Annotated in this window: 62 protein-coding genes and 1 riboswitch (2 of these 63 only partly in view); of the genes, 22 read left to right on the top strand and 40 right to left on the bottom strand. The window is 73.3% G+C overall.

What is annotated here, in order from left to right; all coding sequences use genetic code 11:
* Together ACFYPD_RS22705 and ACFYPD_RS22700 are read left to right on the top strand one after the other, a co-directional pair.
* Positions 1-624, top strand: partial view of a beta-N-acetylhexosaminidase gene (locus ACFYPD_RS22705; RefSeq protein WP_387116792.1) — the final stretch only. The gene continues 1086 nt to the left of window position 1, outside the view; 624 of the gene's 1710 nt are visible here — the last part of the coding sequence; its start codon lies beyond the left edge, outside the window; its stop codon occupies positions 622-624.
* A 995-nt stretch (positions 625-1619) separates the two neighbouring features.
* Positions 1620-2273 carry a C39 family peptidase gene (locus ACFYPD_RS22700; protein WP_387116789.1) on the top strand — a complete coding sequence of 218 codons (654 nt, stop codon included), beginning with the start codon at positions 1620-1622 and terminating at the stop codon, positions 2271-2273.
* A 123-nt stretch (positions 2274-2396) separates the two neighbouring features.
* Here ACFYPD_RS22700 and dusB read toward each other — a convergent pair whose 3' ends face one another.
* The 4 genes from dusB to ACFYPD_RS22680 all read right to left on the bottom strand — a co-directional run bounded on the left by dusB (position 2397) and on the right by ACFYPD_RS22680 (position 6092).
* Positions 2397-3569 carry a tRNA dihydrouridine synthase DusB gene (dusB, locus tag ACFYPD_RS22695; protein WP_387116786.1) on the bottom strand — a complete coding sequence of 391 codons (1173 nt, stop codon included), beginning with the start codon at positions 3567-3569 and terminating at the stop codon, positions 2397-2399.
* A 51-nt stretch (positions 3570-3620) separates the two neighbouring features.
* Entirely contained in the window at positions 3621-5000 is a 1380-nt protein-coding gene (locus ACFYPD_RS22690; protein WP_357280154.1) for a glycine--tRNA ligase, read from the bottom strand.
* A 113-nt stretch (positions 5001-5113) separates the two neighbouring features.
* Positions 5114-5617: a hypothetical protein gene (locus ACFYPD_RS22685; RefSeq protein WP_387117353.1), complete on the bottom strand. Its 504-nt coding sequence runs from the start codon at positions 5615-5617 to the stop codon at positions 5114-5116.
* 133 nt (positions 5618-5750) lie between these two features.
* The gene (locus ACFYPD_RS22680; protein ID WP_387116783.1) at positions 5751-6092 is read right to left on the bottom strand and encodes an antibiotic biosynthesis monooxygenase family protein; all 342 of its coding nucleotides are present in this window, start codon (positions 6090-6092) and stop codon (positions 5751-5753) included.
* A gap of 27 nt (positions 6093-6119) precedes the next feature.
* Between ACFYPD_RS22680 and ACFYPD_RS22675 the strand changes: the two genes are divergently transcribed.
* The 8 genes from ACFYPD_RS22675 (at position 6120) to ACFYPD_RS22640 (ending at position 10582) form a co-directional block, all read left to right on the top strand.
* Positions 6120-6377 carry a DUF6703 family protein gene (locus ACFYPD_RS22675; RefSeq protein ID WP_387116780.1) on the top strand — a complete coding sequence of 86 codons (258 nt, stop codon included), beginning with the start codon at positions 6120-6122 and terminating at the stop codon, positions 6375-6377.
* Positions 6378-6447: 70 nt separating this feature from the next.
* Entirely contained in the window at positions 6448-7386 is a 939-nt protein-coding gene (locus ACFYPD_RS22670; RefSeq protein ID WP_387116777.1) for a metal ABC transporter substrate-binding protein, read from the top strand.
* Positions 7383-8144, top strand: coding sequence for a metal ABC transporter ATP-binding protein (locus tag ACFYPD_RS22665; RefSeq protein WP_387116774.1), 762 nt, complete (start codon positions 7383-7385; stop codon positions 8142-8144). The genes ACFYPD_RS22670 and ACFYPD_RS22665 overlap by 4 nt, the downstream gene beginning before the upstream one ends.
* Complete coding sequence (locus ACFYPD_RS22660) at positions 8144-9016, top strand: metal ABC transporter permease (RefSeq protein ID WP_387116771.1); 873 nt, start codon at positions 8144-8146, stop codon at positions 9014-9016. The genes ACFYPD_RS22665 and ACFYPD_RS22660 overlap by 1 nt, the downstream gene beginning before the upstream one ends.
* A 43-nt stretch (positions 9017-9059) precedes the next feature.
* Positions 9060-9362, top strand: coding sequence for a metalloregulator ArsR/SmtB family transcription factor (locus tag ACFYPD_RS22655; protein ID WP_357939187.1), 303 nt, complete (start codon positions 9060-9062; stop codon positions 9360-9362).
* Complete coding sequence (locus ACFYPD_RS22650; protein ID WP_151465202.1) at positions 9359-9751, top strand: Fur family transcriptional regulator; 393 nt, start codon at positions 9359-9361, stop codon at positions 9749-9751. Before ACFYPD_RS22655 ends, ACFYPD_RS22650 begins: the two co-directional genes overlap by 4 nt.
* Before the next feature lie 48 nt (positions 9752-9799).
* Entirely contained in the window at positions 9800-10405 is a 606-nt protein-coding gene (locus ACFYPD_RS22645; protein ID WP_387116768.1) for a hypothetical protein, read from the top strand.
* A gap of 9 nt (positions 10406-10414) precedes the next feature.
* The gene (locus ACFYPD_RS22640; RefSeq protein ID WP_167537054.1) at positions 10415-10582 is read left to right on the top strand and encodes a hypothetical protein; all 168 of its coding nucleotides are present in this window, start codon (positions 10415-10417) and stop codon (positions 10580-10582) included.
* A gap of 40 nt (positions 10583-10622) precedes the next feature.
* On the opposite strand, the gene ACFYPD_RS22635 is transcribed toward ACFYPD_RS22640, so the two are convergent.
* From ACFYPD_RS22635 to ACFYPD_RS22615, 5 genes are all read right to left on the bottom strand, one after another.
* Entirely contained in the window at positions 10623-12617 is a 1995-nt protein-coding gene (locus ACFYPD_RS22635) for an acyl-CoA dehydrogenase family protein (RefSeq protein ID WP_387117350.1), read from the bottom strand.
* Positions 12618-12795: 178 nt separating this feature from the next.
* The gene (locus ACFYPD_RS22630) at positions 12796-13299 is read right to left on the bottom strand and encodes a DUF6328 family protein (protein ID WP_387116765.1); all 504 of its coding nucleotides are present in this window, start codon (positions 13297-13299) and stop codon (positions 12796-12798) included.
* 89 nt (positions 13300-13388) lie between these two features.
* Positions 13389-14138 carry a sugar isomerase domain-containing protein gene (locus tag ACFYPD_RS22625; RefSeq protein ID WP_387116762.1) on the bottom strand — a complete coding sequence of 250 codons (750 nt, stop codon included), beginning with the start codon at positions 14136-14138 and terminating at the stop codon, positions 13389-13391.
* Positions 14135-14947, bottom strand: a complete 813-nt coding sequence (locus ACFYPD_RS22620; protein ID WP_387116759.1) for an aminoglycoside N(3)-acetyltransferase — start codon at positions 14945-14947, stop codon at positions 14135-14137. The genes ACFYPD_RS22625 and ACFYPD_RS22620 overlap by 4 nt, the downstream gene beginning before the upstream one ends.
* Positions 14944-15768: an alpha/beta fold hydrolase gene (locus ACFYPD_RS22615; protein ID WP_387116756.1), complete on the bottom strand. Its 825-nt coding sequence runs from the start codon at positions 15766-15768 to the stop codon at positions 14944-14946. The genes ACFYPD_RS22620 and ACFYPD_RS22615 overlap by 4 nt, the downstream gene beginning before the upstream one ends.
* A 77-nt stretch (positions 15769-15845) precedes the next feature.
* A riboswitch (TPP riboswitch) is annotated at positions 15846-15952 on the top strand.
* A 74-nt stretch (positions 15953-16026) separates the two neighbouring features.
* On the opposite strand from ACFYPD_RS22615, the gene ACFYPD_RS22610 reads away from it, so the two are divergent.
* The 3 genes from ACFYPD_RS22610 (at position 16027) to ACFYPD_RS22600 (ending at position 18985) form a co-directional block, all read left to right on the top strand.
* On the top strand, positions 16027-16617 hold the full coding sequence (locus ACFYPD_RS22610; protein WP_387116753.1) for an ECF transporter S component: 591 nt from the start codon (positions 16027-16029) through the stop codon (positions 16615-16617).
* A 111-nt stretch (positions 16618-16728) separates the two neighbouring features.
* Positions 16729-18144, top strand: a complete 1416-nt coding sequence (locus tag ACFYPD_RS22605) for an ABC transporter ATP-binding protein (RefSeq protein ID WP_387116750.1) — start codon at positions 16729-16731, stop codon at positions 18142-18144.
* A gap of 40 nt (positions 18145-18184) precedes the next feature.
* The gene (locus tag ACFYPD_RS22600) at positions 18185-18985 is read left to right on the top strand and encodes an energy-coupling factor transporter transmembrane component T family protein (RefSeq protein WP_387116747.1); all 801 of its coding nucleotides are present in this window, start codon (positions 18185-18187) and stop codon (positions 18983-18985) included.
* 13 nt (positions 18986-18998) lie between these two features.
* Here the strand turns inward: ACFYPD_RS22600 and ACFYPD_RS22595 are convergent, their stop codons facing one another.
* Both ACFYPD_RS22595 and ACFYPD_RS22590 read right to left on the bottom strand, forming a co-directional pair.
* Positions 18999-19649, bottom strand: a complete 651-nt coding sequence (locus ACFYPD_RS22595) for a response regulator (RefSeq protein WP_387116745.1) — start codon at positions 19647-19649, stop codon at positions 18999-19001.
* Positions 19646-20842, bottom strand: coding sequence for a sensor histidine kinase (locus tag ACFYPD_RS22590; RefSeq protein WP_387116742.1), 1197 nt, complete (start codon positions 20840-20842; stop codon positions 19646-19648). Before ACFYPD_RS22590 ends, ACFYPD_RS22595 begins: the two co-directional genes overlap by 4 nt.
* A 154-nt stretch (positions 20843-20996) precedes the next feature.
* On the opposite strand from ACFYPD_RS22590, the gene ACFYPD_RS22585 reads away from it, so the two are divergent.
* The gene (locus ACFYPD_RS22585; protein ID WP_387116739.1) at positions 20997-21692 is read left to right on the top strand and encodes a hypothetical protein; all 696 of its coding nucleotides are present in this window, start codon (positions 20997-20999) and stop codon (positions 21690-21692) included.
* Between the two features lie 87 nt (positions 21693-21779).
* On the opposite strand, the gene ACFYPD_RS22580 is transcribed toward ACFYPD_RS22585, so the two are convergent.
* Positions 21780-22016: a hypothetical protein gene (locus ACFYPD_RS22580; protein WP_387116736.1), complete on the bottom strand. Its 237-nt coding sequence runs from the start codon at positions 22014-22016 to the stop codon at positions 21780-21782.
* A 358-nt stretch (positions 22017-22374) separates the two neighbouring features.
* Here ACFYPD_RS22580 and gndA point away from each other — a divergent pair, with 358 nt between their 5' ends.
* Positions 22375-23817, top strand: a complete 1443-nt coding sequence (gene gndA, locus ACFYPD_RS22575) for an NADP-dependent phosphogluconate dehydrogenase (RefSeq protein WP_387116733.1) — start codon at positions 22375-22377, stop codon at positions 23815-23817.
* Positions 23818-23823: 6 nt separating this feature from the next.
* Here the strand turns inward: gndA and ACFYPD_RS22570 are convergent, their stop codons facing one another.
* The 5 genes from ACFYPD_RS22570 to recO form a co-directional block, all read right to left on the bottom strand.
* Entirely contained in the window at positions 23824-24591 is a 768-nt protein-coding gene (locus tag ACFYPD_RS22570) for a pirin family protein (RefSeq protein ID WP_387116730.1), read from the bottom strand.
* Positions 24588-24809 (bottom strand): thioredoxin reductase, encoded by a 222-nt coding sequence (locus ACFYPD_RS22565; RefSeq protein ID WP_387116727.1) that lies wholly within the window; start codon positions 24807-24809, stop codon positions 24588-24590. Before ACFYPD_RS22565 ends, ACFYPD_RS22570 begins: the two co-directional genes overlap by 4 nt.
* Positions 24810-24949: 140 nt before the next feature.
* Positions 24950-25135, bottom strand: a complete 186-nt coding sequence (locus tag ACFYPD_RS22560) for a hypothetical protein (protein WP_387116724.1) — start codon at positions 25133-25135, stop codon at positions 24950-24952.
* Positions 25136-25204: 69 nt separating this feature from the next.
* Positions 25205-26005 carry an isoprenyl transferase gene (locus tag ACFYPD_RS22555; protein ID WP_387117347.1) on the bottom strand — a complete coding sequence of 267 codons (801 nt, stop codon included), beginning with the start codon at positions 26003-26005 and terminating at the stop codon, positions 25205-25207.
* 8 nt (positions 26006-26013) lie between these two features.
* Positions 26014-26889 carry a DNA repair protein RecO gene (gene recO, locus ACFYPD_RS22550; RefSeq protein WP_387116721.1) on the bottom strand — a complete coding sequence of 292 codons (876 nt, stop codon included), beginning with the start codon at positions 26887-26889 and terminating at the stop codon, positions 26014-26016.
* 102 nt (positions 26890-26991) lie between these two features.
* Here recO and ACFYPD_RS22545 point away from each other — a divergent pair, with 102 nt between their 5' ends.
* The gene (locus ACFYPD_RS22545) at positions 26992-27771 is read left to right on the top strand and encodes a DUF4097 domain-containing protein (RefSeq protein ID WP_387116718.1); all 780 of its coding nucleotides are present in this window, start codon (positions 26992-26994) and stop codon (positions 27769-27771) included.
* A 13-nt stretch (positions 27772-27784) separates the two neighbouring features.
* Here the strand turns inward: ACFYPD_RS22545 and ACFYPD_RS22540 are convergent, their stop codons facing one another.
* The 8 genes from ACFYPD_RS22540 to ACFYPD_RS22505 form a co-directional block, all read right to left on the bottom strand.
* A complete protein-coding gene (locus tag ACFYPD_RS22540; protein WP_387116715.1) occupies positions 27785-28912 on the bottom strand; it encodes an acyltransferase in 1128 nt (375 codons plus the stop codon).
* 191 nt (positions 28913-29103) lie between these two features.
* Positions 29104-30000, bottom strand: a complete 897-nt coding sequence (gene era / locus ACFYPD_RS22535; protein ID WP_387116711.1) for a GTPase Era — start codon at positions 29998-30000, stop codon at positions 29104-29106.
* The gene (locus ACFYPD_RS22530) at positions 29997-30383 is read right to left on the bottom strand and encodes a cytidine deaminase (protein ID WP_387116708.1); all 387 of its coding nucleotides are present in this window, start codon (positions 30381-30383) and stop codon (positions 29997-29999) included. The genes era and ACFYPD_RS22530 overlap by 4 nt, the downstream gene beginning before the upstream one ends.
* On the bottom strand, positions 30376-31761 hold the full coding sequence (locus tag ACFYPD_RS22525) for a hemolysin family protein (protein ID WP_387117345.1): 1386 nt from the start codon (positions 31759-31761) through the stop codon (positions 30376-30378). Before ACFYPD_RS22525 ends, ACFYPD_RS22530 begins: the two co-directional genes overlap by 8 nt.
* The gene (gene ybeY, locus ACFYPD_RS22520) at positions 31761-32234 is read right to left on the bottom strand and encodes an rRNA maturation RNase YbeY (protein WP_355060095.1); all 474 of its coding nucleotides are present in this window, start codon (positions 32232-32234) and stop codon (positions 31761-31763) included. Before ybeY ends, ACFYPD_RS22525 begins: the two co-directional genes overlap by 1 nt.
* A gap of 18 nt (positions 32235-32252) precedes the next feature.
* Positions 32253-33311 (bottom strand): PhoH family protein, encoded by a 1059-nt coding sequence (locus ACFYPD_RS22515; RefSeq protein WP_387116705.1) that lies wholly within the window; start codon positions 33309-33311, stop codon positions 32253-32255.
* A 130-nt stretch (positions 33312-33441) separates the two neighbouring features.
* Positions 33442-34818, bottom strand: a complete 1377-nt coding sequence (locus ACFYPD_RS22510; protein ID WP_387116702.1) for a serine hydrolase domain-containing protein — start codon at positions 34816-34818, stop codon at positions 33442-33444.
* 21 nt (positions 34819-34839) lie between these two features.
* Positions 34840-35190 (bottom strand): histidine triad nucleotide-binding protein, encoded by a 351-nt coding sequence (locus ACFYPD_RS22505; RefSeq protein WP_091269925.1) that lies wholly within the window; start codon positions 35188-35190, stop codon positions 34840-34842.
* Positions 35191-35283: 93 nt separating this feature from the next.
* Here ACFYPD_RS22505 and ACFYPD_RS22500 point away from each other — a divergent pair, with 93 nt between their 5' ends.
* Complete coding sequence (locus ACFYPD_RS22500; protein ID WP_387116699.1) at positions 35284-36045, top strand: SDR family NAD(P)-dependent oxidoreductase; 762 nt, start codon at positions 35284-35286, stop codon at positions 36043-36045.
* A 25-nt stretch (positions 36046-36070) separates the two neighbouring features.
* Here the strand turns inward: ACFYPD_RS22500 and ACFYPD_RS22495 are convergent, their stop codons facing one another.
* The 3 genes from ACFYPD_RS22495 to hrcA all read right to left on the bottom strand — a co-directional run bounded on the left by ACFYPD_RS22495 (position 36071) and on the right by hrcA (position 39045).
* On the bottom strand, positions 36071-36805 hold the full coding sequence (locus ACFYPD_RS22495; protein WP_387116696.1) for a 16S rRNA (uracil(1498)-N(3))-methyltransferase: 735 nt from the start codon (positions 36803-36805) through the stop codon (positions 36071-36073).
* 1 nt (position 36806) lies between these two features.
* Positions 36807-37949 (bottom strand): molecular chaperone DnaJ, encoded by a 1143-nt coding sequence (dnaJ, locus tag ACFYPD_RS22490; protein ID WP_387116694.1) that lies wholly within the window; start codon positions 37947-37949, stop codon positions 36807-36809.
* A gap of 73 nt (positions 37950-38022) precedes the next feature.
* Entirely contained in the window at positions 38023-39045 is a 1023-nt protein-coding gene (gene hrcA / locus ACFYPD_RS22485) for a heat-inducible transcriptional repressor HrcA (RefSeq protein ID WP_387116691.1), read from the bottom strand.
* Between the two features lie 232 nt (positions 39046-39277).
* On the opposite strand from hrcA, the gene ACFYPD_RS22480 reads away from it, so the two are divergent.
* A complete protein-coding gene (locus tag ACFYPD_RS22480) occupies positions 39278-39925 on the top strand; it encodes a DUF4870 domain-containing protein (RefSeq protein ID WP_387116688.1) in 648 nt (215 codons plus the stop codon).
* 39 nt (positions 39926-39964) lie between these two features.
* Here the strand turns inward: ACFYPD_RS22480 and hemW are convergent, their stop codons facing one another.
* Positions 39965-41188 carry a radical SAM family heme chaperone HemW gene (gene hemW, locus ACFYPD_RS22475; RefSeq protein WP_387117342.1) on the bottom strand — a complete coding sequence of 408 codons (1224 nt, stop codon included), beginning with the start codon at positions 41186-41188 and terminating at the stop codon, positions 39965-39967.
* A 19-nt stretch (positions 41189-41207) separates the two neighbouring features.
* Between hemW and ACFYPD_RS22470 the strand changes: the two genes are divergently transcribed.
* Together ACFYPD_RS22470 and ACFYPD_RS22465 are read left to right on the top strand one after the other, a co-directional pair.
* Entirely contained in the window at positions 41208-41993 is a 786-nt protein-coding gene (locus ACFYPD_RS22470) for an enoyl-CoA hydratase-related protein (RefSeq protein ID WP_387116685.1), read from the top strand.
* Between the two features lie 117 nt (positions 41994-42110).
* Positions 42111-42971 (top strand): hypothetical protein, encoded by an 861-nt coding sequence (locus tag ACFYPD_RS22465; RefSeq protein ID WP_387116682.1) that lies wholly within the window; start codon positions 42111-42113, stop codon positions 42969-42971.
* A 29-nt stretch (positions 42972-43000) separates the two neighbouring features.
* Here the strand turns inward: ACFYPD_RS22465 and ACFYPD_RS22460 are convergent, their stop codons facing one another.
* From ACFYPD_RS22460 to ACFYPD_RS22425, 8 genes are all read right to left on the bottom strand, one after another.
* Positions 43001-43645, bottom strand: a complete 645-nt coding sequence (locus tag ACFYPD_RS22460) for an MOSC domain-containing protein (RefSeq protein ID WP_387116679.1) — start codon at positions 43643-43645, stop codon at positions 43001-43003.
* A 61-nt stretch (positions 43646-43706) separates the two neighbouring features.
* Positions 43707-44537 carry a carbohydrate ABC transporter permease gene (locus ACFYPD_RS22455; RefSeq protein ID WP_151464922.1) on the bottom strand — a complete coding sequence of 277 codons (831 nt, stop codon included), beginning with the start codon at positions 44535-44537 and terminating at the stop codon, positions 43707-43709.
* Positions 44534-45520, bottom strand: a complete 987-nt coding sequence (locus ACFYPD_RS22450) for a carbohydrate ABC transporter permease (protein ID WP_387116676.1) — start codon at positions 45518-45520, stop codon at positions 44534-44536. Before ACFYPD_RS22450 ends, ACFYPD_RS22455 begins: the two co-directional genes overlap by 4 nt.
* Positions 45517-46809: a sugar ABC transporter substrate-binding protein gene (locus ACFYPD_RS22445; protein ID WP_387116673.1), complete on the bottom strand. Its 1293-nt coding sequence runs from the start codon at positions 46807-46809 to the stop codon at positions 45517-45519. Before ACFYPD_RS22445 ends, ACFYPD_RS22450 begins: the two co-directional genes overlap by 4 nt.
* Before the next feature lie 222 nt (positions 46810-47031).
* The gene (locus ACFYPD_RS22440; protein ID WP_387116670.1) at positions 47032-47316 is read right to left on the bottom strand and encodes a GlsB/YeaQ/YmgE family stress response membrane protein; all 285 of its coding nucleotides are present in this window, start codon (positions 47314-47316) and stop codon (positions 47032-47034) included.
* 273 nt (positions 47317-47589) lie between these two features.
* Positions 47590-47877, bottom strand: coding sequence for a GlsB/YeaQ/YmgE family stress response membrane protein (locus tag ACFYPD_RS22435; RefSeq protein WP_151464918.1), 288 nt, complete (start codon positions 47875-47877; stop codon positions 47590-47592).
* A 259-nt stretch (positions 47878-48136) separates the two neighbouring features.
* Complete coding sequence (gene lepA / locus ACFYPD_RS22430; RefSeq protein WP_387116667.1) at positions 48137-50014, bottom strand: translation elongation factor 4; 1878 nt, start codon at positions 50012-50014, stop codon at positions 48137-48139.
* Between the two features lie 108 nt (positions 50015-50122).
* Positions 50123-50659, bottom strand: coding sequence for a DUF4240 domain-containing protein (locus ACFYPD_RS22425; protein ID WP_387116664.1), 537 nt, complete (start codon positions 50657-50659; stop codon positions 50123-50125).
* A gap of 53 nt (positions 50660-50712) precedes the next feature.
* Between ACFYPD_RS22425 and ACFYPD_RS22420 the strand changes: the two genes are divergently transcribed.
* The gene (locus ACFYPD_RS22420) at positions 50713-51693 is read left to right on the top strand and encodes a phosphotransferase family protein (RefSeq protein ID WP_387116661.1); all 981 of its coding nucleotides are present in this window, start codon (positions 50713-50715) and stop codon (positions 51691-51693) included.
* Positions 51694-51945: 252 nt separating this feature from the next.
* On the top strand, positions 51946-52212 hold the full coding sequence (rpsT, locus tag ACFYPD_RS22415) for a 30S ribosomal protein S20 (RefSeq protein WP_151464914.1): 267 nt from the start codon (positions 51946-51948) through the stop codon (positions 52210-52212).
* A 222-nt stretch (positions 52213-52434) separates the two neighbouring features.
* Here rpsT and ACFYPD_RS22410 read toward each other — a convergent pair whose 3' ends face one another.
* From ACFYPD_RS22410 to ACFYPD_RS22400, 3 genes are all read right to left on the bottom strand, one after another.
* Complete coding sequence (locus tag ACFYPD_RS22410; protein WP_387116658.1) at positions 52435-52908, bottom strand: hypothetical protein; 474 nt, start codon at positions 52906-52908, stop codon at positions 52435-52437.
* Positions 52905-53885, bottom strand: a complete 981-nt coding sequence (gene holA, locus ACFYPD_RS22405) for a DNA polymerase III subunit delta (RefSeq protein WP_387116656.1) — start codon at positions 53883-53885, stop codon at positions 52905-52907. The genes ACFYPD_RS22410 and holA overlap by 4 nt, the downstream gene beginning before the upstream one ends.
* Positions 53886-54323: 438 nt before the next feature.
* Positions 54324-54445, bottom strand: the 3' end of a protein-coding gene (locus tag ACFYPD_RS22400; protein ID WP_387116653.1) for a hypothetical protein. The gene runs 436 nt beyond the window's last position; the window shows 122 of its 558 coding nt (coding positions 437-558); the start codon falls outside the window, past its right edge — the gene reads right to left on this strand; it ends in the stop codon at positions 54324-54326.

Genomic DNA, 54445 nt, shown 5'->3' with positions numbered 1-54445 from the left:
GCGTTCAAGGTGCCTGCCGACACCTACCGCGCCTTCGTCGAGCGGGCCCAGACGCTGGTGGCGGCGACCGGGAAGACCGTGGTCGGCTGGCACCAGCTCGCCCCCGCCGGACACGTCGACGGGCGGGTGCTCCAGTGGTGGGGCACCAACGGCGACGATCCCGAGACCGCCGAGGCGGTACGCCGTGGCGCCCGCCTCATCCTCTCCCCCGGCAACCGCGTCTACCTGGACATGAAGTACGCCGCCGACACCCCGATCGGGCACGACTGGGCGGGCCTCATCGACGTGCGGCGCGCGTACGACTGGGATCCGGGGACACACCTCACCGGCGTACCGGCCGAGGCGGTGCTGGGCGTGGAGGCGCCGCTCTGGACCGAGTCGGTCACCACCCTCGCCGAGGTGGAGTTCATGCTCTTCCCGCGCCTGCCCGCCGTCGCCGAACTCGGCTGGTCACCCCGGTCGACGCACGACTGGGCCGGCTTCCGCGAGCGACTCGCCGCCCACGGCCCGCGCTGGACGGCCGCCGGCATCACCTTCCACCCCTCCCCGGACGTCCCCTGGCCCACTCCAGCCGCCGCGGTCCCCACCCAACCCACCGGGGACACCACCGCCGACACCCACTGACGCCCACGCCGGGCGCTGTCGGTGGAACGCCATGGAGGTCTCGAAACCCTGGAAACCTCCATGGCGTTCCACTCACCCGCCGCCCTACCCCTTCAGCCGCAGACGCAAGCTGCGCCGCATGTCCCATATGCCCCTCACCGACTGCCGCAGGAGGTCGCCATCCTCGGCGGCCCGCCGGCTGCCTGCGCTGCCCGCGTCACCCGCGGCGAATCTTGGACACTTTCCGTTCCTGGCGAACGGTAAGTCCAAGATCCCGTACAGCCTTCCGGTGACCACTGCAGGTCTGCCAGGTGGCGATGTCCGGCACCGGGCCGATCCCGCCATCTTCGGGAAGGGAGTCGGTCTCGGGCGAACCGGACGCGGTCGATCGTGCCGCCGAGAGGATTGGCTTCGGGATGCCCGGGTGGGGTGAATGCCCGATTCGCGGCACCGGGTTGGATGGCGACCACCCCACCGCCCGGCTGCGGAGGCGGCGGGCGGCCGGCGGCGCTCGGTGTCCGGCGGCGCGGGTGTCCGGTTTTGGCGGTGGTGTCGGGTGGTCCGCGCCACCGCCAGGGCGGAATCATGCCGGGGGTGGGGTCGTTGTACATGGCAGACCGCGCAGCAGCCCGCCCCCAGGTGAGCCAGCCCCGGCCGGAATGACCCGGCCCCGCCGGTCGTTACACCCCCCGGACCACGCACCACCGGTCCAGCCGGGTCGGCCGGAGGGAATGACCTCCCAGCCCCGGTCGTTACATCCCCCGGACCGCGCACCACCGGTCCGCACCGGGTCCAGCCAGGGAATCATCTCCCGGCGCCGGTGGTTACATTCCCGGGACATCATCGGGTCAGGTCGAGGGAATCACCGCCCGCCGCCGATGCTTACATCCCCGGTCCGCCCGAGCAGGTCACCCCCTGATCGCCGGGCACCCCAAAAGACTTTCCCCTTTCTGCGGCACCTCCGCACCCCCTTGCCGGTGCCGCCAACCCCCGGAATGAAAGGCGCTGATCTCATCATGCGTACCAACACCATGCTGCGAAACACCGTCCTGACCGCTGCCGGCTTCGCCGCCACCGCCGGCGGGATCGCCGGCCCCGCCATCGCCGCGCACGCCACCCCCGCCGAGAAGACCGCCCACGTGGTCGCCGACCGCAAGGGTCACGGCGAGCGGGAACTGAACGTGCGCTACGAAGCCCAGCCCAACTTCTACTACTGCGGCCCCGCCGCCACCCGCAACGCCATCAGCGTGCTCGGCAAGAACATCGACGTCGACGCCATGGCCAAGGAAATGGGCACCACCGAGAACGGCACCAACAGCATCAACGACATCACCCCCGTGCTGAACAAGGAAACCGGCAAGCACTACCGCTCGGTGGAAATCCGCGACGGTAAGGCCGACGACAAGCAGACCGACACCCTGCGCGCCGACATCGTGCGCACCGTCGACGACGGCCGCGCCGTGGTCGCCAACATCGCCGGCACCACCACCGACACCGACGGCAACACCCACTCCTTCGAAGGCGGCCACTACATCAGCGTCGTCGGCTACCACGACAACGGCAAGATCGTCACCATCGCCGACAGCGCCGACCCGAACATGGCCTCCTACCGCATCACCGTCGACAACCTCGCCGACTGGATCGCCACCCGCGGCTACAGCGCCTCCTGACGATCCACAACGCACAACACAGCGACACGAAAGGGCCCGACCCCACCAGGGGTCGGGCCCTTTCGGCGTCAGCCGCCGGAGTCGTCGAGCTCGGCGCCGCCCGGCGGGATCGGGCCTTCGGCGTCAGCCGCCGGAGTCGTCCAGCTCGGCGCCGTCCGGCGGGGTGTCGTCGTCCCGGCTGGCCAGCCAGCCGTCGGGGAGAGAGACCTTGCCCGGGGAGTTGGTGCGGCCGCGCGGCTGGCCCAGGGTCTCCACCGGGAACGGCACGGTCGGGTCGAGCTTGCCGAGCAGGTCGTCGAGCTGGGCCAGGCTGTCGATCATCGCGAGCGAGCGGCGCAGCTCGCTGCCGATGGGGAAGCCCTTGAGGTACCAGGCGACGTGCTTGCGGAAGTCGGTGCAGCCGTCGCGCTCGCCCCGGGCCGGGTTGCGGGCGCCGGCCACGAACTGGTCGACCAGCAGCTCGGCGTGCCGGCGCATGGTCGCCGCCACCTCGCCGAGGCTCGGCAGCCGCCGCTCGGTGCGGCCGTGGAAGGCGGCCTCCAGGTCGGCGAAGAGCCAGGGCCGACCCAGGCAGCCCCGCCCGATCACCACCCCGTCGACGCCGGTGTGGGCGACCATCCGCAGCGCGTCGTCGGCCTCCCAGATGTCGCCGTTGCCGAGCACCGGCACGTCGAGCGCCTGCTTGAGGGTGGCGATGGCGTCCCAGTCGGCGGTGCCCGAGTAGCGCTGCGCAGCCGTACGCCCGTGCAGGGCGACCGCGGCGACGCCGGCGTCCTGGGCGGCGAGGCCGGCCTCGACGTACGTCAGGTGGTCGTCGTCGATGCCCTTGCGCATCTTCACGGTGACCGGCACCCCGGCGGGGGACGCGGCGTCGACCGCGGCCCGGACCAGCCGGGCGAAGAGCCGGCGCCGCCACGGCAGGGCCGACCCGCCGCCGCGCCGGGTGACCTTGGGGACCGGGCAGCCGAAGTTCAGGTCGATGTGGTCGGCGAGGTTCCTCTCGACCACGATCCGCACGGCGGCGGCGGTGATCTCCGGGTCGGTGCCGTAGAGCTGGAGGCTGCGCGGGTGCTCGTCCGCCCCGAAGGCGATCATGCGGAGCGTCTTCGGGTTCCGCTCGACCAGCGCCCGGGTGGTGATCATCTCGCAGACGTAGATGCCGCCGCCCTGCTCCCGGCAGAGCCTGCGGAAGCCGACGTTGGTGATCCCGGCCATCGGCGCGAGCACCACCGGCGGCCACACCTGGTGTGGGCCGAGGGTCAGCGGGCGCAGCGCGGGCAGGGTCGGGGCGGTCACCGGACAAGTGTACGGGGCCCCGACCGGAGGGTCGGGGCCCCGTGACCAGCGTCAGCAGCCGGGCAGGCGCTCGATCAGGTAGCGCTCGACCTGGTCCAGGGAGATGCGTTCCTGGGTCATGGTGTCCCGGTTCCGGACCGTCACCGCGTTGTCGTCGAGGGTGTCGAAGTCGACGGTGACGCAGAACGGGGTGCCGATCTCGTCCTGCCGGCGGTAGCGACGGCCGATGGCCTGCGAGTCGTCGAACTCGACCACCCAGCGCTTGCGCAGGTCGGTGGCGAGCTGCTTGGCCTTGGGCGAGAGCGCCTCGTTGCGGGACAGCGGCAGCACCGCCACCTTGACCGGGGCCAGCCGCGGGTCGAAGCGCATGACGGTGCGCTTGTCCACGCCGCCCTTGGTGTTCGGGGCCTCGTCCTCGTCGTACGCCTCGAGCAGGAAGGCCAGCACCGCGCGGGTGAGACCGGCGGCCGGCTCGATCACGTACGGCATCCAGCGCTCGCCCTTGGTCTGGTCGAAGTACGACAGGTCGACGCCGGAGTGCTTGCTGTGCGTGGACAGGTCGAAGTCGGTGCGGTTGGCGATGCCCTCCAGCTCGGCGAACTCGGTGCCGCCGAACTGGAACCGGTACTCGATGTCGACGGTGCGCTTCGAGTAGTGGGAGAGCTTCTCCTTGGGGTGCTCGTAGAAGCGCAGGTTGTCCTCGGAGAGGCCCAGGTCGAGGTACCAGTTCCAGCGCTCGGAGAGCCAGTACTCGTGCCACTTCTCGTCGGTGCCCGGCTCGACGAAGAACTCCATCTCCATCTGCTCGAACTCGCGGGTGCGGAAGATGAAGTTGCCCGGGGTGATCTCGTTGCGGAACGACTTGCCAGTCTGCGCGATGCCGAACGGCGGCTTCTTGCGGGCGACCGTCTCGACGTTCTTGTAGTTGACGAAGATGCCCTGGGCGGTCTCCGGGCGCAGGTAGTGCATGCCCTCGTCGCTCTCCACCGGGCCCAGGTAGGTCTTCATCAGGCCGTTGAACATCTTCGGCTCGGTGAAGGTGCCCTTGTTGCCGCAGTTCGGGCAGTTCAGCTCGGTCAGCGAGGTGAGCGGCTTGCCGTGCTTGGCCTCGTACGCCTCTTCGAGGTGGTCGGCGCGGAACCGCTTGTGGCAGGACTGGCACTCGGTGAGCGGGTCGACGAACTCGGCGATGTGGCCGCTGGCCTCCCAGACCTTGCGGGCCAGGATGACCGCGGAGTCCAGGCCGACGACGTCGTCGCGCTGCTGGACCATGGTCTTCCACCACTGCCGGCGGACGTTCTCCTTGAGCTCGACGCCGAGCGGACCGTAGTCCCAGGCCGACCGGGTGCCCCCGTAGATCTCGCTGGAGGGGAAGACGAAGCCTCGGCGCTTGGCGAGGCTGACGACGGCGTCGATACGGTCGGCTGGCATGTTTCCTCCTACGCCGGCTGGCGGTCGGCGGGGGCGATGTGAGTGGAACCGGACGGTTCGGGACAACGGTACGACCACCGGGGTCCCGAGCCCAGCAGAATACCGGGGCGCGGTCAGCTCACCCCGCACACCTCCATGCCGCCCGTCTGCTGGTCCGGCGCCAGCGTGACGGTCTGCGCCTCCCGCCTGCCGCCGGCCAGGGTCACGTTGACCGGCACCGTCAGCGTGGCCGTGTCGACCTCGCCCACCCGGTAGCCGGAGACCTGCGGCTCGGTGGCCACCCGCTGCTCGAACTCCGCCCGGGACTCGCGCCGCCGGGCGTCGTCGCAGAGCTGGTCGTACGCCTTGGACCAGTCCTTGACGACGAGCGCCTGGTAGTAGTCGTCGGTGACCGCCCGGCCCTGTTCCTCGACGGCCTGCACGTTGCTCACCGCGAGCCCGACCACGGCCGCGCCGCCTCCGCCGCAGCAGAGCAGCACGGCGAGCGCGCCGACACCCAGGCCGAGCCAGAGCCGGGCCCGGCCGCCCTCGGTGGGCGGGGCGGCGAAGGGCGGGGCGACCCCGGGACCGGGCGGCGGCGCGGGGACGCCCGGCTCGCCCGGCGACACTGGCGGCATGCCGGGCGGCGGCGCGGGGACGCCGGGCTCGGCCGGGGATCCCGGCACCGGCGGCACGCCGGAGGGCACGGGCGGGGGTGGTGGGGCGGCCGGCCCGGGAGCGGTCATACGCGCCAGGGTAGTGCCCGTGGCCTCACCGGTAAGGACCTGCGGCCCGATCACTGGCCGCCACGACGATCTCGCCGTCCGGCGCGGCACTGGCCAGTGTCTCGTACGCCGAGGGCTCGTCCACCGACCGGGCGAGCAGCGGCACCGCGGTGACCTTGACGTCGAACCCGCCGAGCGCCCGGCGGTACGCCCCGACCGACTCCCACTCCGTGACCAGGCACCAGTGGGCGGGGTCGTCCAGCGCCCGGAGCAGTTCGCCGCGCAGGTAGCCCGGGCGGGCGGCGAGCGCGGTGAGCGCGGCGTGCGCCTGCCGGGTGAACTCGTCCGCCACGTCGGCGTCCACCACGAACCGGTTGGTGACCAGCACCGGGTTCCTCCTCGTAGAGTCTGTGGCATGCAGCGTACGCAGAGTCCTGTGCTGTCCCGGTTGGCCCGGCTCAATCCGACGACGGTGTTCCTGGCCGCGCTGGTCCTGGTGCTGGTGGGGGCCTTCGCACCCGGCGCGGTGGGTGGGGTGCTGCTGCTGGCGCTGGCCGCGGGGCTGGTGTGGCTGATGACCGTCACCTGGCCGGTGCAGGCGCCCGCGACCCGGATGCTGCGCCTGCTGATGCTGACCCTGCTGATCACGGTCGCGCTGGCGAAGCTGCTCTGAGCGTTGACCTGCGCAGACATGCAATCATGCGTTTTTGACAATCAATTTCGTTATCGCGGACAGTAGTTACATGACCGTCCGCTCAGCCCCCCGCGCGCTCGCCGCCGCCACCGCCGCCCTGCTCACCCTGGGCGGCCTCGCCGCCTGCTCGGGCGACGGCGGCGGAAGCGACCCGGACCGCGTCGACGTGGTGGCCGCCTTCTACCCCCTCCAGTTCCTCGCCGAGAAGATCGGCGGCGACGCGGTCGCGATCACCAGCCTGGCCAAGCCCGGCGCCGAGCCGCACGACCTGGAACTCAACCCCCGGCAGGTGGGCCAGGTGGCCGACGCCGAGCTGATCGTCTACCTCTCCGGCTTCCAACCGGCGGTGGACGAGGCGGTCGAGCAGAACGGCGACGACCGGGCGTTCGACGTGGCGGGCGTGCAGCCGCTGCTCGACGCCGCCGCGGGCGGCCACCAGCACGAGGGTGAAGCCGGTCACGAGGAGGAGTCCGGCGGCAAGGACCCCCACCTCTGGCTGGACCCGACCCGGCTGGCGACCGTCGGCGACCGGCTCGCCGAGCGGCTCGGCGCGGTCGACCCGGACCGGGCCGCCGACTTCACCGCCCGGGCCGCGGCGCTGCGCGCCGAGCTGACCGGGCTCGACGCCGACTACACCCGGGGCCTGGCCACCTGCCGGCGCCGGGAGATCGTGGCCGGCCACACCGCGTTCGGCTACCTTGCCGAGCACTACCGGCTCGAACAGGTCGGCATCACCGGCCTCAGCCCGGACGCCGAGCCCTCCCCGCAGCACCTCGCCGAGGTGGCGAAGGAGGCCCGGGAGCACGGTGCCACCACCATCTTCTTCGAGACGCTCGTCAGCCCGAAGATCGCCGAGACCGTGGCCCGGGAGGTCGGGGCGAAGACCGCCGTGCTCGACCCGATCGAGGGCCGGCCCGCCGACGGCGACTACCTCTCGGCGATGCGCGCCAACCTCCAGACCCTGCGGACCGCCTTGGACTGCTCATGACCGAACCCGTCATCCAGGTCGCGCACGCCGCCGTCGGCTACGACGGCCGGGCGGTGCTGCGCGACGTCTCGCTGACCGTCACCGCCGGCGAGGTGGTCGCCGTGCTCGGCGCCAACGGCTCCGGCAAGTCGACCCTGATCCGCGCCGTGCTCGGCCTGGTGCCGCTGGGCGCCGGGTCGGTTGCCCTCTTCGGCACGCCCCAGCGCCGCTTCCGACAGTGGCACCGCATCGGGTACGTCCCGCAGCGGCTCGGCGCGGGCAGCGGCGTGCCCGCCACGGTCGGCGAGGTGGTGGCGTCCGGGCGGCTGGCCCGCCGGGGTGTGCTGCGGCCGTCGCGGCGCGCCGACCGGGAGGCGGTCGCCGCGGCGCTGCGCGCGGTCGGGCTCGCCGACCGGGCCGGCGACCCGGTCGCCACGCTCTCCGGCGGCCAGCAGCAGCGCACCCTGATCGCCCGGGCCCTGGCCGGCCGGCCGGAGCTGCTGGTGCTCGACGAGCCGACCGCCGGGGTGGACGCGGCCAGCCAGGAGGCGTTCGCCACCGCGCTGCGGGACTTCCGCGACGGCGGCGGCACCGTGCTGCTGGTCGCCCACGAGCTGGGGCCGCTGCGCCCGCTGATCAGCCGGGCCGTCGTCGTCCACCAGGGCACGATCTGCCACGACGGCCCGGTGCCGGAGCCGGCCGGACACCACGCCGAGCCGGGCCACGACCACGTGCACCCGCACTGCGACGAAGAGCCCGCCGGGCTGTGGAGCATGTGATGGACCTCTTCCAGTACGACTTCATGCTGCGCGCCCTGGTCGGCGCACTGGTCATCGGGCTGGCCGCCCCGGCGCTCGGCATCTACCTGGTGCAGCGCCGGCTGGCGCTGATCGGCGACGGCATCGGCCACGTGGCGCTCACCGGCGTCGGCGCCGGGCTGCTGCTCAACCGCTCCCCCGTGCTGGTCGCGGTCATCGCGGCCACGCTGGGCGCGATCGTGATCGAGCTGGTCCGCTCGCGCGGGCGCACCTCCGGGGATTTGGCCCTGGCGCTGCTGTTCTACGGCGGCATCGCCGGCGGCGTGATGCTGGTCGGGCTCTCCGACGCCGGCAGCGGCAAGCTCAACGCGTACCTCTTCGGGTCGCTGACCACGACGTCGCCGGCCGACCTGGTCACGATCCTGGTGCTCGGCGTGGCGATCCTGGTGACCATGCTGGCGCTGCGCCCGGCGCTCTTCGCGGTCTGCCACGACGAGGAGTACGCGCGGGTCTCCGGCCTGCCGGTGCGGGCGTTGAACCTGCTCCTCGCGGTCGGCACCGCGGTGACCGTGACCATCGCCATGCGGGCGGTCGGGGTGCTGCTGATCAGCGCGCTGATGGTGGTGCCGGTGGCCGCCGCGCAGCAGGTGACCCGGGGCTTCCGGGCCACCATGGCGGCGGCCATGGCGCTGGGGCTGTTCGCGGCCGGGGCCGGCGTCTGGGTGGCCGCCACCGCGAACACGGCGCCCGGCGCCTCGGTGGTGCTGCTGGCGATCGGGTCGTTCCTGGTGGTGGCGCTGCTGGCGGCCGGCTGGCGGGCGCTGCGCCGGCGGACCCGTCCGGCCGCCGCGCCGGTGGCCGAGCCGCCGGAGCACGAGGTGGTCCTGCGGTGAGGCCGTCCCGGCCGGTGCTGCTGGCATTGGTTACCGTTACGGGGTGACGGTCACGAACGGGTACGACGCCTTCGAGGGCGCGGGTGATCTGCTGCGCGCGCTGTCGGCGCCGATCCGGCTGGCGATCGTGAGCGAGCTGGCCGCGGGCGAGCGCTGCGTCCACGAGCTGGTGGAGAAGCTCGGCGCTCCGCAGCCGCTGGTCTCCCAGCACCTGCGGGTGCTGCGCGGCGCCGGCGTGGTGCGCGGCTCTCGGCGCGGCCGGGAGATCGCGTACGCGCTGGTGGACGAGCACGTCGCCCACATCGTGGCGGACGCGGTCAGCCACGCCGGGGAGGGGCCGTCGTGACCGAGGGGGCGCTGCGCAACACCCGGCAGCGGAGCGCGGTGAGCGCCCTGCTGGCCGAGGTCGACGGTTTCCACAGCGCCCAGGACCTGCACGCCATGCTGCGCCAGCGCGGCGAGCGGGTCGGGCTGACCACCGTCTACCGGACCCTCCAGGGGCTGGCCGACGCGGGCGAGATCGACGTGATGCGGCCGCCCGGCGGCGAGCACCTCTACCGGCGGTGCAGCGAGGGCCATCACCACCACCTGGTCTGCCGGGCCTGTGGCCGGACCGTGGAGGTGGCCGGCCCCGCCGTGGAGAGCTGGGCCGAGCGGGTCGCCGCCGAGCACGGGTACGCGCAGGTCAGCCACACCCTGGAGATCTTCGGCACCTGCCCGGCCTGCGCCGGCTGACAAATCTGACCCGTGCCGGGACGGCCGGACCGTGGCACGCTGTCCGGCGTGAAGATCTACGCCGACCGTTTTCCGACCGCCCTCCGTCAGCTCCTCACCGATCTGCTCGTGGTCGTCTGGGTGTACGCGGCGATCCGCTTCGCGCTCTGGCTGCACGACCTGGTCGAGAAGCTCGCCGTACCCGGACAGAAGCTGGAGGGGGCCGGCGGCGGGCTCGCCGACAACCTGGCCGACGCCGGCGGCAAGGTCGGCCGGGTGCCGCTGGTCGGCGACGAGCTGACCGGCCCGTTCACCAAGGCCGCCGAGGCCGCCCGCGCCGTCGCCGAGGCCGGCCGCGACCAGCAGCAACTGGTCGGCCAGCTGGCCCTGGCGCTGACCGTCGCCGTGCTGGTCTTCCCGCTCGGGCTGGTGCTGTTCGGCTGGCTGCCGCTGCGGGTGCGCTGGATGCGCCGCGCCGGCGCGGCGAAGGCCCTGGCCGCCGCCCCGGCCGGGCGGGACCTGCTGGCGCTGCGCGCGCTCGCCGGGCAGCCGCTGGCCAAGTTGCACCGGATCGCCCCGGACGTGGCCGAGGCGTGGCGGCGCGGCGACGACGCCACGGTCGACGCGCTCGCCGCCCTGGAGCTGCGCGGACTCGGGCTGCGCACCGGCCGGTAAGGTGTGCCGGTGCTGTACTTCCTGATCGTCGTCGCGGTCCTGCTCCTGATCTACGCGGGCGTCCTGGTGAGCTTCGTCCGCAAGGGCCGCCGGATCCCGCCGGCCGCGTACCTGGTGCTGGCCGGGCTGAACGGGCTCATCCTGGCCGGGGTGATCGCCTGGGCGGTCGCCCGCTGACCGGCGAGCCCCCGCCGGCGTCCGGCGGGGGCCCGGACCGTCACGTGGTGGGCGGGATGCGGCGGCGGACGTCCTGCGCCGTGGACGGACCCGGTTGCCAGCGGGCCACCCAGGGTTGGTCGGCGGGCGGGGTGGCCACGCCTTCCTCGATCGAGGCGTAGCGGCCGGCGATGATCCGCTTCGCGGCGGCCACGTCCAGCGCGTCGGTGTTGGACCACAGCCCGGTGAACAGCTCGTCGACGCGCAGCCGGGCCTGCCGGCAGAACAGGTCGGCCAGCTCGACGTTCTCCGGGTGCTCGGCGCGCTCGGCGGCCGCCCGGACGCAGACCGCCGACATCGCGAACAGCTCCGCGCCGATGTCCACCACCCGGCCGAGGAACGCCTGCTTGCGCTCCATCTTCCCCTGCCAGCGGGACATCGCGTAGAAGGTGGACCGGGCCAGCTTGCGGGAGGTCCGCTCGACGTGCCGCAGGTGCCCGGCGAGCGGGCCGAACTCGTGGTAGGCCCCGGGCGCCTGGCCCTTGCCGACGGCCAGGGTGGGCAGCCACTTGGCGTAGAAGACGCCGGCCCGCGCGCCGGCCTTCGCCTTGCGGCCCAGCCCGGCGTCCGGGTCGATGATGTCGCCGGCCACCGAGAGGTGCGCGTCGACCGCCTCGCGAGCGATCAGCAGGTGCATGATCTCGGTGGAGCCCTCGAAGATCCGGTTGATCCGCAGGTCGCGCAGGAGCTGTTCGACCGCGGCCGGGCGCTCGCCGCGGGCAGCCAGGGAGTCGGCCGTCTCGTAGCCGCGCCCGCCCCGGATCTGGATCAGCTCGTCGGCGATCTTCCAGGCCATCTCGCTGGCGTAGAGCTTCACCAGCGCGGCCTCGATGCGGATGTCGTTGCGGTCGTCGTCGGCGAGCAGGCAGCAGAGGTCGAGCATGGACTCCATGCCGTACGTGGTGGCGGCGATGAAGGACAGCTTCTTGGCGACCGCCTCGTGCTCGCCGACCGGCCGGCCCCACTGGACCCGATCGGCGGCCCACTCCCGGGCCACGTTCAACGCCCACTTGCCGGCGCCCACGCACATGGCCGGCAGCGAGAGCCGGCCGGTGTTCAACGTGGTCAGCGCGATCTTCAGGCCCTTGCCCTCGCCGCCGATCACGTTCTCCTTCGGCACGAAGACGTCGTGGAACCGGGTGAGGCTGTTCTCCAGGCCGCGCAGCCCGATGAAGGCGTTGCGCCGCTCGACGGTGATGCCCTCGCTGTCGCCCTCCACCACGAAGGCGGTGATGCCGCCGCGCCGACCCTCCCCCGCCGGCACCCGGGCCATCACCACCAGCAGGGTGGCGACCGTGCCGTTGGTGGCCCAGAGCTTCACCCCGTTGAGCCGGTAGCCGGTGCCGTCCTCGGTCGGCTCGGCCGTGGTGGCCAGGCGGGCCGGATCGGAGCCGACGTCCGGCTCGGTGAGCAGGAAGGCGGACACCTCGCCGGCGGCCAGCCGGGGCAGGAAGCGCTCCTTCTGCTCCGGGGTGCCGAACATCTTCAGCGGCTGCGGCACGCCGATCGACTGGTGCGCGGAGAGCAGCGCGCCGATCGACGGGTTCACCGAGCCGGCCCGCATCAACGCCCGGCAGTAGTGCAGGTTGCTCAGCCCGAGGCCGCCGTGCTTCCGGTCGATCTTCATGCCGAAGGCGCCGAGCCGGGCCAGCCCCTGGAACACGTCGTCGGGGATGCGCGCGTCCCGCTCGATGGCCGCACCGTCCACCTCGGAGTCCAGGTACGCCCCGAACGCCGCCAGGAACTCCTCGGCCCGCGCCGCCTCCGCCGGATCGGAGCGGGGCCAGGGGTTGATCAGGTCGAGCTGGAAGCGGCCGAGGAACAGCTCCTTGCCGAAGCTGGGCCGGTCCCAGGCCGACTCGCGGGCCGCCTCGGCGACCTGCCGCGCCTCCTTCTCGGAGACCTGGCCGGCCTCGCTCGGCAGCGGCCCGGCCCCGCCCGCCGCCGCCGCGGCTGCGCCGGCCGGCGGCTGCTGGGGGTCGTCGATGGGCGCCACCCGCCCGGTCGGGCCGCCGTGTCCGGCGGGGTCGGGTCGGCTGTTCTGTGTCGTGGTCACGGCTGCCTCCTGGAGACCTCGGTTCCGGCTGCGTCGACGTGCGACGAGAACGACGCTACCCCCGGGTGTTACCCAGGGGTAGCGTCGCGCGCACGTCCGATTTGGCGGGTCCGCGCGGTCAGTCGCCGGCCAGCGCCCGCGGATCGTCGTCCTCGTCGTCGATGTCGTCGTCACCCCAGTTGCGCCGCGCGAACGGCAGGATCACCCAGAAGACCAGGAACCAGACCCCGGTGAGCGCGCTCAGCAGGAAGGCGATCGGGCGGCTCAGCACGAAGTCGGTGACCAGCAGGACCGCGCTGACCATCGAGATCAGCATGAAGCCGAGGCCGGCGCTGGCCATCCGGTGCGCGAAGCGGACCAGCTCCGGCTTGCGGCCCTGGCGGAACAGCGCCCGGTGGAAGGCGACCGGCGAAATGATCATCGCGGTCGCCGCGGCTGCGGCCAGCAACGCGACGATGTAGACGTCCCGCTGGAATTCGGTGGTCCGGGTGAAACCGTTGCTGAACGGCAGGGTCAGCAGGAAGGCGAAGAGGATCTGCACCCCGGTCTGCGCCACCCGCAGTTCCTGGAGCAGGTCGGCGAAGTTGCGCTGCCAGCGCTGCTTCTCGGTTTCCTTGGACACCCGCTACCTCCAGGGAAGACGGTACTGCGGGTGAGGGTCTCCCACCGGCAGCACAGCCTGTGCCCCGCCCGGCCGAGCGTGAAACCGGTTCAGGAACCGCGGCGGATGCGGCCCGCGTACCGGGCCTCCAGCTCGGCGTTGTGCTCGTCGCCGCCGGTGATGTTGGCGGACAGGTAGACCGGGGGCCGCTCCCCCGCCGCGAGCAGCCGGGCGACCACCTCGGCGACGATCTGCTGGGCCAGCAGCGCGGCGGTGATCGACGAGACCGCGCCGACCGCGCCACCGTCGGGCAGCGGCAGGGTGGCGTCGCCGTACGGGGCGCCGTTGTCCAGCACCACGTCGGCGAAGTCGGCGAGCTTGCGCCCGGACGGGTGGCGCGAGGTCATCCGGGCCGAGTGCTGGACCGAGGTGATCGCCACCAGCCCGTGCCCGCGCTCCTTGAGGATGGCGGCGAACTCGACCATGGCGCCGTTCACCCCGGAGTTGGAGGCGAGCACGAACACGTCCTGCGGCCGGACCGGGGCCAGGTCGTAGAGGCGGTGCGCCACGGCCGGCTCGCGCTCCAGCTTCGGGTCCAGCACGTCGGCCGGCTCGCCGCCGTGCAGCACCAGGTCGCGCAGGGCGATCCGGTTGGTGGGGACCAGCCCGCCGGCCCGGCCGGCGATCTCCATGGCGAGGGCCTCCGAGTGGCCGGTGCCGAACGCGTGCACCACCCCGTCGGCGCGCAGCGACGCGGCGATCAGGTCCGCCGCCCGGGCCACGTTCTCCCGCTGGTCGGCGGCGACCCGGCCGATCGTCTCGGTCACCACCGCCAGGTACGCCTCGGAACTCACCGTCATGCTTCCTCCGTCCCTCGGGGCCGGGCCAGCCACTCCACCGCGAAGTCGACCGCCGCCCGCTGCCTCATCAACCGGCCCGTCCCGTCGCCGACCGGCCCGAGCCGCACCGCGCCGGTGGCCTCCAGGTCGGCGCCGAGCCGGGCGAAACACTCCTCGTCCAGGCGTACGTCGTCCCACCACACCCACTCCCGGCCGCCGTCGGCGGTCAGCACGGCCGCGCCGCAGCGCTGCCGGGGCGGCGCGGGTTGCCGGTACTCGGCCAGGTGCAGGGAGGTGTTGCTGCCGTGGTCCACGCCGAGCAGCAGCACGTCGGCGTCGAGGTCGTAGAGGCGGGCCAGCGGAGACCCCTCGCCCAGCATGTCGGCCCGCTCGTGGCCGGCGACGATCCGGGCGGCGGCCGGCCCGAGCGCGGCGAACGAGACGTACGGGTGGTCGCTGCGCAGCGCCTTCGGCCAGGTGCGGACCAGCTCGGCCAGCGCGCCCATGAACCGGCTCGGTGTCACCGCCGGATCGAACCCGGGCAGCTCGTCGCGGATCACCGGCCACCAGTCCGCCGGCACCGGCGGGTTGGTCCAGTCCGCCGGGTCGCTGTTCTCCGGCGTGTGGGTGGGCACCACCACCGTGCCGGCCGGGCCGAGCACGTCGCGCAGGGCGAGCAGCACCGCCTCCGGGCCGCCGCAGAGGAAACCCAGCGGGCGCAGTGAGGCGTGCACCAGCACGGTCCCGCCGGGGCGTACGCCGAGGTCGCGGAGCTGGGCGGCGAGCGACGCGCGGGTGTGCGGCCGGGCCGACGTGGGGCTCGCGATCATCGGCCGACGCGGGCGAGAACCGCCGCGGCCAAAGGGCCGGGCGCCTCGTCCGGGATCCAGTGGGTGACGCCGGGCAGCACCAGGAAGCGGTAGTCGCCGGTGACGTGGGCGGCGCACGCGTCGGCGGCGGTGCGCCCGATCGCCACGTCCCCGTCGCTCCAGACGAACGTGGTCGGCACGCCCACCGGCCCGACGGCCTTCATGTCCGCCCCGGTCATCGCCCGGTACCAGTTCAACGCCGCGGTCAGGGCACCGGGCTCGCGCATCGGCTCGGCGTAGCGGGCCACCCGGTCGGCGTCGCCCACCCCGCCGAGCATCCGGCGCAGGGCCGCCGCACGGAACGCCAGCAGCACCTTCTCCGCCTTGCCCGGCTTGCGGAACAGGACGATGTAGGAGGACCGGGCCTTCTGCCGCGGGTCGGTGGCGAGCGCGTGCCCCATGGCCGCCGGGTGCGGCACCGACACCGCGGTCAGCGTGCGCACCTGCTCCGGGTGCGCCGCCGCCAGGCCCCACGCCACGATCGCGCCCCAGTCGTGGCCGACCAGGTGGGCGGAGGTCACCCCGAGCGCGTCGAGCACCGCGGCCGCGTCGGCCACCAGCTCCGGAATCCGGTACGCCCCGACCTCCGCCGGCCGGGCGCCGGGCGAGTAGCCGCGCTGGTCGAGGGCGTACGTGCGCAGCCCGGCGGCGTGCAGCGCGGGGGTCACCTCGTCCCACTCGCCGGAGTGCTGCGGGAAGCCGTGCAGCAGCAGGACGGGGTCGCCGCCCTCGGGGCCGCCGGTGCGTACCTCGAATGTCAGACCTCGCGCCTCGACCCGCATGATCGCCACCCTAACGGGCGATCGCCCTGCTGGGCCCGGGGCCGGGGTCGGTGCTAGCGTCTGCGACGAGACAACTTCACATCCGACAGGGGAGCGCACAGCGCTGAGAGTGCGGGCCGGTGCCCGCAGACCCTCGAACCTGATCTGGGTAATGCCAGCGCAGGGAGTTCGGTCGACCTCCAGCCGCGCCGCCGTCCGGTGACCACCGGGCGCGGCGTGCGTCTTCTCCTGGTTCCTCACCTGAACTGGGAGTCAGCCATGAACCACACCGACAGCAACCGCTGGCGCACCGTCGACATCGTCGTCGCCTCGGTGATCGCCGTCGCCTTCGGCGTCATCTTCTGGGCCTGGGGGCTGGTCTGGAGCGCCACCGACGCCGCCTTCGCCTTCTTCCCGCCCGCGCAGACGCTGATCTACGGCGTCTGGCTGGTGCCGGCCGTGCTGGGCGGGCTGGTCATCCGCAAGCCCGGCGCCTCGCTCTACTGCGAGCTGCTGGCGGCGGTCGTCTCCGCTCTGCTGGGCAGCCAGTGGGGTGGCATCGTCATCGTGCAGGGCCTGATGCAGGGTCTCGGCGCCGAACTGGCCTTCGCCGCCTTCCGCTACCGGGCGTTCCGGCTGCCGGTCGCCCTGCTGGCCGGCGCGCTGACCGGCCTGACCGCCGCGATCTTCGACTTCGTCTACTGGAACAAGGCCTACGACCTGGTCGACTACCGCCTGCCGTACGCCCTGCTGACCATCGTCAGCGCCACCGTGATCGCCGGCGCGGGCTCGTGGTTCCTCACCCGCGCCCTGGCCAACACCGGCGTCCTCGACCGCTTCCCGGCCGGCCGCGACCGCGCCCTGGTCTGACCGCCACCCGCCGAGACCGCGTTGATCAAGAGGTTTGCGTCGGCGAAAGCGGTTTTCCTGACGCAAACCTCTTGATCAACCAAGCTGGGGCCGAGAGGGGAGGTGCGACGCGTGGGTGCCGTTCAGGTGCGGGGGTTCGGGTGGCGGCATGCCGGGCGGAAGGGCTGGGCGGTGCGGGGGGTGGACCTGCGCGTCGAGGCCGGGGAGCGGGTGTTGCTGCTGGGCGCCTCCGGGGCGGGCAAGAGCACGCTGCTGGCGGCGCTGGCCGGCCTGCTGCCCGAGGACTCCGGCGAGCAGGAGGGCACCGTCGAGATCGACGGGCTCGACCCGCGCAAGGCCCGGGAACGGGTCGGCATCGTCTTCCAGGACCCGGAGACCCAGCTGGTCATGGCCCGCTGCGGCGACGACGTCGCGTTCGGGCTGGAGAACCGGGGCGTACCCGCCGAGGAGATCTGGCCCCGGGTGGACGAGGCGCTGCGCCGGGTCGGCTTCCCGTATGACCGGGACCGGCCCACCGCGGCGCTGAGCGGGGGCGAGCAGCAACGGCTGGCACTGGCCGGGACGCTCGCCCTGCGGCCGGGGCTGCTGCTGCTCGACGAGCCGACCGCCAACCTCGACCCGGCCGGCGCCGACCTGGTCCGCCGGGCCGTCGCGGACGCCCTCGACGCGGACACCACGCTGATCCTCGTCGAGCACCGGGTCGCCGAGGCGCTGCCACTGGTCGACCGGGTGGTCGTGCTGGAGCCCGGCGGCGGGGTGCACGCCGACGGGCCGCCCGGCGCGGTCTTCGCCGCGCACGGCGACGCGCTCGCCGCCGCCGGGGTCTGGGTGCCGGGCCGCACCGTGCCGCCCCGGCACGCCACCGCGCCTCCCGGCGAGGTGTTGCTCACCGCCGACCGGCTCGGCCTGCCGCCCAGGCTGGGCCCCACCGACCTGGCGGTACGCGCCGGCGAGGCGCTCGCCGTGCTCGGCCCGAACGGCGCCGGCAAGTCCACCCTGGCCCTGCTCCTCGGCGGCCTGCTCCGCCCCGGAACCGGTACGGTCGCCGCCACCCCCGCCCTCGCCGGCCGCGACGCGCGCACTCCCCCGCACCGCTGGCGGGCCCCCGCCCTGGCCAGCCGGATCGGCTCGGTCTTCCAGGACCCGGAACACCAGTTCGTCACCGGCACCGTCCGCGACGAGCTGGCCCTCGGCCCGCGCCGCACCGGGCAGCCCGAGGCGGCCGTGGCGACCACCGTGGACGCGCTGCTGCAGCGGCTGCGGCTGGACCGGCTGGCCGGCGCCAACCCGTACACCCTCTCCGGCGGGGAGGCGCGGCGGTTGAGCGTGGCGACCGCCCTGGCCACCGCGCCCCGCCTGCTGATCTGCGACGAACCCACCTTCGGCCAGGACCGGCGGACCTGGCGGGAACTGGTCGACCTCCTCGCCGACCTGCGCGACGCCGGCCACGGCGTGGTCGCGGTCACCCACGACGCGGACTTCGTCGCCGCGCTGGCCGACCGCACCATCACCCTGGAACGCCGATGACCTCCGCCGGCACAGGCCGCACCCTCACCCGGGAGTGCCGATGATCAGCGTGGAGCCGGTCGCCGCGGCCGGGGCGCCGCTGGCCCGGCGCAATCCGGTGGCGAAGCTGGCCGCCGCGCTGGTCTTCACCCTGATCCTGGTGGCCACCCTGGACCCGGTGGCACCGGCCATCGCCATCGCCGTCGAACTGGCGGTGCTGCCGCTGTTCGGCGTCCGCTACCGGGTGCTGGCCCGGCGGGCCTGGCCGCTGCTGGCCGGCGCCGCCGGCATCCTGGTCACGCTGGTGCTCTTCGCGGCCGACCGCTCCGGCCGGGTGCTGGTCGAGGCCGGCCCGGTCGTGGTCACCGAGGGCGTGCTGGTCACCGCGCTGGGCCTGGTGCTGCGGATGCTCGCTGTGGCGTTGCCCGGGATCCTGGTCTTCGCCACCACCGACCCCACCGACCTGGCCGACGCGCTGATCCAGAACGCGAAGGCGCCCGCCCGGTTCGCCATCGGCGCGCTGGCCGCGTTCCGGCTGGTGCCGCTGCTGGAGGAGGAGTGGCGGATGATCAGCATGGCGCGCCGGGCCCGGGGCGTGGACGCCGGCCGCAACCCGGTGGCCAAGCTGCGGCTGTTCGGGTCGACGGCGTTCACGCTGCTGGTCGGAGCCATCCGGCGGGGCACCCGGCTGGCCGTCGCCATGGACGCCCGGGGCTTCGACGCCGGCACCCCGCGGACGGTCGCCCGGCGGCAGCGCTTCACCCGGGCGGACGCCCTGCTGGTCGCCGGCGCGGCAACAATCGCCGGGGCGGCGCTGACGGTCAGCGTGGTGCTGGGCACCTTCCGCCCGCTGATCGGCTGACCGGCGGCTCCCGCTACCGCCGGAGCTGGGCCACCCCGCTCCGGTACGCCAGCACCACCGCCTGCACCCGGTCCCGCACCCCGAGCTTGGCGAAGATGCGGTTCACGTGCGTCTTCACGGTCGCCTCGCCGACGAAGAGCTGGTCGGCGATCTCCCGGTTCGACAGGCCGAGCGCCATCATCCGCAGCACTTCGGTCTCCCGCGCCGTCAACTCGGCGAGGCCCGGGTGGGCGACCACCGACGCGGTCGCGGTGTAGTGGTCGATCAGGCGACGGGTGATCGACGGGGAGAGCAGGGCGTCGCCCCGTGCCGCGGTCCGCACCGCCTCGGCCAGTTCCCGGGGCGGAGTGGTCTTGAGCATGAACCCGGAGGCGCCGGCCCGCAGCGCCCGGTAGACGTACTCGTCGAGGTCGAAGGTGGTCAGCATGATGATCCGGGTGTCGCTCCGTGCCGCCAGGATCCGCTCGGTCGCGGCAATCCCGTCCAACGGCGCCATGTGGATGTCCATGAGCACCACGTCGGGCGCGAACCGGGTCGCCAGCTGCACAGCTTCCTCGCCGTCGGCGGCGTCGGCGACCACCTCGAGGTCCGGCTGCGCCGTGAGGATCATGCGGAGGCCGCCGCGCACCAGCGCCTCGTCGTCGGCGATGAGGACCCGGGTCATCCGGTGACCCCCGCCGTGGCCGGCGCGCCCTTCGACGCCTCGGCGTCGAAGGGCAGCGTGACGCGTACCTCGAAGCCGCCCTGCGGGCGGGGACCGACGCTGACCGTACCGCCGAACAGCTCCACCCGCTCCCGGATGCCGGTCAGGCCGTGCCCGGTGCCGGCGTTCCGCCGGGCCGGGCCGGGCCCGTCGTCGGCCACGTGCAGCCGGAGGGCGTCGCCGGCCTCTTCGATCGAGACGCGGACGGTCGCGCCCGGCGCGTGCCGGGCGGCGTTGGTCAGCGCCTCCTGGAGGATCCGGTAGCCGCTGACGTCGGCGGCGGCGGGAATCGCGTCGAAGTCACCCGTGACGGTCACGTCGACCCGCCCGCCGGCCAGGGTCACCCCGGAGCTCAGCGCGTCGATCCGCCGCAACGACGGCAGTCCCTCCGGGGCCGCCTCCGCGCCGCGGAGGATGACCAGCAGCCGGCGCAGCTCGGTGACCACGTCGCGCCCGACCTCCTGCACCGCGTCGAGGGACGCGCGGGCCTGACCCGCGTCCGAGTCGAGCACGGCCTGCGCCGCGGCGGCCTGCAGCACCATCACCGAGACCCCGTGCGAAACGATGTCGTGCAGTTCGCGGGCCACCCGCAGCCGCTCGTCCGTCCGGGCGGCGGCCTCCCGCTCGGCGGCCAGCGCCACCAGCCGGGCCGCCTGCGCACGCCGCATCCGCACGGCGTACCCGGGACCCAGCACGGCGAGCCCCACGAACAGGATGAAGATCCAGTCGGAGTCCCCGGCCACGGCGTTCTCGATCCCGAGCGGGAGGAAGTAGCTGACCACGGCGACCGTGGGAGCTGCCCGGCCACCCACCGCGACACAGCCGAAGGTGGCGGCGACCAGCGCCAGCAGCGGCACGACCGGCCACTCCGGCAGGACGGGCGTGAGGCTCTGCGCGGTGAAGCAGGCGCCGGCGAGGACGGCGGCCGTCCGGGGGTACGACGTGCAGCCGGCCACCGCGAGGCCGTAGCCGACCAGCAGCACGGTGAGGACGGCGAGCCAGCCGGCGGAGAGCGCGGCGAGGTCCGGCCCCTCCCCCTCGACGTAGCCGGCCAGCGGGACGTAGAGCTCGGCCACGCCGAACGCGAACAGCGCGGCACCGGCGAGCGAGCTGGCCACGCCGCGCCACCGCCGGACGTCGAGGACGGCAGACATGCCGGAAGGGTAGCCACGGCGGACCTGCCTCCGCGTCCACCCACGGGTGTAGCGACGGCCGCCGACACTCCACCCACGGATCAACCTCCGCGCCGACGACCCGGTCCGGGTGCGGCTCCTAGCGTCCCTCCCACGACTTCGGAAGGAGACACTGATGAACGACAGCACCGGAGGCCGGACGGGCCGGCGGCTCACCGCGGGCGCCCTGCTCGGCGGCGGCGTGGTGTACGGCGTCGCGAACGCCTTCTACTGGGTGATGTTCCCGGACGACGTGGCCGAGACCGCCGGGAACGTGGCGGTGGCCGCCGGGAACCTGGGCGCGTGGCGGGTGGAGACCATCCTGTTCGCGCTGGCCCATCTGCTGCTGCTGCCGGCGACGCTCGGGCTGGCCGCCACGCTGCACCGTGGCAAGCCGGTGGCGGCCACCATCGGCGGTGCCATGGCGCTGCTCGGGCTCTACTTCTCCACCGTCCACCTGTGGCAGTACAACGCCTTCTTCGGGGCCCTGGCCGGCGGCGGCGTGGCGGCCGACGCCGCCCGGCCCGTGACCACCGCGATCGACGGGGACCCGTTCGTGATGGCCTCGTTCGCGGTGTGGCTGCTCGGCTGGCTGGTCGGCCTCCTCGTGCTGGCCTTCGGCGCCTGGCGGGCCCGGCTGGTGGCCCTGTGGGTGCCGTTGCTCCTCACCGCCGGGCAGGTGCTGGATCTGGTCGGCACGGGCGTCCCGGTCAAGCTGACGGTGAGCGTGCTCATGGTGGCCGGCTTCGTAGGCCTGGCCGTCGGCGTCGCGCGGTGGCGCGGCGTCGAGGCCCCGGCCGGGACGGCGACCCCGGCGACCGCCGCGGCCTGAGCTGCGGAAGCGGGCGCGTGGGGGCGCTTCCCGCGGCTTCGGGTGCAGTTGTCGTCGCTGGAGCGGCGACAACTGCACCCGACGACCTCAGCTCCGCCGGAACGCGTAGAACCGCGTCTGGCCGGCGCGCTGGCTGCGTCCGGCGAGGCGGGCGTCGCGCCCGGCCGGCGGGCCCGCCTTGGGCGGGGGTGCGGTGTCCGCCAGGGCGGGCAGGGCGACCGGGGACGCCACCGTCAGCGTGTCCAGATCCGGCGGGGTCACGTCCACCAGGGACGGTTTTGGCGTCTGCTTGCGGGACTTCTTCGGACTGCGCTTGGCGGGCATACGCTGCCTCCTGACTGTCGGGCACCCGTGGGCACGGCGAGCGGGGAACACCCGGGCGGGTCCGGCCAGGAACACCACGCCACCGACGGTGACGGGAGGATGCGGACGCCCGGGGCGCACGATCCACGGCGGTACGCACGGTGGACCGGGCCTTCGAGAGGTGGGCGTCAGTTACGCATGCCGACACGCTAACCCACCGCCGTCCCGGCGCACACCCGAATTACCGGCACCACCCGCGCGGTGGGTGAAGGACGGGCCGCCACCACACCCTCACCCGGCGTCGACACTCCGGCCCACCCCCGCACCGGCCGCGATACGGTCGCAGCACGGGCACCGGAGACGAGGGGTGGCGGTACGCATGGCACAGCAGGCGACGGCGCAGATCGGGGTCACCGGTCTGGCGGTGATGGGCCGCAACCTGGCCCGGAACCTGGCCCGCAACGGCTTCACCGTGGCGGTGCACAACCGCTCGCCGGAGCGCACCCGCAGCCTCGTGGCCGAGCACGGCGACGAGGGCACGTTCGTGCCGGCGGAGTCCCTCGCCGACTTCGTGGCCGCGCTGGAACGCCCCCGCGCCGTGATCGTCATGGTGAAGGCGGGCGCCCCCACCGACGCGGTGATCGACGAGCTGGTCCCGCTGCTGGAGGAGGGGGACATCGTCGTCGACTGCGGCAACGCGCACTTCGCCGACACCCGCCGCCGGGAGGAGGCGCTGCGCGGACACGGGCTGCACTTCGTCGGCACCGGCGTCTCGGGCGGCGAGGAGGGCGCGCTGCGCGGGCCCAGCATCATGCCGGGCGGCTCGGCCGAGTCCTACCGGAAGCTCGGCCCGATCTTCGAGCGGATCGCGGCCCAGGTGGACGGCGTCCCGTGCTGCCGGCACATCGGGCCGGACGGCGCCGGCCACTTCGTGAAGATGGTCCACAACGGCATCGAGTACGCGGACATGCAGCTCATCGCCGAGGCGTACGACCTGCTGCGGGCCGGCCTGTCGGCGAGCCCGGCGGAGATCGCGGAGATCTTCCGGGAGTGGAACGGCGGCGAGCTGGAGTCCTTCCTCATCGAGATCACCGCCGACGTGCTCGGGCACAGCGACGCGGCGACCGGCCGGCCCTTCGTCGACGTGGTGCTCGACCAGGCCGAGCAGAAGGGCACCGGCCGGTGGACCGTGCAGAGCGCGCTGGACCTCGGCATCCCGATCACCGGCATCGCCGAGGCCACCTTCGCCCGGTCGCTCTCCGGGCACGCCGACCAGCGCGCCGCCGCGCGCCGCGCCTTCCCCGACGCGGGCGAGAAGTGGCAGGTGAACGACCGGGACACCTTCGTCGAGGACGTCCGGCGGGCGCTGCTGGCCAGCAAGATCGTCGCGTACGCGCAGGGCTTCGACCACATCGGCGCGGGCAGCCGGGAGTACGACTGGGACATCGACCTGGGCGGCACCGCCACCATCTGGCGGGGCGGCTGCATCATCCGGGCCCGTTTCCTGGACCGGATCCGGGAGGCGTACGACACGGAGCGGGACCTCCCGACGCTGCTGGTCGCCCCCTGGTTCGCCGACCGGGTGGGCGCCGGGGTCCCGGCCTGGCGGCGGGTGGTGGCCGACGCGGCCCGGGCGGGCGTGCCCACGCCGGCCTTCTCGTCGTCGCTGGCGTACTTCGACGCGTTGCGCGCCGAGCGGCTGCCGGCCGCGCTGATCCAGGGGCTGCGGGACAACTTCGGCGCGCACACCTATCACCGGGTGGACCGGGACGGGTCGTTCCACACGCTCTGGGCGGGCGACCGCTCCGAAGTGGAGGCGTGAGCGCGCTCAGGCGAGCGTGGCGTGCATCTCCCAGACCAGGATCTCCGCCGGCTCGGCGGCGGTCACCCGTTGGCCCCCGGCCATGGTGATCCGGGCCGCGTCGCCCTCGGTGAGTTGTCCGGCTGCTTCCAGCGTCACGGCGCCGCTGGGCACGTAGAGGTGCAGGAAGGGCGCGTCGGGCAGGTTCACCGTGTCGCCGGGGCCGAGCCGGGCGGCGTGCAGGGTGGCGTACCGGTTGCGGATCCGGATGGCGGAGGCGCCGTCGTACCGGTCCATCCCGGAGGCGACCGGCACGAGGCCGCCCCGCAGCAGCTCGTCGCCGATTTCGACCTGCTCGTAGCCGGGGTCGATCCCCTCCTCGTCGGGGAGCACCCACATCTGCACGAAGTGGACCGGGTCGCGGTGCGGGGCGGTGCCGTCCAGCCGCCAGGAGTCGTTCTTCTCCGAGTGCAGGATGCCGGTGCCGGCGCTCATCCGCTGGGCCAGGCCGGGATAGATGACGCCGGAGTGGCCGGTGGAGTCCTGGTGGACCAGCGAGCCGCGCAGCACCCAGGTGACGATCTCCATGTCCTGGTGCGGGTGGGTCTCGAAGCCGCTGCCCGGGCGCACCACGTCGTCGTTGTTGACCAGCAGCAGCGCGTGGTGGGTGTTGGCCGGGTCGTAGTGCCGGGAGAACGAGAAGGAGTGCTTGGAGTCGAGCCAGGACAACCGGGTGAAGAAGCGGTCACCGGCCCGGCGGACGTCCACCGCCGGTGCGGGCGCCGTCGCCGTCACCAGGCACGCTGCCCGGTCTCGGCCGGCGCCCAGGTGAGTGCCGGTTCGCCGGTGCTCAGCTCGGCGATCTCCCCGGCGCGTACGGCGGGCGTGTGGCCCAGTTCGGCGCAGTGCTGCTCGGCGATCTCCGCGCAGATGTCGGCGACCTGCTCGCAGATCGGGCTGCCCAGGTCCGCCGCGTTCAACGCCATGATCATTTTGAACCGGAGATCGTGCATCCTCCACCCCCGTGGCGGGCGCGTCCCGGCGGCGCGCCCTGCGCCCGATCGTACGCGCGGGCGCCCCGCTCCCGGCCGGAAAGCCGGATGCGGGGCGCCCGCGACACGGCCCGCCCCGACGTCGCGGCGGGCCCTCGACGTCACCAGAACCGACGGCGCTTGGCCTTCTGCGGCCGCAGCATGTCCGCGCCCTTGACGAGCAGTCGGCTCACCCCGGTCGGGCCGCGACGGGCCTCCAGGGTGTGGCTGAGCCGGCGCGCGCCGGCCGCCGCCAGCGGCACGGCGACCGCCATGACCGCCCACTGGGCAATCCGCTTCTGAATCATGTGGGTTCACCTCCGCAATCTGCCTGCTGTCCGATTGATACCCACCGGGCGGCGTCGGTAAGCGTGACCTCAGGCGCCGGGAGCCACCGGATTGGGCAGCGCGCCGCCGAAGCGGCGGTCCCGCTGGGCGTAGAGCTCGCAGGCGTACCAGAGGTGCCGGCGGTCGAAATCCGGCCAGAGGGTGTCGAGGAAGACCAGCTCCGCATAGGCGCTCTGCCAGAGCAGGAAGTTGGAGGTGCGCTGCTCCCCGGAGGGGCGGAGGAAGAGGTCCACCTCGGGGACCTCCGGGTGGTAGAGGTATTTCCCGATGGTCTTCTCGGTGACCTTGCCCGGGTCGAGCCGGCCGGCGGCCGCGTCGCGGGCGATCGCGGCGGCGGCGTCGGCGATCTCCGCCTGACCGCCGTAGTTGACGCAGAACTGGAGGGTCAGCTTCGAGTTGCCCCGGGACATCTCCTCGGCGGTCTGCAACTCGGAGATGACGCTCTTCCAGAGCCGCCCGGCCCGGCCGGACCAGACGACGCGGACGCCCAGGTCGACGAGCTGGTCCCGGCGGCGCCGAATGACGTCGCGGTTGAAGCCCATGAGGAAGCGGACCTCGTCCGGCGAACGGCGCCAGTTCTCGGTGGAGAAGGCGTACGCCGACAGGTAGGGGACGCCCAGCTCGATCGCACCCTCGATGGTGTCGAACAGGCTGTGCTCGCCCTGCTCGTGACCCTTGGTCCGGGGCAGCCCGCGCTCCTTGGCCCAGCGGCCGTTGCCGTCCATCACCACGGCGACGTGCTTCGGCAGCGCCTCGGCCGGCAGCGCCGGCGGCCGGGCACCCGAGGGGTGCGGAGTCGGTGGCACCGGCTCGCGCCGGCCGGCCCTCATCGATCGGATCACTCGGTAATCTCCCTGTTCACACCAGCGGCGGCTGGTCCGGCGCCGGTGCGCGGCGGGACCACACCCGGCCCCGCGCCGCCGGGCGGCGGGACCGCGCCGGACGCCGGGGCACCCCGGTCGACCAGCGGCAGCGAGCGTAGCGCGCGTTCCAGATGCCACTGGAGGTGCGCCGCGACCAGGCCGCTGCACTCGCGGCGCACGCCGGTCTCGGTGGCGTCGGCGTACGCCCAGTCGCCGGTGGTCAGCGCGGACATCAGCGCGACGGTGGCCGGGGCGGGGTGGGCGGCGCCCGGGGGCCGGCAGTCCGGGCAGACCGCGCCCCCGGCCGGCACGGAGAACGCCCGGTGCCGCCCCGGGGTGCCGCAGACCGCGCACGCGGTCAGCGCCGGTGCCCAGCCGGCGAAGGCCATGCCGCGCAGCAGGTAGGCGTCGAGCACCAGCGTGGTGGCGTGCTCGCCGGTGGCCAGCGAGCGCAGCGCGCCGAGGGTGAGCTGGAACAGCCGCAGCGAGGGTTCCCGCTCGATCGGGGTGAGCCGCTCGGCGGTCTCGGCGATCGCGCTGGCCGCCGTGTAGCGGGGGTAGTCGCCGAGGAACCGCTTGCCGTAGAGGTCGATGCCCTCGGCCTGGCTGATGGTGTGCAGCGAGCTGCCGAGGTTGCCCTTGGGGTCGCCGGCGAGCTGGAGGTCGACGTGCCCGAACGGCTCCAGCCGGGCGCCGAACTTGCTGGTGGTCCGGCGTACGCCCCGGGCCACCGCGCGCAGCCGACCGTGCCGCCGGGTGAGCAGGGTGATGATCCGGTCGGACTCCCCCAGCTTCTGCGCGCGCAGCACCACCGCGTCGTCGCGGTAGAGCTGTCGGCGGTATCCGGCCATCGGCCCATTCTCCCTCGGGGTGCGATCTCAGGGTCTCCTCGGGGTGGATCGGCGGTCGTACCCGGATGCGCCGCCCGCACGGTCGGTCGTAGCGTCCTGGCCATGGCTCTGCACCGGACCGCCGTCGCCGCCGCCGCGGCCGCCTCCCTGATCGTCCTCGCCGGGTGTGACACCCTGTCGTTCCGCCGCCTCGACTACGACCAGACCGAGCAAGCGAAGATCGCCCGGATCACCGTGCCGGCCGGCGGCGCGGGTGACGTGACGATCCGGGCCACCGGTCCGGCCGACCAGGTCCGGATCAAGCGGGTCGTCCGCTACGAGGGCGGGGAGCCGAACACCCGCTACGAGATCAAGGGCGACGAACTGGTGCTGCCGAGCGACTGCGGCTCCCGGTGCACGGTCTCCTGGGAGGTGACCGCCCCGGAGGGGGTGACGGTGCGCGGCGAGGCCAGCTCCGGGAACGTCACGCTGCACCGGGTCGGCCCGGTGGACTTCACCCTGAACTCCGGCGACATCAACGTGACCGAGGCCCGTGGCGAGGTCCGCGCCTCGACCACCTCAGGGAACATCGAGGTGGTCGAGGCGACCGGCCCGGTCCGGCTGCGCGCCTCCTCCGGCGACATCAGCGCCCGGCGGCTCGCCGCCGGGGTGGACGCGGAGGCCACGTCGGGCAACCTCGTCGTCGAGCTGGACCAGCCGGCCGCGGCCCGGTTGCACGCGACCAGCGGTGACGTCGACCTGACCGTGCCCGAGGGCCGGTACCGGGTGCGGGCGGACGCCAAGTCCGGCGACACCGATCTCGCCGTGCCCAACGACCCGGGCTCGTCCCTGCTGCTCGACGTCTCCGCCACCAGCGGCAACGTGACGGTCCACCAGCGCTGAGGGCGGTCGCGGGTCAGCCCGGCGTGCGGCCCGCCCGCTCCGGTGCGCGGCGCTGGCCCGGCACCCGGGCGCCCGCGGCCGCCAGTTCGGCGGGCGCCGGGCTGGCCGGTGCGGCCGCCGCCCGCTCGGTCACGGTCCGCCGGGGGCGGCCGGGCACCAGTTCCGGGGTACGCCGGGCGGCCCGGTCCTCGACCCAGCCGACCAGCAGGGTGACCACGCCGACCAGCGCGAACACCAGCGCCACCCGGATCGCCAGCCCCAGTAGGTCCTGGTGCGACCAGCCGACCACGTCGACCAGCGGGGTGAGCGCCACCACGAACGGCATGTGCCAGAGGTAGACGGTCAGCGCGCGCCGGTTCAGCACGGTGACCACCGGGCCCAGCACCGGGGTGCGGTCGACCCAGGGCGCCCCGGCCGGCGCCCGGCCGATCGCCACCAGGATGAACGCCGCCGACCAGAGCGCGTTGCCCAGGTGGATGTCGTTCAGATCAAGGCCGCGCGGGCCGGGGTGGGTGAAAATCCAGCCCAGCCCGGCCGCGCCGAGGGCGAGCGCGAGCGGGACCAGCACCCGGTTGGCGGTGCGGCGCAGCAGGCCGTCGTGATGGGCGAAGCCGAGCAGCCAGGCCCCGAAGTACAGGCCGAACTCGCGCAGCACGGTCGGCGGGTTCGCCAGCACGCCGAACTCGATCGCCGCGAGCAGCGCGTACGGGGCCAGCAGGGTGGGCAGCGGGGCCCGGCGGAACAGCCGGAGGGCCACCGGCGAGGCCAGCACGAACCAGAGGTAGTCCCGCAGGTACCAGATCGGGCTCAACGCGAGGCCGCCCCAGTAGTTGGCCGGCGGGTCGCTGACCGGGAAGAGCCAGAGCAGCACCTTCGGGGTGAACGGCAGCCCGGTGAGCAGCATGGCCGGCACGAAGAGCGCGGCGAGCACCCAGAGCGACGGCAGCAGCCGGCGCAGCCGGCGCCCCACGGCCGGCACGCCGCTGCGGTCCAGCGACGCGGCCATCAGCGAGCCCGCGAGCGCGAACATCACCGACATGGCCGGGAAGATCAGGGTCAGCGTCGCCCATCCGGTGACGTGGTAGACGACGACTCGCACGATGGCCAGGGAGCGGAGCAGGTCGAGGTATCGGTTTCGCATCAGCTCGCGGGGGCGTCGGGGGCGGGAGGTAAGCCTCCCTACCCTCCGATCCACCTGGACGAAACGGTGCGCGGGCCGGGGTCAAAAGTGAAAAATTCCATAAAGCAGACCGATCCGGACCATCCCGGCAGCTGCCGCAACGCGAACCGCCGGCACCGAGCGATCGGGGCCGGCGGTTCAGGCGTACGGGGTCAGAAGCCGAGCTTGCGCAGCTGCTTCGGGTCGCGCTGCCAGTCCTTCGCGACCCGGACGTGCAGGTCCAGGTAGACCCGGGTGCCGAGCAGCTCCTCGATCTGCCGGCGGGCCGTGATGCCCACCTGCTTGAGCCGGCTGCCCCGGTGACCGATGACGATCGCCTTCTGGCTCGGTCGCTCCACGTACACGTCGGCGTAGATCTTCGTGACGTTGCCCTCGGGGATCATCTCCTCGACCACGACGGCGATGGAGTGCGGCAGCTCGTCCCGGACGCCCTCCAAGGCGGCCTCGCGGACCAGCTCGGCCACGAGCACCTGCTCCGGGTCGTCGGTGAGCATGTCGTCCGGGTAGAGCTGCGGCGACTCCGGCAGGTAGCCGGTCATCACGTCGACCAGCGTGTCCACCTGGTGGCCCGAGACGGCGCTCACCGGCACCACGTCGGCGAACTCGCCCATCTCGCTCACCGCGAGCAACTGCTCGGCCAGCCGCTTCTTGTCCACCAGGTCGGTCTTGGTGACCACGGCCAGCACGGTGGCCCGCAGGCTGGCCAGCTCGCCGGTGATGAACCGGTCGCCCCGCCCGATCGGCTCGTTCGCCGGGATGCAGAGGCCGATCACGTCGACCTCGCTCCAGGTCTCCCGGACCAGGTCGTTCAGCCGCTCGCCGAGCAGCGTGCGGGGGCGGTGCAGGCCCGGGGTGTCGACCAGCACGAGCTGGGACTCCGGCCGGTGCAGCACCGCCCGGATGATGTGCCGGGTGGTCTGCGGCTTGTTCGAGGTGATTGCGATCTTGGTGCCGACGATCGCGTTGGTCAGCGTCGACTTGCCCGCGTTCGGCCGCCCGACGAAGCAGGCGAACCCGGCCCGGTAGGGACGCTGCTCGACCTCACTCACTCGACCACCGTGCCGAGGACGGTGCCGTCCGGTGCGGCCACGTGGACCGGAGCGTCGGCGGAGAGGTCGCGGACCGCGGCGTGCCCCGCGCCGTCCAGCGTCGACGCCTCGGTCACCACCACGGCGGCCTCCAGCCGGCTCGCGCCCGCGGCCACCGCCGAGGCGACCGCGAGCTGGAGCGCGGTCAGGGTCAGCGACGGCAGCGCCACGCTGGCCGCCGCGTACGTCCGGCCGTCCTGGTCGCGGACCGCCGCGCCCTCCACGGCGCCGACCCGGCCCCGTGCCCCCCGGGCCAGGACGACCAGCTTGCCGTCCTCGGCGCTCAGCTCGGCCGGATCGGACGGGGTGGGCCGGGCGGCCGGCACGGCGGGTGACTCAGGCATCGGCGGGTTGCCTCTCCTCGGAACGGTTCTGGTTGCCACGGGGATCGGCCTGCTCGCCGCGCCCCGCGCTGTCCGGCGCGTCGCCCGGCTCGACCCGGCTGACCAGCACGGTGTCGATCCGGTTGCGCCGGCCGGTGGTGCCCTCGGCGATCAGCCGCAGGCCGGCCACCTCGGCCCCGGAGCCGGGGATCGGCACCCGGCCGAGCGCCTGGGCGAGCAGGCCACCGACCGTCTCCACCTCGTCGGTGGGCAGTTCGGTGTCGAACAGCTCGCCCAGATTCTCCACCGGCAGCCGGGCGGTCACCCGCACGGCCCCGTCCGCCAGGCGTTCGACCGGCGGGCGTTCGACATCGTACTCGTCGGTGATCTCGCCGACGATCTCCTCGAGGATGTCCTCGATGGTGACCAGGCCGCCGGTGCCGCCGTACTCGTCCACGACGATGACGAGGTGGTTGCGCGCCGCCTGCATCTCCGAGAGCAGGTCGTCGACCGGCTTGGACTCGGGCACGAAGGTCGCCGGGCGCATCAGCTCGGCCACCGGCATCTGCCTGGCCTCCGGGGCGCCCTGGATCCGCCGGATCAGGTCCTTGAGGTACAGCACGCCGAGCACGTCGTCGACGTTCTCGCCGATCACCGGGATCCGGGAGAAGCCGGAGCGCAGGAAGAGCGCCAGCGCCTGCGCGAGAGTCTTGCGCTCCTCTATCCACACCATCTCGGTCCGGGGCACCATCACCTCGCGGGCGATGGTGTCGCCGAGCGCGAAGACCGAGTGGATCATCTGCCGCTCGCCGTGCTCGACCACGCCGCGCTGCTCGGCCAGGTCGACCAGCTCGCGCAACTCGACCTGGGTGGCGAACGGCCCCTCGCGGAAGCCGCGCCCCGGGGTGACCGCGTTGCCGATCAGGATCAGCAGCGAGGCCAGCGGGTTGAGCGCCCGGCCCAGCCAGCGCACCAGCGGCGCGACCGCGCGGCCCACGGCGTAGGCGTGCTGCCGGCCGAGGGTGCGCGGCGCGACGCCGACCACCACGAAGCTGACCACGGCCATCGCCCCGGCGGTGACCAGGGCGGCCCGCCAGCCGGCGCCGAACGTGTCCACCGCCACCAGCGCGACCAGCGTGGTGGCGGTCAGCTCGGCCAGCAGCCGGAGCAGGAGCAGCAGGTTGAGGTGGCGGACCACGTCGCCGGCGACCGCCTGGAGGGTGCGCGCGCCGCGCGCGCCGTCCCGGGCCAGCTCGGCGGCCCGGGCCGGCGAGACGGCGGCCAGCGCGGCCTCGGTCATCGCGATCAGGCCGGCGAGCACCACCAGCCCCGCCGCGACGGCAAGGAGGGGGAGATCGGGCAGGCCGGCGGGCGCGCCGCCGGCCGCCAGGGTGGTGATCACTGCGATCGGGTCGACCGCCAGCTGGCCAGCAGTCGGGCCTGGAGACCGAACATCTCCCGCTCCTCCTCCGGCTCGGCGTGGTCGTAGCCGAGCAGGTGCAGCACGCCGTGCACGGTGAGCAGGTGCAGCTCGTCGGCGGTGGTGTGCCCGGCGGTGGCCGCCTGCTTGGCCGCCACCTCCGGGCAGAGCACGATGTCGCCGAGCAGGGCCGGCTCACCGCCGGCCGGTGCGCTCTCCCCCGGACCGTGGTCGACGCTGCCCTCGTCCATGGGGAAGGCGAGCACGTCGGTCGGGCCGTCACCGCCCATCCAGCGGTGGTTCAGCTCCGACATGTATTCGATGTCGACCAGCAGCACGGAGAGCTCGGCGAGGGGGTTGACCCCCATCTCGTCGAGGGCGTGCCGGGCGACGGCGAGCACGGCGTCGGTGTCGACGTCGGCGCCGGACTCGTTGGCGATCTCGATGGACAACTGTCTTCCTCTGTCGGATTAGCGGCGTCGGCCGGCCCGGCCGCCCTGGGCGGTCCGCCCGGGCACGGCGTGCACGTTCTGCGCCTGCTGGTTCTCCCGCTCGGCGTCCCAGCGGGCGTACGCGTCGACGATCTCGCCCACCAGCTTGTGGCGCACCACGTCGGAGCTGGAGAGCTGGGCGAAGTGCACGTCCTCGACGTTGCCCAGGATCTCCCGGACCACCCGCAGGCCGCTCGTCGTCCCGCCGGGAAGGTCCACCTGGGTGACGTCACCGGTGACCACGATCTTGGAGTTGAAGCCGAGTCGGGTGAGGAACATCTTCATCTGCTCGGGCGTGGTGTTCTGCGCCTCGTCGAGGATGATGAACGCGTCGTTGAGGGTGCGACCCCGCATGTACGCCAGCGGTGCCACCTCGATGGTGCCGGCGGCCATCAGCTTCGGGATCGACTCCGGGTCGAGCATGTCGTGCAGCGCGTCGTAGAGCGGACGCAGGTAGGGGTCGATCTTCTCGTTCAGGGTGCCGGGCAGGAAGCCCAACCGCTCCCCCGCCTCGACCGCCGGCCGGGTCAGGATGATCCGGTTGACCTGCTTGGCCTGGAGCGCCTGCACGGCCTTCGCCATGGCCAGGTAGGTCTTGCCCGTGCCGGCCGGGCCGATGCCGAAGACGATGGTGTGCGCGTCGATGGCGTCGACGTAGCGCTTCTGGCCCAGGGTCTTGGGACGGATGGTGCGACCGCGCCGGGAGAGGATGTTGAGCGTCAGGACCTCGGCGGGCCGCTCGGCGCCGCCCTGCTCGAGCATGCCGACGGTACGCCGGACTGCGTCAGTGGTCAGGGTCTCGCCTTTCTCGATCAGTTCGAGCAGCTCACTGAAGAGACGCTCGGCGAGGGCGTTGTCGGCGGGCGCGCCGGTGATGGTGATCTCGTTGCCCCGCACGTGGACGTCACTGTTGACCGAGCGTTCGACGAGCCGCAGGATCTCGTCGCCCGCGCCGAGCAGGTTCACCATGATCTTCTGGTCGGGGACCGTGATCCTGGTCTGCACCCGGGGCGGGCCGGGAGGTGGGGTGCCGGTCATAGATCGGGCCGTCAGGCCCTACGCCACCTGCTCTCGAACTCGGCGCCGGGCCCTGCTGGCGCGGCGGTCGTGACTCCTATCGTATCGGGTCAACACCCGCGGCACCGTGCCCATTTCCGCCGCCAGGAGATCAGCTGCCGGCGCGGAAGTCGTACCCCTCGAACGTCTCCTGGTGGCGGGTGAAACGGTAGGTGGCCCAGTGCATCCGCACCACCGCGCCGCGCTCGTCCCGGGTCAGCCGGAGCAGCTCGCCCACCTCCCGGCCGGCGACCGTGCGGAACACGTCCGTTCGGTCCGGCACCGGGGCGAACACCGAGGGCGGCTTGCCGGCCGGGTCGTCCGCGCCCCGGGCCCGCAACGCCCCGTCGTGCCAGGAGAAGACGTACTCGAAGCCCTCGCCCCACCAGCGGCCGAGCAGGCCGCGCAGGGGCTCCGGGGCGGGCGCGCCGGGCCGCCACGGCTCGACGTCGGCCGGGTCGTGCTCGGCGGCGGCGGCGAGCAACCGGTGCGGCAGCTCGAAGACCTCCACACCCGTGCCGGAGGAACCGAGCACCGCGCAGCCCATCGCGCCGGCGGTGCCGTCCCCGCCGCGCCGGCCGTAGACGGCGGCCAGGAAACCGGGCATGGCCCCGTCGTGCCCCACGTGCATCACCCGCCCCGGCTGCGGCACCAGGATCAGGCCGAGGCCGAAGCCGCCCGCCCAGAGCGTCTCGTCGGTGGTGGTCAGCGGCCAGCGCATCTCGTCGAGGGTGGCCGGCGCGAGCACCGCGCCGGCCGGGTCCAGCGCGGCCGGGTCGGCCAGGAAGGCCGCCCAGCGCGCCATGTCCGGCGCCGTGCTCCAGAGCTGCGCGGCGGGGGCCACCGCGCCGAAGTCGGTCGGCGGCTCCGGACGGGCCTCGTCGGAGTACGCGTCGACCAGGAACCCGGTCGCCGCCCGGTCACCCGGCGCGGCGCCGGTGCCGGTCAGCCCGAGCGGCGCGAGCACCCGCTCGGCCAGCACCTCGGCCCAGGTGCCGCCGCGCAGCCGGGCGACCAGCTCGCCGAGCAGGGCCATGCCGAGGTTGGAGTAGTGATAGCGCCGACCGGTGGGCAGCACCCGCTCCACCCGGGCCAGGTCGGCGAGCAGCTCGCTGACGTCGGGCGCGCGCAGGCTGTCCCAGACGTCGCCGTGCGGCTCGCGCTGCAGGCCCGCGGTGTGCGACAGCAGCCGGCGTACGGTCAGCTCGCCGTGCGCCGGCAGGTCGAGGTGCCGCCCGATCGGGTCGTCCAGGTCGAGCAGCCCCTCGTCACGGCACTGCATGACCAGCACCGCCGTGAAGGTCTTGGTGACCGAGCCGATCCGGAAGACCGACTCCGGCCCGAGCGGGGTGTCGTTGCCGGTCCCGCCGACCGCGCAGGTCCAGAGCGGCCGGTCGGCCCGGTGCAGGGCGGCCGAGACGGCTGGGATCCGCCCGTGGGCCTGCGCCTGCCGCACCATCCGGCCGAGCCGGTCATGCACCGTGATCATGAGGGCAGTCTAGGCAGCGCGTCAGCGGCAGAGCATCGGGCCGAGCGGCGCGCCGCCCAGCAGGTGCGCGTGCACGTGGAAGACCTCCTGGCCGCCGTACGGGCCGGTGTTGAACATGAGCCGGAAGCCGTCGACCGTCAGCCCCTCCTCCTCGGCCACCACGGCGGCGGTGCCCAGCAGCTCACCGGCCAGCCCCGGGTCGCCCTGGGCCAGGGTGGCCACGTCCGCGTAGTGCTCCTTCGTGATCACCAGCACGTGGGTGGGGGCCTTCGGGTCGATGTCCCGGAAGGCCAGGGTGGTGGCGGTCTCGCGGACGATGGTGGCCGGGATCTCCCCGGCGACGATCCGGCAGAACAGGCAGTCGGTTCCCATCGGGGCAGTGTAAGGAAGGGCCCCCGGTCAACGCCTGCCCCACAGGAAGGGCCCCTTCCTGTGCGCGGGGATCGGTGCGGCAGGATGGCCGGCATGGCGGGACGGGCGGTACTGGTGACGGGGGCCTCGCGCGGCATCGGCCGCGCGGTGGCGCGGGCGTTCGCGGAGGGCGGGGACCGGTTGGCCATCCACCACCGGGACTCCGCGGAACTGGCCGAGGCGCTGCGGGCGGAGCTGCCCGGCGACGGGCACGTGGTGGTGCGCGCCGACCTGGCCGACCCGGACGCCGTACGGGCCATGGTGGACGAGGCGGCGCAGCGCCTGGGCGGCCTCGACGTCCTGGTCAACAACGCCGGCGTCTACGGCCCGCGGGACCTGCCCCACCCGGTCTTCGGCAACAGCTACGCGCAGTGGCAGGAGCAGTGGCGGCTGGTCCTGGAGACCAACCTGACCGGCGCCGCGAACGCCACCTGGTGCGCCGCCCAGCACATGCGCGAGCGGGGCGGCCGGATCGTGAACGTGTCCTCCCGGGGCGCCTTCCGGGGTGAGCCGGAGCAGCCCGCGTACGGGGCGAGCAAGGCGGGGCTGAACGCGCTCGGTCAGTCGTTGGCGCTGGCCCTGGCCCCGTACGGCATCGCGGTGGCGACGGTCGCGCCGGGCTTCGTGGCGACCGACATGACCACCACCCACCTCAGCGGCGAGCGCGGCGCGGCCATTCGCGCCCAGTCCCCGTTCAACCGGGTGGCCCGCCCCGAGGAGATCGCGGCGGCGGTGCACTGGCTGGCCAGCCCCGAGGCCGAGTGGGCCTCCGGCACCATCGTCGACCTCAACGGCGCCTCCTACCTGCGCACCTGACGCCCCCCACCCACCGAGCCGCGAATCACCAGCGGTGGAGGCGGGTGGACAGGACGGTCAGGGCTGCCACGCCGGCCGTCGACGTGCGAAGGACGGTCGGGCCCAGGCGGACCGGGCGGGCGCCGGCCTCGGTGAAGGCGGTCAGCTCGGTGGGGGCGATGCCGCCCTCGGGGCCGACCACCAGGACGATCTCGCCGGTGTCGGGCAGGTCGGCGGTGGTCAGCCGCTCGTCGGCCTCCTCGTGCAGGACGAACGCGGCGGCCGCGCCGGCGATCCGCCGGGCCACCGTGGTGGTGGACTCGTCGGGCGTGCCGGCCACCACCGGCAGCCACGGGCGGCGGGCCTGCTTCGCCGCCTCCCGGGCGGTGGCCGCCCACTTCTCCCGGGCGCGTACGCCCCGGTTCCCGCGCCACTGGGTCACCGAGCGGGACGCCGCCCAGGGAACGATCTCGTCCACGCCGACCTCGGTCATCGCCTGCGCGGCCAGCTCGCCCCGGTCACCCTTGGCGATGCCCTGCACCACGACCAGCCGGGGGACGGACGCGTCGGCGTACCCCCGGGAGGTGACCCGGAGGTCGAGGGTGCCCCGGCCGACGGCGGTGACCACCGCGTCGGCCGTGCCGCCCCGCCCGTCGGCGAGCAGCAGTTCCTCGCCGACGCGCAGCCGCTGCACGGTGGCCGCGTGGTGCCCCTCCGGGCCGTCCAGCGTCAGCGTGTCACCGGTGGGCAGCGCCTCGACCAGGAACAGCGGCGCCGACACCTCAGGCGTGCCCGTTGAAGGCGTCGCGCATCCGGGAGAAGAAGCCGCCCTGCTTGGTCAGCTCGGCGACCTCCTCGCCGCGGGTCTTGGCGAAGTCGCGGAGCATCCGCTCCTGGTCGGCGTCGAGCTTGGTCGGGGTACGCACGTCGAGGTGGACGTAGAGGTCGCCCCGGCCGGTGCCGCGCAGGTGCGGCACGCCCCGGGCGCGCAGCCGCAGCGTGCTGCCCGGCTGGGTGCCCGGCTTGACGTCGAGCGTCTCCTCGCTGTCGAGGGTCTTGATGGTCAGCCGGGTGCCGAGCGCGGCGGCCGTCATCGGCACGGTGACCCGGCAGTGCAGGTCGTCGCCCTTGCGGGAGTAGACGTCGTGCGGCCGCTCGTGGATCTCCACGTAGAGGTCGCCGGCGGTGCCACCGCCCGGACCGACCTCGCCCTGCTGGGCCAGCCGGATCCGCATGCCGTCCTCGACGCCCGCCGGGATCTTGACGGTGAGCGAACGCCGGGTGCGCACCCGGCCGTCGCCCGCGCAGGTCGGGCAGGGGTGCGGGATGGTGGTGCCGTAGCCCTGGCAGACCGTGCACGGCCGGGCGGAGACCACCTGGCCGAGGAAGGTCCGCTGCACCGACTGCACCTCGCCCCGGCCGCCGCACGCCTCGCAGGTGGCCAGGTGGGTGCCGGCCGCGGTGCCCGCACCGGAGCAGGTGGTGCAGAGCACGGCGGTGTCGACGGTGATCGGCGCCTCGACGCCGAACGCCGTCTCGTTCAGGTCCAGCTCCAGCCGCAGGATTGCGTCGGCGCCCGGCCGGGTACGCGGCCGCGGGCCCCGGCTGCCGCCCGCGGCGCCGCCGAAGAAGGCGTCCATGATGTCCTGGAAGCCGACGAACGGGCCGGCGCCGCCCGGACCACCCGGACCCGCGCCCCCGCCGCCCGGGGCGAGCGGGTCACCGCCGAGGTCGACGATCTGCCGTTTCCGATCGTCCGAGAGGACCTCGTACGCGGCGTTGATGTCCTTGAACTTCTCCTGTGCCTCCGGGTCCGGATTGACGTCCGGGTGGAACTGCCGCGCCAGCTTGCGGTAGGCGCGCTTGATCTCGTCGTCGGAGGCGTCCCGGCTCACGCCGAGAATGCCGTAGTAGTCCCTGGCCACTGCGTTCGATGTCCTCATGTTCGTCTCGCGTTGCGCCGGTCGTCGGCCGGAGCCGGCCGTCGGCCCTGACTGGTCAGTTCTGGGCCAGCAGTTCGCCCACGTAGCGTGCCACGGCCCTCACCGTGGCGATGGTGCCGGGGTAGTCCATCCGGGTCGGGCCGAGCACGCCGAGACCGCCCACGATCGTGCTGCCTGGGCCGTACCCGGTGCTGACCACCGAGGCGGCGCGCAGGTTGTCGATCTCGTTCTCGTCGCCGATGAGCACCCGGGTGGTGCTCGGCTCGGCCTCCCCGATCAGCTTGAGCAGCACGACCTCCTCCTCGAGCGCCTCGAGGATCGGTCGCAGCGAACCCTGGAAGTCGAGCAGGCCGCCCCGGGTCAGGTTGGCCGTGCCGGCCAGCGCGAGGCGCTCCTCGTGCCGTTCGACCAGGGTCTCCAGCAGCACGCTGGAGAGCGTGGCCATGGCCGGGCGCAGCTGCGGGGTGGACTCGTCGACCAGGGCCTGCACCAGCGGCGGGGTGTCGGAGAGCCGACTGCCGACCAGCTTCTCGTTGACCAGCCGGCGCAGGTCGGTCACCTCGTCGGCGGCGACCGGCCCGGGCAGCTCGACCAGCCGCTGCTCGACCCGGCCGGTGTCGGCGATCATGACGACCATCAGCCGGGTGGTGGAGATCGGCACCAGCTCCAGGTGGCGCACCTTGGAGCGGGCCAGGCTCGGGTACTGCACCACGGCGACCTGCCGGGTGAGCTGGGCCAGCAGCCGGACGGTGCGGTGCACCACGTCGTCCAGGTCGACCGCGCCGACCAGGAAGCGCTCGATCGCCCGGCGCTCGGCCGGGCTGAGCGGCTTGACCCGGGAGAGCCGGTCGACGAAGAGCCGGTAGCCGCGGTCGGTGGGCACCCGGCCGGCGCTGGTGTGCGGCTGCCGGATGTAGCCCTCCTCCTCCAGCACCGCCATGTCGTTGCGGACGGTCGCCGGGGAGACGCCGAGCTGGTGGCGCTCGACCAGGGCCTTGCTGCCGACCGGCTCCTGCGTGGCGACGTAGTCCTCGACGATCGCGCGCAGCACGGCGAGCTTGCGGTCGTCGAGACCCATCTCCCCCACCTCCTGACGCACCTCGTCCGCCCCGGCGCGCGGCGTCCGCCGGGCGTCTGGCACTCGACTGTAGCGAGTGCCAGTCTACGTCGGTCGACCCGCCGACGCGATGATCAGCGACGCACCTCGGGTGCGGCCCGCCGCACATCCGACCCACCAGGGCCGAACAGCCGGACATCCCGGTCGATCTCGCTCTGGTGCGCCCTTGCCCCCGGGACCTACCGTGACGTCCATGACTGAACCGCCTCGCCCTCCCGGAGCGGGGGACTCCGGCGCACCGCCGCCGGAGCCGACCCCGCCGTCGGCACCGTACGGCTCGCCGTCGGCCGGCGAACCACCCACCGCACCACTGTCCGGGGCGCCCGCAGGGGGCGGCTATCCCCCGCCCGGTGGCTATCCCCCGCCTCCCGGCGGCCAGCCGCCGTCGGGCGGCTACCCACCCCCGGGCGGCTATCCCCCGCCGGGCGGCTACCCCCCGCCGGGCGGCGGCTACCCGGGCGGCGGCGCGTACGGGCCGCCCACGGGCTACGCCAACAACGATGAGAAGACCTGGGCCCTGGTCGCGCACTTCGGCGGCGCCCTCGGCGTCATCGTCGGCGGTGGCCTGCTCGGCTGGGTCGCCCCGCTCATCTCCCTGATGACCCGGGGGCAGCAGTCGCCGACCGTCCGGGCCCACGCCGTCGCGGCGTTGAACTTCCAGATCACCTGGGCGATCGCCGGCCTGCTGGGCTGGGTGCTCACCCTGGTCACCTGCGGGATCCTGTTCTTCGTCCCGATGCTGGTCTGGCTCGTGCCGCTGATCTTCGGGATCATCGGCGGGGTCAAGGCCAACGACGGGATGCTCTACCGCTACCCGATGAGCTACAGCTTTACCAAGTGACCCGGCCGGTCGGCCGATCTCTCGGCCGACCGGCACCGGTCAGGGCAGCAGGTCGCGGACGACCGCGTCGGCGAGCAGCCGGCCGCGCAGGGTGAGCACCGCCCGCCCGGCGGCGTACGCGTCGGCGTCCAGCAGGCCGTCGGCCCGGGCCCGCTCGGCGCCCGCCCGGCCGGCCTCGTCGAGCCCGGACAGGGGCAGGCCGTCGGCGAGCCGCAGCCGCAGCATCACGTCCTCCATGTGCGCCTCGTCCGGCGTGAGCAGCTCCCGGGCCAGGCCGGGCGACTCCCCGGCGGCCAGCCGCTGGGCGTACGCGGTCGGGTGCTTGACGTTCCACCAGCGCACCCCGCCGACGTGGCTGTGCGCACCGGGGCCCAGCCCCCACCAGTCGGCGCCGGTCCAGTAGAGCAGGTTGTGCCGGCACCGGGCCGCCTCGGAGCGGGCCCAGTTGGAGACCTCGTACCAGGAGAAGCCGGCCGCGGCGAGGGCCGCCTCGGCCGCCAGGTAGCGGTCCGCCGCCACGTCGTCGCTGGGGTAGGGCAGCTCGCCGCGGCGCATCCGGGCGGCCAGCCGGGTGCCGTCCTCCACGATCAGGGCGTACGCGCTGACGTGGTCCACCCCCGCGGCGACCACCTGGTCCAGCGAGGCGGCGAAGTCCTCGGCGGACTCCCCCGGCGTGCCGTAGATCAGGTCCAGGTTCACGTGGTCGAACCCGGCGTCCCGCGCCTCCAGCGCGGCGGCGGTGGCCCGGCCGGCGCTGTGCTGCCGGTCGAGGATCGCCAGCACCCCGGGCGCCGCGGACTGCATGCCCAGCGAGATCCGCGTGTAGCCGGCGGCCCGCAGCGTCTTGAGCGACTCCGGGGTGACCGTCTCGGGGTTGGCCTCGGTGGTCACCTCGGCGTCGGCGGCCAGCCCCCAGGTGCGGTCGATGCCGTCGAGGATCCGGGCCAGGTCGTCGGCGGGAAGGAGGGTGGGCGTGCCGCCGCCGACGAAGACGGTGTCCACCCGCGGCGGCGGGGTGTCGCCCAGCACCCGGCCGGCGAGGGCCAGCTCGGCCAGCACGGTGTCGGCGTACGTCTCCCGGCTGCCCCCGCCGCCCAGCTCGGCGGCCGTGTAGGTGTTGAAGTCGCAGTAGCCGCAGCGGCTGGCGCAGAACGGGACGTGCACGTACACGCCGAAGCCGCGCGCGCCGACGGCGCGGCGGGCGGCAGGGGGCAGCGCCCCGTCGCGCGGGACGGGTTCGCCTTCTGGAAGGACGCCGGGCATGGCCACTAGTGTGCCCGGCATGACCTCTCCGGACGCTCTCGTGCGGGTCGCCACGGCCCGTGGGGTGACCACCCTCACCCTGGACAGCCCGCACAACCGCAACGCCCTCTCCACCCCGCTGATGACCGAGCTGCTGGCCGGGCTGGCCGCGGCGGGCGCCGACGACGCGGTCCGGGCCATCGTGCTGGACCACACCGGCCCGGTGTTCTGCTCCGGGGCCGACCTGAAGGAGACCGCCGCCGCGTACGCCAGCGGGTCGGTGCCGGCCGGGATGCTGGGCGACGTGCTGATCGCGGTCCGGGAGTGCCCGAAGCCGGTGCTGGCGAAGGTGGCCGGGCCGGCGCGGGCCGGCGGGCTGGGCCTGATCGCCGCCGCGGACCTGGCGGTCTGCGCCGAGGAGGCCAGGTTCGCCTTCACCGAGGTCCGGATCGGGGTGATCCCGGCGGTGATCTCGGCGGCCGTGCTGCCGCGGCTGCACCCCCGGGCCGCGGCCGAGCTGTATCTGACCGGCGACACCTTCGACGGCCGGCGGGCCGCCGAGATCGGCCTGGTCACCGCCGCCGTGCCGGCGGACGCGCTGGACGCCGCGGTGGAGCGCTACCGCGCGTCGCTGGTGAAGGGCGCGCCGAAGGCCCTCGCCGGCACCAAGGAGCTGCTGCGCCGCCCGGCCGCCACCGACCTGCGGGCCGAGATCACCGAGTTGGCCGCGCTTTCCACCGGGTTCTTCCTGTCCGAGGAGGGCCGGGAGGGCGTCCTCGCGTTCCGGGAGAAGCGGCCCGCGGCCTGGGTGCCCGCCGGAGACTGAGGCCGGGCCCCCGGAACGCGGTGCGTGCCGGGGCGGTGACGCAGCGGGAGGCGTCCGGTCGGCCGACCCGGAGACGGAAGTGGGCGACGTACGCTTGGCGGGCTGTCGGGACTGGGGGTGCGGGTGCGAACGCGAGCGGCGATCGTGGCATCGGGTGTGGTGGTGTCGGTGCTGGCCCTGCTCGGCGTGTGGTTCGTCGCGAAGCAGTTCGGGCATCACCTGCGGCTCCCGTCGGCCAGCCGGACCTGCACCGTGCGGGCCGACGGTGAGGTCGTGCTCAGCGCCGACCAGATGGCCAACGCGGCCACCATCGCGGCGATCGGCGTGCAGCGGAAGATGCCCGAGCGGGCCGTGGTGGTGGCGCTGGCGACGGCGTACCAGGAGTCGCACCTGCGCAACATCGCGCACGGCGACCGGGACTCGCTCGGCCTGTTCCAGCAGCGCCCGAGCCAGGGCTGGGGCACCCCCGAGGAGATCCGCGACCCGCGCTACGCGGCGAAAAAGTTCTACGCCGCGCTGAAGAAGGTCAAGGGCTGGGAGAAGCTGCGGGTCACCGAGGCCGCGCAGCGGGTGCAGCGGTCGGCCTACCCCGAGGCGTACGAGAAGTGGGCGGACGAGTCGCAGGTGCTCACCCGCGCCCTGCTGGGGAACGCGACCGGGGCGGTGGCCTGCACGGTCGGCCCGACGCCGACGATGCGCGGCCCGGCCGCCGCCACCGCCGTGATGCAGAGCCTGGCCCTGGACTGGGGCCTGCCCGAGCTGACCTCGGCCACCGACCTGACCGGGCTGACCGTGCCCGCCGCCGACAGCCGCAACGGCTGGCGGTACGCCCACTGGCTCGTCTCGCACGCCGACGACCACGGGGTGAAGCGGGTCCGCTTCGGCGGCCTGGAGTGGACGGCCGAGCAGGGCACCTGGGCCAAGGTGCAGGGCGACCCGGCGACCCAGGTGCTGGCCGAGGTCTTCGCCGCGGCCTGACCCGACCCCGCCCCGGCCGGCCCCTGCGGTCAGCCGGCGGCGGCCCCGAGGCGGCGGCGGACCTTGGCCCGCACCGACTCTGGCAGCTCCGGCACGTCGAGCAGGCGCGGCAGCAGCTCCGGCTCCAGGGTGGTCGCCCGGAACACCTCGCCGATCGTCACCCCGTGCGCCGGCCGGTCGACCACCTCGACGGGATCGCCGGCGCCCACCTCGCCCTCGCGCAGCACCCGCAGGTACGCACCGGGCGCGCCCCGTACGGTGAACCGCTTGATCAGGTCGGGCATGCCCCAGAAGCCGGCGAAGGTGGCGCACGGGGTGCGCGGCTTGGTCACCTGCAGCAGGGCGGAGCCGACCGCCCAACGCTCGCCGATCACCGCCCCGGTGACGTCCACCGCCCAGGTGGTGAAGTTCTCGCCGAAGGCGCCCGGCCGCAGCGCCCGGCCCAGCTCGCCGGCCCACCAGCCGGCGTCCTCCTCGGCGTAGGCGTAGACCGCCTGGTCGGGGCCGCCGTGGTGGGCCCGCTCGCCGATGAAGTCGCCGGCGACGCCGGCGAAGCGGATCTCCACCCGACCGTCGACCGGCCGCTTGTCGATGCCGCTGCGACCGCTCGGGTCGCCCGCCCACTCCGCCTCGGTCACCACGCCGAGGTTCACCGCCGCCAGCCTGCCCGTCATGGCGGTCAGCCTAGGGGCCGCAACCGGGTGCGGGAAAACAGGTTCCTCCCCGGCGGACCGCTCAGCCCTTGACCGCCCCGGCGACCAGGCCGGAGACCATCCGGCGCTGGACCAGCAGGAAGAAGACGATCACCGGCAGGGTGAACAGCGTCGAGGCCGCCATCACCGAACCCCAGGCGGTGTCGTCCCGCCCGAAGAAGAACGTCATGGCCACCGGCAGCGTGTACTTGTTCTGGTCGTTGACGAAGGTCAACGCGAAGATCAGCTCGTTCCAGGCGGTGATGAAGGAGAAGATGCTGGTCGCCACCAGCCCGGGGGCGACCAGCGGGAAGAGCACCTTACGGAAGGTCTGGGCCCGGCTGGCCCCGTCGATCGCCGCCGCCTCCTCCAGCTCCTTGGGCACCGCGGCGACGAAGCCGCGCAGCATCCAGACCGCGAACGGCAGCGAGAAGCCGAGGTAGGTCAGGATCAGGCTGGGCAGGGTGTTGTAGAGCCCGAGCCGCTGGATCATCAGGAACAGCGGGATGACCAGCGCCTCCAGCGGGATCATCTGCACCACCAGCAGCAGGATCAGGAAGGTGGTGCGCAGTTTGAACCGGAACCGGGCCACCGCGGTCGCGGCGAGCAGCGCGACCAGCCCGCTCAGCACCACGGTGGCCACCGCGACCAGCGCGCTGTTGAGGAAGAAGTCCGTGAAGGTCACGCCCGGGATGAGGTTGCCGGTGAGGATCTCCCGGTAGTGCTCCAGGGTCGGCTCCGCCGGCACCGGGCGGGGCGTGGCCGAGAAGATCTCCTTGTTGGGCTTCAGCGAGGTGGCGACCATCCAGTAGACCGGGAAGGCCGCGAAGAGCGCGACCAGCAGTCCGGCGCCGTTGAGGGCGATCTTCTTCACGACCCGTCCTCCTGCCGGAGCACCATACGGACGTACACGCCGGTCACCACCAGCAGGATCAGGGTCAGGATGACGGCGATCGCCGAGCCCAGGCCGTACTTGGGCGGCGGCGAGAACGCCTCCGCGTACGAGTAGATCGACAGCATGAACGTCGACCGGTCCTGGGTGCCGCCGGCCAGCACGAACTGCTGGGTGAAGACCTTGAAGTCCCAGATCGTGGAGAGCACCACGAGGATGCCGAAGACCGGCCGCAGCATCGGGAAGGTGACCGACCAGAAGACCCGCCACGGGCCGGCCCCGTCCACCCGGGCGGCCTCCTGGAGCTCGCTCGGCACGCTCTTCAGCCCGGCCAGCACGCTGACGGCGATGAACGGGAACGAGTGCCAGACCACCACGAGGGTCAGGATGCCGAAGAAGAGCAGCGGGTCGTTGAACCAGCCGTAGCCGGTCCAGTCGCTGCGTCCGAACAGGGCCGTGGAGAGCCCGTCCGGGAGCTTGTTGAACAGCCAGGTCACCAGGCCGCTGGTGTCGTCGAAGATCCACTTCCAGACGATCGTGCCGGTCAGCGCCGGGGTGGCCCAGGCCAGCATGACGCAGCTCGCCACGAAGGTGGCCATCTTCCTGCCGAGCCGGTTGAGCAGCAGCCCGACCAGGGTGCCGAGGATCATGGTGAGCACCACGTTGGCCACGGCGAAGAGCACGGTGTTGCGCAGCACCGTACGGAAGAAGGGGTCGCCGAGGATCTGCGCGTAGTTGGCCAGGCCCACCCACGGCCACTCGCGGTCGCCCCGCAGTTGCCGGACGCTGTCCAGCTTGTAGAAGGACATCATCACGACCTGGCCGAGCGGCCAGAGCAGCAGCACCGCGATGATCGCCAGGCAGGGCAGGAGCAACAGGTACGGGAGGCGGTCCACGCGACGGCGCCGCCGCGCGGGGGTCTCCCGCGCGGCGGCTTCGCCGGTGGCCTCGGTCAGCGTGGTCACTTGGCGTTGAGGATGCTTTCCATCTCGGTGGCCGCGTCGGCGGTGGCCTTCTCGACCGTCTTCTGGCCCTTGATGACCGAGCTGTTCATGGCCTGGGTCACCGTCTTGGTCCGGCTCACCTCCACCCACTTCGGGGTGAGCGGGGTCAGCTTGGTGTTCTGCATGGCGGTGGCGAACGCCGCCATCACCTTGTCGTTGGCGTAGGTGCCGCCGCTGACCAGGTCCTTGTAGACCGGGAAGAAGCCGAGGCTGCTGGCGAACTCCTGGTCCTTCTGCTTGCTGAGCAGCACGGTCATGTAGTCCCAGGCCAGGTCCTGCCGCTTGCTGTCCTTCCAGAGGGCGATGTCGGAGCCGCCGGCGAAGGCCGGGGCGGCCTTGCCGTCCGGACCGGGGATGGGGAACGTGCCCCACACCTTCTCGATGTCCGGGTTGTCCTTCTTCATCGCGCCGCCCTGCCAGCTACCGGCGAACGCCATGGCGGCCTTGCCGGTGGCGAACTGGGTACGGGCGTCGACCTCGTTCCAGGCGGCGGCGGCCGGCGGGGCCACCTTGTGCACGGTCACCAGGTCGGTCCAGAACTTGACCGCCTTCTGCGCCTCCGGCGTGTTGTAGCCGGACTTCCAGCTGTCGCCGTCCTTGGTGGCGATCTCCGCGCCGGCCGCCCAGAGGAACGAGTAGAACGGCAGCTCGGAGTTGCCGGGCAGGGCGATGCCGTAGGTGCCCGGCTTCTTGGCCTGGACGGCCTTCGCGACGGTGACCAGCTCGTCCCAGGTCGTCGGCGGCTTCACGCCCGCCTCGGCGAACCAATCGGTGCGGTAGTAGATGCCCCGCACGCCGGCGTACCACGGGACGCCGTACTGCTTGCCGTCGAGCTGGGCGTTCTTCACCAGGTCGGGAAGGATGTCCTTGCCCTCGGACCAGCCGTTGAACTTCTCCGTGACGTCGGCGAGGGCCTCCTGCGCCGCCCAGCCCTGCGTCTCGGTGTTGCCCAGCTCGGTGACGTCCGGCCCCTCGCCGCCGGCGAGCGCGGCCTGGAACTTCTTCGGGGCCTCGAGCCAGGGGATGTACTGCACCACGACGTCGGTCTCGGGGTGCTTCTTCTTGAACTCCGCCTCGACGCTGTCGAGGAACTTGGTCTGGGCGTCGCCGCCCTCACCCATCATCCAGACCGTCAGCTTGCTGTTGTCCGCGGCTTTGTCGTCGTCGCCGGAGCCACCGCACCCGGAGAGCACCATCGCGGCCGAGGCCACGATGGCGGTGACCGGGGCCAGCCGCTTCCACCTGTTCACGCCATATCCCCCTCGGGCCGTTTGGCATTAACCTTCTCCGCCGCACCTTAGTAGGAAAATTTCCTTTACAACAGGGGGTACTCGCGGCGGGCGGCCGAGGCGACCGTATCGCAGCCGGAGGCCCGGGCGGCAGGGGTGCCGTCCGGGCAGCTCAGGGGGAGACGGAAGCGGGCGCCCGACCGGTCGGTCGGGCGCCCGCTGGCGCGCTTCGGGGGATGGGGGTCAGTAGCGCGAGACGCCGCGGCGGCGCCCCACGCCGGCCACCACGGCCACGGCGATGGCGGCGAACAGAACCTGCAGCAGCAGCTCCCGCCAGTCGATGCCGGCGGTGTCGGCGAAGCCCGACGCCCGGGCGACGATCGTGCCCAGCAGCGCGGCGCCGACGCCGATCAGCATGTGCAGCCACATCGGCATGTTCTGGCGGCCCGGGACGACCAGGCGGCCCAGAGCGCCAACGATCAGACCAACGATGAGCGCGGTGATGATGCCCCAAACGGTGAGCTCCACGGTCGCCCTCCTTCTTCTGAATGAGTCACACGGTGTCGTGTGGTTCCTGTCGTGACCGCTAAGTTCCCGACCCGCCGAAAATCCAAACCGACTCCCGTGACGAATTGCTCCGAACGGCTCTGACCTGGGATTTCCCGGTCGGATCCGGGCGCGGGGAAAGCCGCTGGCGCGGCCATTCGCGGCTGACCGCGTTCAATGCCCATTCGTGGGCGCGCACGCCAGCGGGCGCCCGACCGGTCGGTCGGGCGCCCGCTGAGGCGCTTCGGGGGTGCGTCAGTAGCGCGAGACGCTGCGACGGCGCCCCACGCCGGCCACCAGGGCCACGGCGATGGCGGCCAGCACGACCTGGACCAGCAGCTCCATCCAGTCGATACCGGAGGTCTCGGTGGCGATGCCGAGCGCGCGGGCCAGGACGGTGCCCAGCAGCGCGGCGCCGACGCCGATCAGCATGTGCAGCCACATCGGCATGTTCTGGCGGCCCGGAACGACCAGGCGGCCCAGCGCGCCGACGATCAGACCAACGACGAGCGCGGTGATGATGCCCCAGACGGTGAGGTCCACGGTCTTCTCCTTCTAAGAAGTTTCACACGGTCTGTGTGGTTCCTGTCGTGACCGGTAAGTTCCCGACCCGCCAAAAAACCAAACCGACTCACTCCCCGCGCCGCCCGCCGGACCACCGCGCGTCGGTTCCGGCCTGCCGGGGATTTCCCAGGTGGGAGCGGTTCCGGCCGGTCCGCCGTCGCGGCAAAAATCTTCGGGATACGCGAAACGGCCGGCACTCCGCGCAAGGCGGGGAGCCGGCCGTCGGGCGCGGAGGGCGTTACTTCTTGCCGGCGGGCTTGCCGTCGCCGGAGTCGGAGGAGAGCGCGGCGATGAAGGCCTCCTGGGGGACCTCCACCCGGCCCACCATCTTCATCCGCTTCTTGCCCTCCTTCTGCTTCTCCAGCAGCTTGCGCTTCCGGCTGATGTCACCGCCGTAGCACTTGGCGAGCACGTCCTTGCGGATGGCGCGGATGGTCTCCCGGGCGATCACCCGGCTGCCGATGGCCGCCTGGATGGGCACCTCGAACTGCTGGCGCGGGATCAGCGTGCGCAGCTTCGCCGCGATCGTGGTGCCGTAGTTGTACGCCTTGTCCTTGTGCACGATCGCGCTGAACGCGTCCACCGGCTCGCCGTGCAGCAGGATGTCGACCTTGACCAGGTCGGACGCCTGCTCGCCGGAGGTCTCGTAGTCCAGCGAGGCGTAGCCCTTGGTGCGGCTCTTGAGCTGGTCGAAGAAGTCGTAGATGATCTCGGCCAGCGGGAGCGTGTAGCGCATCTCCACCCGGTCGGCGGAGAGGTAGTCCATGCCGAGCAGGCTGCCCCGGCGGCCCTGGCACAGCTCCATCACCGCGCCGACGTAGTCGTTCGGGGTGAGCACGGTGGCCCGCACGGTCGGCTCGTACACCTCGGCGATCTTGCCGGTCGGGTATTCGCTCGGGTTGGTGACCACGATCTCCTCGCCGTCCTCCTGCATGGCGCGGTAGACCACGTTCGGCGCGGTGGAGATGAGGTCGAGGTTGAACTCCCGCTCCAACCGCTCCCGGATGATCTCCAGGTGCAGCAGGCCGAGGAAGCCGCAGCGGAAGCCGAAGCCCAGCGCGCCCGAGGTCTCCGGCTCGTACACCAGGGCGGCGTCGTTGAGCTTGAGCTTGTCCAGCGCCTCACGCAGGTTGGGGTAGTCGGACCCGTCGATCGGGTAGAGGCCGGAGTAGACCATCGGCTTCGGGTCCTTGTAGCCGCCGAGCGCCTCCTTGGCCGGATTGCCGTTGATGGTGACCGTGTCGCCGACGCGGGACTGGCGGACGTCCTTCACGCCGGTGATCAGGTAGCCCACCTCGCCGACCCCGAGCGCGTCGGCCTTCACCATCTCCGGGGAGATGACGCCGATCTCCAGCAGCTCGTGTACGGCGCCGGTGGACATCATCTTGATCCGGTCCCGGGCGCTGATCAGCCCGTCGATCACCCGGACGTAGGTGACCACGCCCCGGTAGACGTCGTAGACCGAGTCGAAGATCATGGCGCGGGCCGGGGCGTCGGCCTTGCCGACCGGCGGAACGAACTGCCGGACGATCTCGTCGAGCAGGTACGGCACGCCCTCACCGGTCTTGCCGGAGACCCGGATGCAGTCCGCCGGGTCGCCGCCGATCAGGTGGGCCAGCTCCTCGGCGTACTTCTCGGGCTGGGCGGCCGGCAGGTCGATCTTGTTGAGCACCGGGATGATGTGCAGGTCGTTCTCGAGCGCCAGGTAAAGGTTGGCCAGCGTCTGCGCCTCGATGCCCTGCGCGGCGTCGACCAGCAGGATGGCGCCCTCGCAGGCCGCCAGGGACCGGGACACCTCGTAGGTGAAGTCCACGTGGCCCGGGGTGTCGATCATGTTGAGCACGGCGGACTCGCCGGCCCGGTCGCCTTCGCGGATCGTCCACGGCATCCGGACGGCCTGACTCTTGATGGTGATGCCGCGCTCGCGCTCGATGTCCATCCGGTCGAGATACTGGGCGCGCATCTGCCGGGGGTCGACCACGCCGGTGAGCTGCAGCATCCGGTCGGCCAGGGTCGACTTCCCGTGGTCGATGTGAGCGATGATGCAGAAGTTCCTGATGCGCGCCGGGTCGGTGGCACCAGGAGCGTTCGCGCCGGGATCGAGCGTCGGTGGCACAGCGGTCCGTTCTGGTCGGCTGACGTGAGCGGGCCGGCGCGCGCCGGCCCCCTCTATGCTCCCACGTCGCCCGGGGCGCGCCGGTGCTCCCCCGTCACTCCTCCGGCGTCACTCCTCCGGCGGCTCGACGAAGAGTGCGGCGAGCTTCGGCAGGTGCCGCCGCGCCTCGTCCTCGTCGTCGAAGTCCCAGAAGTCGTTCAGGTCCGGCGCCCGGACCGGGTCCCGGTCCGCCGGCAACTCGGCCGCGGTGGCCTTCCGGTACGCCTCCCACGGCACCGCCAGCATGTCCTCGCACTCGAACTCCTCGCCGCTGAGCGCGGCGGCCCGGACCTGCGGCAGCTCGGCCAGCGAGTCCGGGTCGGCGACCGCCCGGGCGAACACCGCCCGGCCCTGGGTCATCAGCCAGCCCCGGAAATACTCGAAGCCGTCGTCCGAGGCGCCCCCGTTGATCAGGTACGCCGCGCCCCAGAGGTCGACCTTGTAGGACGCGGCGAGCACCCGCTGCTGGTGCTGGGCGTACCCGACGATCTCCTCCGGATCCCGCTCGGCCAGCAGGGCGACCGCGCGGGCGGCGACCGCCGCGGGCTCGCCCCCGCCCCCGGCCCGGGCGCTGTCGATCAACTGCCAGAACTCGTCGGTCCTCATGGCCTCGCAGTCTGGCAGAGCGCACTGACGTCCCCGTGCGGCAGCATGGTCGGGTGCCCGCGATTTCCCTGCCCCCGGTGCCGTACGACGCCACCGCCGACCGGCCGGACTGGGCCGCGCTGCCGGCCGGGCTGCGCGACGCGCTGGCCGCCCGGCTCGGCGGGTCCCCGGTGACGGTTCGCCCGGCCGGGGCGGGCTTCACCCGCGGCTTCGCCGCCGTCCTCACCGGCCCGGCCGGCGAGCCGGTCTTTGTCAAGGCGGCGGCGCTGGCCGAGCAGCGGCACCTGGTCGACTGGTACGCCCACGAGGCCGCCGTCCTGGCCCGGCTCCCCGCCGGCCTGCCGGTCCCCCGCCCGCGCTGGGCGCTCACCGAGGCCGGCTGGTACGCGCTCGCCCTGGACGCGATCGACGGGCACACGCCCCGGCTGCCCTGGGACCCGGCCGAGCTGGACGCCGCCCTCACCGCGTACGCCGAGGTGGCCGCCGCGCTCGCCGCGCCGCCCGCGGACCTCGTCGCACTCGGGCTCCCGCGCCTCGCCGACCTGGCCCGGGACGACATCCTCTGGTGGGGCGAGGTGGCCGCCGGCCGGGAACCGGCACCGGGGCTGCCGCCCTGGGCCCCGCTGCCCGAGCTGGCCGCGCTGGAGGCCCGCCTCCCCGGTTACGCCGACGCCGCCCCCGGCCTGGCCCACGGCGACCTGCGGGTGGACAACCTGCTGCTGGACGCCGCCGGCCGGGCCTGGATCTGCGACTGGAACTGGATCTGCCGCGGGCCGGCCTGGTTCGACCTGGTCAGCCTGCTGATCACCGGGTACGCCAGCGGCCTCGACGCGGACGCCACCTTCGCCGGCCACCCGGTGTCGGCGAGCGCCCCCGCCGACGCGCTGGACGTGACCCTCGCCGCACTCTCCGGTTACTTCCTCACCAGCGCCGCCGCCGGCCCGTCCACGGCCTCCCCGCACATCCGGGCGCACCAACGCTGGAGCGGCGAGCAGGCGCTCGGCTGGCTCGCCGCCCGCCAGGGCTGGACCTGAGCGTGCTCCCGGCGGAGCAGATTCCCGCCGCCGGACGCCGCGCCCGCGGTGACGGCGGAGGATCGGGGCCGGCGTGTTCGCGGCTCAGCCGGGGCCGCCGGGCCGGGCTGAGCAGGCCGGACGGCCTGGGGCACCGGAGGCGTTTTGGCCCGCCGCCGGGCGACCTGGTAACCTGGCTTTTCGCGCGGCGATGACGCATGTCCGTCGTGCATGCAAGCAGACCAACCCGAGCTATCAAGACGAGGCTGTCGCGTGGCGAACATCAAGTCCCAGATCAAGCGCAACCGGCAGAACGAGAAGCGCCGGCTGCGTAACAAGTCGGTCAAGTCGTCGCTGAAGACCGCCATCCGGAAGTTCAACGAGGCTGCCGAGGCGGGCGACACCGAGAAGGCCACCACCCTCATGCGTGAGGCCACCCGCAAGCTGGACAAGGCTGCCAGCAAGGGTGTCATCCACGCCAACCAGGCGGCCAACCGGAAGTCGGCGATCGCCCAGCGCGTCGCCTCGTTCTCGGCCTGACGAACGCCGTAGAAGACCTCACCGGAAGCCCCGGGGTTACCGCCCCGGGGCTTCCGGTCGTCTGCGTTCCCGCAGCCGGCCGCCGGCGCCACCTCGTTACCACCGCCCGGCCCGGTTCTCCGGTCGTCGGCTGCCGGCATGACCTCGTGGCCCGCCGCCGCGATACCCGCCAGCCCTGCCGGCCTGACCGGTCGCCGGCCCGGCGGCGACGGCCGGGGCGAGTCAGCGGTAGGGGTCGTGCTGAGCCGGGTCCGGCCAGCGCTGCCCCTCGACGGGGCGACCCAGCGGCGGTTCGGCGGGCCGGGCCGCGCGGAGCGTCGGGTCGCCGGCCAAGGCCACCCCGCCCGGCAGCGCCCGGGCCGTGGACGGCACGCTCGCCCGCCCGACCACCGGCTCCATCTGCCGGCGGAAGCGGTCCCGCTCCTGCTCCGGGACCTGCGCCGCGCTGCGGATCACCACCTCGGCGACCATGTCGTTGAGCTTCACCATGGCCGCCACCGCCGCCGGCAGCACCAGCACCGCCCACCAGGTCACCAGCTCGGCGAGGGCGAGCAGCACGGCCAGCGCCACTGCGCCCTCGAAGAAGAGGAAGCAGAGCACGCCGCCCGGGTTGACGAAACGTAGCCCGAGGACCCGGGCGTAGAGCGGCCGGTACCGCTCCTCGTCCGTCGGGACCGTCGACCACGTTCGGGTCACCGGCCGCCACCCTGCCGCGCCGCGGCCACGGAGAACACCGCCCGCTCCAACGCGTACGCCCGGTCGTCGGCGCCGCCCTTGACCGCGGCGTTGCACTCGGCGGCGGCCCGCATGGCCTCCACGAGGCCCTCCGGCGTCCAGCCCCGACCCTGCCGCTGGGCCCGCTCGATCTTCCACGCCGGCATGCCCAGGCTGCTCGCCAGCTGGTAGGGGCTGCCCCGCCCGGCCGAGGCGGCCCGGGCCACCGTCCGCACCCCGTCGGCGAGCGCGTCGGCGATCGGCACCGGGTCGACACCGACGTGCAGCGCCCAGCGCAGCGCCTCCAGGGCGCCGGGGACGTCGCCGACCATTGTCGCGTCGGCCACCGTGAAGCCGGTCACCTCGACCCGCCCCCGGTAGTAGCGGGACACGGTGTCCGCCCCGATCCGCCCGTCGGTGTCGGCGACGAGCTGGGAGCACGCGGCGGCCAGCTCACGCAGGTCGGTGCCGACGGCCGCGATCAGCGCCTCGGCCGCGTCCTCGGTGCACTTCCCGCCGAGACGGCGGAACTCGTCCCGGACAAAGGCGACCCGCTCCCGGTGGCCCTTGAGCTTCGCCGCCGGCACCACGGTCGCGCCCGCGGCCCGCAGCCCGTCGGCGAACGCCTTGCCCTTGGCCCCGCCCAGGTGCAGCACCACGAGCTGCACCTCCGGGTCCGGGTTCTTCGCGTACCCCAGCAGGGCGGTGACCAGGTCCTTGCGGGCGTCCTGACCGGACCGGAGCACGAGCACCCGGCGCCCGCCGAACAGCGACGGGCTGAGCATCTCGGCGATCTCCCCCACCGCCAGCGAGCCGGCCTGGTATTCCCGGACGTCCACGTTCGGGTCGGTGCTGCGGGCCCGGGCGACGGCTTCGGAGACGGCTCGCGTGGCGAGCAGCTCCTCGTCGCCGAGAACGAGCAGAATAGGGGGCAGGCTGGCGGGGGTCACGTCGCCCATATTCGCACGGCCTCCGACCCGATCGTGCCTGCTCATCGAGGACTGTGACGGCACAGCCCGCAGTCAGCGCAAATCCCGACATTCGAGTCGATCTAGCAGCTATACCAACAAGCCCCCTCGATCGTCGGGGTGTTTCCCGAACCGGTCTCACCGTCGCCGCCCCGGACCGGTCCCCCGGGCCACCACCGCCAGCCCGGCGCCGCTGTGAGTGGCGGCACGAGGCTGCGGATGCGCTGACCGAGGCCATCGACAGCGAACGGCAGGCAGGCTGACCATTGACCATCTGCTCAAGGTTGCCGGGATCAAGGTGCTGCTGACCATTGGTCAGGAGTTGTCGAAGTCCACCAGGAGGGCATCAATCCCGGAGCGCGACTCGGGCAACTGCCAGCACGACGAAGCCGCCCACCTCGAAAGGGGGGCGGCTTTCCGCTGCCCGGGCTACTTCTTGTTCAGGTTGACGATGACGCCCTGATCGGCGCACGCCGTCTGCAACCCGGCCACGTGAGTGCCCATCGGGCCGATGAACGCTAGCGCCCCCATCTCCTCACCCTCCGGGAGGT

Source organism: Micromonospora sp. NPDC005299 (genome assembly GCF_042872345.1).
Lineage (GTDB): Bacteria > Actinomycetota > Actinomycetes > Mycobacteriales > Micromonosporaceae > Micromonospora.
Note: the sequence above shows the minus strand (reverse complement) of the source record. Positions and strands in the feature narration are given on the sequence as shown.

Excerpts from the sequence above, each read along its gene's own strand:
- ACFYPD_RS22500 (WP_387116699.1), top strand. The coding sequence starts at position 35,284 with ATGGCGGGACGGGCGGTACTGGTGACGGGGGCCTCGCGCGGCATCGGC.
- ACFYPD_RS22580 (WP_387116736.1), bottom strand. The coding sequence starts at position 22,016 with ATGCCCGCCAAGCGCAGTCCGAAGAAGTCCCGCAAGCAGACGCCAAAA.
- ACFYPD_RS22615 (WP_387116756.1), bottom strand. The coding sequence starts at position 15,768 with ATGCGGGTCGAGGCGCGAGGTCTGACATTCGAGGTACGCACCGGCGGC.
- ACFYPD_RS22470 (WP_387116685.1), top strand. The coding sequence starts at position 41,208 with ATGACCTCTCCGGACGCTCTCGTGCGGGTCGCCACGGCCCGTGGGGTG.
- ACFYPD_RS22540 (WP_387116715.1), bottom strand. The coding sequence starts at position 28,912 with ATGCGAAACCGATACCTCGACCTGCTCCGCTCCCTGGCCATCGTGCGA.
- ACFYPD_RS22610 (WP_387116753.1), top strand. The coding sequence starts at position 16,027 with ATGAACCACACCGACAGCAACCGCTGGCGCACCGTCGACATCGTCGTC.
- ACFYPD_RS22660 (WP_387116771.1), top strand. The coding sequence starts at position 8,144 with ATGGACCTCTTCCAGTACGACTTCATGCTGCGCGCCCTGGTCGGCGCA.
- ACFYPD_RS22515 (WP_387116705.1), bottom strand. The coding sequence starts at position 33,311 with ATGACCGGCACCCCACCTCCCGGCCCGCCCCGGGTGCAGACCAGGATC.
- ACFYPD_RS22625 (WP_387116762.1), bottom strand. The coding sequence starts at position 14,138 with ATGACGGTGAGTTCCGAGGCGTACCTGGCGGTGGTGACCGAGACGATC.
- ACFYPD_RS22670 (WP_387116777.1), top strand. The coding sequence starts at position 6,448 with ATGACCGTCCGCTCAGCCCCCCGCGCGCTCGCCGCCGCCACCGCCGCC.
- ACFYPD_RS22600 (WP_387116747.1), top strand. The coding sequence starts at position 18,185 with ATGATCAGCGTGGAGCCGGTCGCCGCGGCCGGGGCGCCGCTGGCCCGG.
- ACFYPD_RS22675 (WP_387116780.1), top strand. The coding sequence starts at position 6,120 with ATGCAGCGTACGCAGAGTCCTGTGCTGTCCCGGTTGGCCCGGCTCAAT.
- ACFYPD_RS22480 (WP_387116688.1), top strand. The coding sequence starts at position 39,278 with ATGACTGAACCGCCTCGCCCTCCCGGAGCGGGGGACTCCGGCGCACCG.
- hemW (WP_387117342.1), bottom strand. The coding sequence starts at position 41,188 with ATGCCCGGCGTCCTTCCAGAAGGCGAACCCGTCCCGCGCGACGGGGCG.
- ACFYPD_RS22545 (WP_387116718.1), top strand. The coding sequence starts at position 26,992 with ATGGCTCTGCACCGGACCGCCGTCGCCGCCGCCGCGGCCGCCTCCCTG.
- ACFYPD_RS22585 (WP_387116739.1), top strand. The coding sequence starts at position 20,997 with ATGAACGACAGCACCGGAGGCCGGACGGGCCGGCGGCTCACCGCGGGC.
- ACFYPD_RS22595 (WP_387116745.1), bottom strand. The coding sequence starts at position 19,649 with ATGACCCGGGTCCTCATCGCCGACGACGAGGCGCTGGTGCGCGGCGGC.
- ACFYPD_RS22700 (WP_387116789.1), top strand. The coding sequence starts at position 1,620 with ATGCGTACCAACACCATGCTGCGAAACACCGTCCTGACCGCTGCCGGC.
- ACFYPD_RS22425 (WP_387116664.1), bottom strand. The coding sequence starts at position 50,659 with ATGAGGACCGACGAGTTCTGGCAGTTGATCGACAGCGCCCGGGCCGGG.
- ACFYPD_RS22555 (WP_387117347.1), bottom strand. The coding sequence starts at position 26,005 with ATGAGGGCCGGCCGGCGCGAGCCGGTGCCACCGACTCCGCACCCCTCG.
- ACFYPD_RS22510 (WP_387116702.1), bottom strand. The coding sequence starts at position 34,818 with ATGATCACGGTGCATGACCGGCTCGGCCGGATGGTGCGGCAGGCGCAG.
- ACFYPD_RS22685 (WP_387117353.1), bottom strand. The coding sequence starts at position 5,617 with ATGCCGCCAGTGTCGCCGGGCGAGCCGGGCGTCCCCGCGCCGCCGCCC.
- holA (WP_387116656.1), bottom strand. The coding sequence starts at position 53,885 with ATGGGCGACGTGACCCCCGCCAGCCTGCCCCCTATTCTGCTCGTTCTC.
- ACFYPD_RS22665 (WP_387116774.1), top strand. The coding sequence starts at position 7,383 with ATGACCGAACCCGTCATCCAGGTCGCGCACGCCGCCGTCGGCTACGAC.
- gndA (WP_387116733.1), top strand. The coding sequence starts at position 22,375 with ATGGCACAGCAGGCGACGGCGCAGATCGGGGTCACCGGTCTGGCGGTG.
- ACFYPD_RS22565 (WP_387116727.1), bottom strand. The coding sequence starts at position 24,809 with ATGCACGATCTCCGGTTCAAAATGATCATGGCGTTGAACGCGGCGGAC.
- ACFYPD_RS22690 (WP_357280154.1), bottom strand. The coding sequence starts at position 5,000 with ATGCCAGCCGACCGTATCGACGCCGTCGTCAGCCTCGCCAAGCGCCGA.
- ACFYPD_RS22590 (WP_387116742.1), bottom strand. The coding sequence starts at position 20,842 with ATGTCTGCCGTCCTCGACGTCCGGCGGTGGCGCGGCGTGGCCAGCTCG.
- ACFYPD_RS22460 (WP_387116679.1), bottom strand. The coding sequence starts at position 43,645 with ATGACGGGCAGGCTGGCGGCGGTGAACCTCGGCGTGGTGACCGAGGCG.
- ACFYPD_RS22505 (WP_091269925.1), bottom strand. The coding sequence starts at position 35,190 with ATGGGAACCGACTGCCTGTTCTGCCGGATCGTCGCCGGGGAGATCCCG.
- recO (WP_387116721.1), bottom strand. The coding sequence starts at position 26,889 with ATGGCCGGATACCGCCGACAGCTCTACCGCGACGACGCGGTGGTGCTG.
- ACFYPD_RS22560 (WP_387116724.1), bottom strand. The coding sequence starts at position 25,135 with ATGATTCAGAAGCGGATTGCCCAGTGGGCGGTCATGGCGGTCGCCGTG.
- hrcA (WP_387116691.1), bottom strand. The coding sequence starts at position 39,045 with ATGGGTCTCGACGACCGCAAGCTCGCCGTGCTGCGCGCGATCGTCGAG.
- ACFYPD_RS22620 (WP_387116759.1), bottom strand. The coding sequence starts at position 14,947 with ATGATCGCGAGCCCCACGTCGGCCCGGCCGCACACCCGCGCGTCGCTC.
- ACFYPD_RS22530 (WP_387116708.1), bottom strand. The coding sequence starts at position 30,383 with ATGCCTGAGTCACCCGCCGTGCCGGCCGCCCGGCCCACCCCGTCCGAT.